The following is a 57,671-nucleotide window of genomic DNA, read 5'->3' as shown; positions in this document are numbered from 1 at the left end:
ATGGGAAGCCATCTGCGCCGCCAACAACGCGCATCCGCCAATGATCCTGCGGGTCAACCGTCGCCATCACAGCCGGGATGCCTACCTCGGTTTGCTGATCGACGCCGGTATCGCCGCCACACCTTGTGTCTACAGCCGTGACGGTATCGTGCTCGAAGCCGCCGCCGACGTGCGCAGCCTGCCGGGTTTCGCCGAGGGCTGGATCAGCGTGCAGGACGAAGCGGCACAACTGGCCGCTGATCTGCTCGACCTGGCACCGGGCCAACGGGTACTGGACGCCTGCTGCGCACCCGGCGGCAAGACCTGCCATATTCTCGAAGCCGAGCCAAAACTGGCCGGGGTGGTGGCGGTAGACCTGGAAGCCAAGCGTCTGGTGCGAGTGCGGGAAAACCTCGAACGCCTGAAACTGAGCGCCGAACTGATTGCCGCCGACGGCCGCGACACGCAGGCGTGGTGGGACGGCAAGCCGTTCCAACGCATCCTGCTGGACGCACCATGCTCGGCGACGGGCGTGATCCGTCGTCATCCGGACATCAAGCTGACCCGCCAGCCCGACGACATCGCCGCGCTGGCTCTGCTGCAAGGCGAGCTGCTCGACGCCATGTGGAACACCCTGGAAGTCGGCGGCATTCTGCTATACGCCACCTGCTCGACGCTGCCGACCGAGAACACCGAAGTTATCGAAGCGTTCCTCGCCCGCACGCCGGGCGCCCGTGAACTGGACCTCGCCACGACGGCCGGCATCAAGCAGCCCCATGGTCGCCAGTTGCTCGCCCAGGAAGGCGGCCACGACGGGTTCTACTACGCCAAGCTGATCAAGATCGCCGCCGCGCGCGGTTAAACGGATTCAATGGAGTGACTGGATGAAAATCATCATCCTCGGCGCAGGGCAGGTCGGCGGTTCGCTGGCAGAACACCTGGCCAGCGAAGCCAATGACATCACCGTGGTCGACACCGATGGCGAACGCCTGCGCGACCTTGGCGACCGCCTGGACATCCGCACGGTGCAGGGCCGCGGTTCGTTTCCGACCGTGCTGCGCCAGGCTGGCGCCGACGACGCCGACATGCTGGTCGCCGTGACCAACAGCGACGAAACCAACATGGTCGCCTGCCAGGTCGCCCATACCCTGTTCCACACCCCGACCAAGATTGCCCGGGTTCGTGAGGCTGCGTACCTGACCCGCGAAGAGCAGTTGTTCCAGAACGAAGCGATTCCGGTGGACGTGCTGATCAGCCCGGAACAAGTGGTCACCAACTACATCAAGCGTCTGATCCAGCATCCGGGTGCCTTGCAGGTGATCGACTTCGCCGACGGCAAGGCGCAACTGGTCGCGGTTCGCGCCTATTACGGCGGGCCGCTGGTGGGTCAGCAACTGCGACAGTTGCGTGAACACATGCCAAACGTCGAAACCCGCGTGGCCGCCATTTTCCGCCGCGACCGGCCGATCCTGCCCCAGGGCGATACCGTGATCGAGGCCGACGACGAGGTGTTTTTCATCGCCGCCAAAGCGAACATTCGCGCGGTCATGAGCGAAATGCGCCGTCTCGACGAAACCTATAAACGCATTGTCATCGCCGGTGGCGGGCAGATCGGCGAGCGTCTGGCCGAGGCCATCGAAAGCCGTTATCAGGTAAAGATCATCGAGATGAATCCGGCACGCTGCCGTCACCTCTCGGACCACCTCGACAGCACCGTGGTGTTGCAGGGCAGCGCCTCGGACCGCGACCTACTGCTGGAGGAGAACATCGCCGACGCCGACCTGTTCCTCGCCCTGACCAACGACGACGAAGCCAACATCATGTCGTCGCTGCTGGCCAAGCGCCTCGGTGCGAAGAAGGTGATGACCATCATCAACAACCCGGCCTATGTCGATCTGATCCAGGGCGGCGACATCGACATCGCCATCAGCCCGCAACTGGCGACCATCGGCACCTTGCTGGCCCACGTGCGCCGGGGCGACATCGTCAGCGTGCACTCGCTGCGCCGTGGCGCGGCGGAAGCCATCGAGGCGATTGCCCATGGCGATGCGAAATCCAGCAAAGTGATCGGCAAGGCCATCGAGAATATCGGCCTGCCGCCGGGCACCACCATCGGTGCGATTATCCGCGACGAAGAAGTGATCATCGCCCACGATGACACCGTGATCGAAGCGGGCGACCATGTGATTCTGTTCCTTGTGGATAAAAAACATATTCGCGATGTGGAGAAGCTGTTCCATGTGGGGCTGAGCTTCTTCTGATCCAACATCGCCAAGATCGCAGCCTTCGGCAGCTCCTACACCGATCCATGTAGGAGCTGCAAGGCTGCGATCTTTTGATCCTCGCTTTCAACACTCAAAGGAATCCACCGATGATCGAATCCCTGGAAAAAATGCTCGCCAAGGGTGTGGATAACTCATTGCTGCGCTTCGGCCTGGGCAAGGGTTATCTGGATCTGGGGGAGAACGCCAAGGCGGTGGAGCATTTTCAGCGCTGCGTCGAATTCGATCCGAAGTATTCGGCGGCGTGGAAACTGCTGGGCAAGGCCCATCTGGCGCTGGCGGACTTTGCCGCCGCGCGTCAGGCCTGGGAACAAGGCCTGGAAGCCGCTCGCAACCATGGCGACAAGCAGGCAGAAAAGGAAATGACGGTGTTTCTGAAAAAGCTGGATCGCACCGCTCAGAGATAGCGCAAGCCAATCCCTTCGGCATCCACCAACACCACTTCCATGCGTACCCGCGGTGCGCCTGTGGGTAAGTCTTGCACCTGCCCGTAGACCACCGCGCCCCGGGGCAACGACGACAGTTTCGGATGCTTGACGTACACCCCGGTGGTCGACAGATTGCGCGTCTGGCCCAGGCATTCGCCGATATTTTCGTGACTGATCTTGATGCGGAATGACTTGCGATGGTCGGACATCTTCTGCGCCCTTTGATGAACGGTTGTGGATAACCCCGAATTCGGGGTTATCCACAGATCATGCCAATTGAATCAATACCAGCGCTCTTCACCCGGTGGCCGCTTCTTGAAGCGCTTCATGCTCCACATGTACTGGCTCGGGTAAGCGCCAACATAACGCTCGACCACTTTACTCATGGCCGCACAGGATTCCGCCGTATCGGTGCTGTACATGGCCTCCGGCGCGGCTTCGAGGATCACTTTGTAGCCTGAACCGTCGGGCAGACGCAGCGCATGCAGGAACACGCCGACCGCTTTGCCGCCGGCGAGCATGTTGGGTACGAATTTGCTGGTCAGTGCCTGGGTGGCGAAGAACGGCACGAAGATCCCGGCGGATTCGGCCGGTTCCGGGTCAGCAGGAATGCCCACTGCACCACCTTTGCGCACTTCCTTGATGACGCTGAGGATGCCTTCCTTGGTGGAAGCGGCGACTTTGTTACCCAGTTGCACCCGTTGCTTTTGCAGCAACTCGTCCACCGCCTTCAATTTTGGCGGGCGGTAGAAAATGATCGGTTTGCACTGGCTGCAATAGAAGTGATTGAGCACTTCCCAATTGCCCAGATGGCTGGTGATGCCAACCACGCCTTTGCCGGAGGCGAGGGCGTCCTTCAAAATGTCGAGGCCTTCGACCTCGCGCACCAGGTCGATGGAGCGCTGGGCCGGCCAGATCCAGGCGCAGGCGCTTTCGGTCAGGGACTTGCCGATGTCTTTCAGGCTCTGTCCGACTAAACGTTCACGCGCGGCGGGGTCCATGTCCGGGAAACACTTGGACAGGTTGATCCGTACCACGTCGCGGGAACGGTTCGGGGTTTTCCACATGACCCAGCCAATCGCCGAGCCCACGGCCTGCACGGCCCGCCATGGAAGCAGGGCAAACAGCCGCAGAGCGCCTACCAGCAAGGCGCCTTTCAACTTATCCACAGGTCACTCCTGATCTTGTGCTGTGCGCGAGGCGGCCATTCTAACCGCCGTTCGCCAACTGCGCGTAGCGGTCGCAGTCCCGAGTGTGATCCATGACCATGCCCGAGGCCTGCATCAGCGCGTAGCAAATGGTCGGTCCGACGAAGGTGAAACCGGCTTTTTTCAGGCCTTTGCTCATTTCCACGGCGGTCGGCGTCACGGCCGGGACTTCGCTGCGGTCCTTGAAATGATTGATCACCGGCGTGCCACCGACGAACGACCAGAGAAACGCCACCGGGTCCTCCAGCGCCAGCCAGGCCTGGGCATTGCGCCGGGCCGCGTTGAGCTTGAGGCGATTGCGGATGATGCCCGGATCGAGCATCAACTCGTCGATTTCGGCATCGCTCATCTGCGCCACGCGCTGGACATCAAAACCAAACATCACCTGACGATAATGCTCGCGTTTGCGCAGCACAGTGATCCAGGAAAGCCCGGCCTGGAACCCTTCGAGCAAAAGCAACTCGAACAATCCCTGCGCATCGCGTAGCGGCGTGCCCCACTCCTGATCGTGATAAGCCATGTACAGCGGATCTTCGGAACACCAAAAGCAGCGTGGCATAAGGCTCCAGGGGGCGTGCGCAGCAATGAATCGGGTATACTCCCGCTCTTTAAATCGCAGCCCAAGAAACAGGTGAATTTCGTGAGCCAGCCTACGCCAGCCGTGCGTACCTTCCAAGACTTGATCCTCGCCCTCCAGCAATACTGGGCCGAGCAAGGTTGTGTGGTACTTCAGCCCTACGATATGGAAGTAGGCGCCGGCACTTTCCACACTGCTACATTCCTGCGCGCCATTGGCCCGGAAACCTGGAACGCCGCCTACGTGCAGCCAAGCCGCCGTCCGACTGACGGCCGCTACGGCGAAAACCCGAACCGTCTGCAGCACTACTACCAGTTCCAGGTGGTCCTGAAGCCGAACCCGGACAACTTCCAGGAACTGTACCTGGGCTCCCTCAAGCATGTCGGCCTGGACCCGCTGGTCCACGACATCCGCTTCGTCGAAGACAACTGGGAATCGCCGACCCTCGGCGCCTGGGGTCTGGGCTGGGAAGTCTGGCTCAACGGCATGGAAGTGACCCAGTTCACCTACTTCCAGCAAGCGGGCGGCATCGAGTGCTACCCGGTGACCGGCGAGATCACCTACGGCCTCGAGCGTCTGGCCATGTACCTGCAAGGCGTGGACTCGGTCTACGACCTGGTCTGGGCTGACGGTCCGTTCGGTAAAGTGACCTACGGCGACGTGTTCCACCAGAACGAAGTGGAGCAATCGACCTACAACTTCGAACACGCCAACGTCGACAAGCTGTTCGAACTGTTCGATTTCTACGAAAGCGAAGCCAAGCGCCTGATCGAGCTCGACCAGCCGCTGCCGTTGCCGAGCTACGAAATGGTGTTGAAGGCTTCCCATACCTTCAACCTGCTGGATGCGCGCCGGGCAATTTCCGTGACCGCGCGTCAGCAATACATCCTGCGTGTACGCACCCTGGCGCGCTCCGTTGCGCAAGCCTACCTGCTGGCTCGCGCCAAGCTGGGCTTCCCGATGGCAACCCCGGACCTGCGTGACGAAGTACTGGCCAAGCTGGAGGCTGCACAATGAGTGCTCTGGATTTTCTGGTTGAACTGGGCACTGAAGAACTGCCACCCAAGGCCCTGAATACCCTGGCCGAGGCGTTTCTTGCCGGTATCGACAAGGGCCTGCAAGCTGCCGGCCTGAACTACGAGACCAAAACCGTTTATGCCGCGCCACGCCGCCTGGCTGTGCTGATCACCTCGCTGGCCACCCAGCAGCCGGATCGCAGCATCAACCTCGATGGCCCGCCACGTCAGGCTGCATTCGATGCCGAAGGCAACCCGACCCAGGCAGCCCTGGGTTTCGCCAAGAAGTGCGGCGTCGAGCTGAGCGAAATCGATCAGAGCGGCCCGAAACTGCGCTACAGCCAGAGCATCGCCGGCAAGCCGACCGCGAGCCTGCTGCCGACCATCGTCGAAGATTCGCTGAACGACCTGCCGATCCCGAAACGCATGCGTTGGGGTGCGCGCAAGGAAGAGTTCGTGCGTCCGACCCAATGGCTGGTGATGCTGCTCGGTGACCAGGTCATCGACTGCACCATCCTCGCCCAGAAAGCCGGTCGCGATTCCCGTGGTCACCGCTTCCATCACCCGGAAAGCGTGCGTATCGGTTCGCCGTCCAGCTACCTGGCCGACCTGCGTGCCGCCTACGTGCTGGCAGATGCCAACGAGCGTCGCGAGATCATCAGCAAGCGCACCGAAGAGCTGGCCACCCGTCAGGAAGGCACGGCAATCGTTCCACCGGCCCTGCTCGATGAAGTGACCGCGCTGGTTGAATGGCCGGTGCCGCTGGTGTGCTCGTTCGAGGAACGCTTCCTCGACGTGCCGCAAGAAGCCCTGATCACCACCATGCAGGACAACCAGAAGTACTTCTGCCTGCTGGATGCCGACGGCAAGTTGCTGCCACGTTTCATCACCGTGGCCAACATCGAAAGTAAAGACCCGCAGCAGATCATCGCCGGTAACGAGAAAGTGGTTCGCCCACGCCTGACCGACGCCGAGTTCTTCTTCAAGCAAGACAAGAAGCAGAAGCTCGAAGACTTCAACCTGCGCCTGCAGAACGTGGTCTTCCAGGAAAAACTCGGCAGCGTCTACGACAAGGCCGAGCGCGTATCCAAACTGGCTGCGTTCATCGCTCAGCGCATCGGCGGCAACGCCGCATGGGCCGCTCGTGCCGGCCTGCTGTCGAAGTGCGACCTGTCGACCGAAATGGTCGGTGAGTTCCCGGAGATGCAAGGTGTCGCCGGTTACTACTACGCCCTCAACGATGGCGAGCCGGAAGATGTCGCACTGGCCCTGAACGAGCAGTACATGCCGCGCGGTGCCGGCGCTGAACTGCCGTCCACCCTGACCGGTGCGGCCGTGGCCATCGCCGACAAGCTCGATACGCTGGTCGGTATTTTCGGCATCGGCATGCTGCCGACCGGTAGCAAGGATCCGTATGCCCTGCGCCGTGCGGCACTGGGCGTGTTGCGCATCCTGATCGAGAAACAACTGGACCTGGACCTGACCGAGGCCGTGGCCTTCGCCGTGGATGCGTTCGGTACCAAGGTCAAGGCTTCCGGCCTCAACGACTCGGTGCTGGAATTCATCTTCGACCGTCTGCGTGCTCGTTACGAAGACGAAGGCGTCGACGTCGCGACCTACCTGTCGGTACGTGCCCTGAAGCCAGGCTCGGCCCTGGACTTCGACCAGCGCGTGCAAGCGGTAGAGGCCTTCCGCAAATTGCCGGAAGCCGCTGCCCTGGCCGCGGTGAACAAGCGTGTGTCGAACCTGCTGAGCAAGGTCGAAGGTTCGGTGCCTACCGTCGTGGAAGCCAAGTACTTCGACAATGCCAACGAGTTCTCCCTGTATTCGGCGATCCAGCAGGCTGACCAGGCTGTACAGCCAATGGCCGCCTCGCGTCAGTACAGCGAATCCTTGGCACGCCTGGCTGCATTGCGCGAGCCGGTGGATGCGTTCTTCGAAGCCGTGATGGTCAATGCAGAGGACGCCAAAGTCCGCGCCAACCGTTATGCGTTGCTGGCGCGTCTGCGTGGGTTGTTCCTCGGCGTCGCCGATATTTCGTTGCTGGGGTAAGACTGTTTGAAACTGCTGATTCTCGATCGGGACGGAGTGATCAATTACGACTCCGACGCTTACATCAAGTCGGTGGAGGAGTGGATTCCACTCCCCGGTTCGATCGAAGCCATCGCGCAGTTGAGCAAGGCCGGCTGGACGGTAGCCGTCGCTACCAACCAGTCGGGCATCGCTCGCGGCTACTACGACCTCGCCACCCTGGATGCCATGCACGAGCGCTTGCGCGCGCTGGTGGCGGAGCAGGGTGGTGAAGTCGGCCTGATCGTCTACTGCCCCCACGGGCCGGACGAAGGCTGCGATTGCCGCAAGCCGAAACCCGGGATGTTGAAAAACATCGCCGCACATTACAACGTGTCGCTGACTGATCTATGGTTCGTCGGCGATAGCCTTGGTGACCTGGAAGCCGCTAAAGCCGTCGATTCACAGCCAGTTTTGGTAAAAACCGGAAAAGGCGAAAAGACTTTGGGCAAGACCCTTCCAGCAGGCACCTTGATTTTTGACGATCTGGCGGCGATTGCCGCAGAACTTATCCACAACTGCCGTTAATAAGTGGTGCGCTTCGATTGTTCCTGACAAAGGATGAAAGGGAAGTGCGCTTTATATAGACGGGCATTGCCCGCATTGGTAAACGTCACCATGTCGATACTGCAGGCCATCAGAACATTCCTCTTTTACCTGCTGCTGGGCACCAGCTCCTTGCTGTGGTGCAGCCTGAGCTTTTTTATCGCGCCGTTTCTGCCGTTCAAGACACGCTATCGCTTCATCAACGTGTACTGGTGCCGCTGCGCCTTGTGGCTGAGCAAAGTGTTTCTGGGTATCCGCTACGAAGTGAAGGGTGCCGAGAACGTCCCTGAACGGCCTTGCGTCATTCAGTCGAACCACCAGAGCACCTGGGAGACGTTCTTTCTCTCTGCCTACTTCTCACCGCTGAGCCAGGTGCTCAAACGTGAATTGCTCTATGTGCCGTTTTTCGGTTGGGCCATGGCCATGCTGCGACCGATCGCCATCGATCGCGACAACCCGAAAGCCGCACTCAAGCATGTAGCGCAGAAGGGCGATGAGTTGCTCAAGGACAATGTCTGGGTGCTGATCTTCCCCGAAGGCACGCGCGTTCCTTACGGCACCATCGGAAAGTTCTCACGCGGTGGCAGTGCATTGGCGGTCAACGCCGAATTGCCCGTACTGCCGATTGCGCACAACGCCGGCAAGTTCTGGCCGAAAACCGGTTGGGCGAAGAAGCAGGGCGTCATCACCGTGATCATTGGCACACCGATGTATGCCGAAGGCACCGGACCGCGAGCCATTGCAGAATTGAACGACCGGGTCCAGGCGTGGAACGAGCAGATGCAACGGGAAATGGGCTCACTGCCCCCGGCTCCGCAAGCACCGGTTTCAAACGATCAGGTGACTGTCTGAGATTCTGTGGATAACCTGTGTACCGTTTCCTTTAAAACCGTTGTTATTTGCACGTAACTTTATGATTCTTTTACATATTTCTTAGAATGATAAATCCCATAAAAACGTGCATAAGTTTTTTTCGGACGTAAAAAAACCGGCTGATATAGCCGGTTTTTTTATGCCTGTAGATGGGGAAAAATCAAAAGATCGCAGCCTTCGGCAGCTCCTACAGGGATATCGATTTCTGCCTGTAGGAGCTGCCGAAGGCTGCGATCTTTTGACCTCAACAAATAAAAAGGCCAACGCATGAGCGTTGGCCTTTTGTATGGCGGGGCGACCGGAATCAGAAGTCCAGGTTGGACACCGCCAGGGCGTTGCTCTCGATGAAGTCACGACGAGGTTCGACCGCATCACCCATCAGGGTGTTGAAGATCTGGTCCGCGCCAATGGCGTCTTCGATGGTCACTTTGAGCATGCGGCGCGAGCCCGGGTCCATGGTGGTTTCCCACAGCTGATCCGGGTTCATCTCGCCCAGTCCTTTGTATCGCTGGATGGTGTGGCGCTTGGTGCTTTCGGCCATCAACCACTCAAGGGCTTCCTTGAACTCGGTGACCTGCTTCTTGCGCTCGCCACGCTGGATGTACGCGCCGTCGTCCAGCAAGGTGCTCAGTTGAGCGCCCAGGGAAACCACGGTCTTGTAGTCGTTGCTGCCGAAGAAGTCGCGGTTGAAGGTGACGTAGTTCGACAGGCCGTGGGAGATCAGTTCGACCTCTGGCAGCCAGACGTTACGCTCACGGTCCTCACGCAGGCTGGCCTTGTAGACCAGGCCCGACTTCTCGACGGTGCGCAGACGCACTTCGTACTGGGCCAGCCAATCCTGCATCGCTGCGTGATCGGACAGTTGATCCATGCTGACCGCCGGCAGGTAGATGAAGTGTTCTGTCAGTTCCTGTGGGTACAGGCGCGACAGACGCTTGAGGGTCTTCATGACCAGACGGAAGTCATTCACCAGACGCTCAAGGGCTTCACCGGAGATACCCGGTGCTTCCTCGTTCAGGTGCAGGCTCGCATCTTCCAGGGCCGACTGCGTCATGTACTCTTCCATGGCGTCGTCGTCTTTGATGTATTGCTCTTGCTTGCCTTTCTTCACTTTGTACAGCGGCGGCTGGGCGATGTAGATGTAGCCACGCTCGATCAGCTCCGGCAACTGACGGAAGAAGAAGGTCAACAGCAAGGTACGGATGTGCGAACCGTCGACGTCAGCATCGGTCATGATGATGATGTTGTGATAGCGCAGCTTGTCGATGTTGTACTCTTCGCGACCGATGCCGCAGCCGAGCGCAGTGATCAAGGTGCCTACTTCCTGGGAAGAGATCATCTTGTCGAAGCGTGCCTTCTCGACGTTCAGGATCTTACCCTTGAGGGGCAGAATCGCCTGGGTCCTGCGGTTACGTCCCTGCTTGGCAGAGCCGCCCGCGGAGTCACCTTCCACGAGGTACAGTTCGGACAGGGCAGGGTCCTTTTCCTGGCAGTCCGCCAGTTTGCCCGGCAGGCCGGCGATGTCCAGCGCGCCTTTGCGGCGGGTCATCTCACGGGCCTTGCGCGCTGCTTCACGGGCACGGGCCGCGTCGATCATCTTGCCGACAACCAGCTTGGCTTCGTTCGGGTTTTCCAACAGGAAGTCGGAGAAGTACTTGCCCATTTCCTGTTCGACCGCGGTCTTCACTTCGGAAGAAACCAGCTTGTCTTTGGTCTGGGAGCTGAACTTCGGATCGGGTACCTTCACCGAAATGATCGCGGTCAGACCTTCACGGGCATCGTCACCGGTAGTGGCGACCTTGTGCTTCTTCGCCAGGCCTTCTGCTTCGATATAGGTGTTCAGGTTACGCGTCAGTGCGGAACGGAAACCCACCAGGTGAGTACCGCCGTCGCGCTGAGGAATGTTGTTGGTGAAGCACAACAGGTTCTCGTTGAAGCTGTCGTTCCACTGCAGGGCGATTTCCACGCCGATGCCGTCTTCACGCTGGATGTTGAAGTGGAACACCTGGTTGACCGGAGTCTTGTTGGTGTTCAAGTATTCAACGAACGCACGCAGGCCGCCTTCGTACTTGAACAGCTCTTCCTTGCCGCTGCGCTCGTCCTTGAGGACGATGCCGACACCGGAGTTGAGGAAGGACAGTTCACGAATCCGCTTGGCCAGGATGTCCCAGCTGAAGTGGATGTTCTTGAAGGTTTCGCTGGAAGCCTTGAAGTGGATCTGCGTACCGGTGGTTTCGGAGTCGCCAACGATTTTCATCGGCTCTTGCGGAACACCGTGGACGTAAGTCTGTTCCCAGATCTTGCCACTACGGCGAACGGTCAGGACCAGCTCTTCCGACAGGGCGTTAACGACCGACACACCCACACCGTGCAGACCGCCGGAAACCTTGTAGGAGTTGTCGTCGAATTTACCGCCGGCGTGCAGCACGGTCATGATGACCTCGGCTGCCGAAACGCCTTCTTCTTTGTGTACGTCTACCGGGATGCCACGGCCGTTGTCGCGAACGGTGATGGACTCATCCGGGTGGATGATGATGCTGATGTCGTCGCAGTAGCCGGCGAGCGCTTCGTCGATCGAGTTATCGACCACCTCGAACACCATGTGGTGCAGACCGCTGCCATCGTCGGTATCACCAATGTACATACCGGGACGTTTGCGTACGGCATCCAGGCCTTTCAGCACTTTAATGCTCGTTGAGTCGTACGTATTTTCTTCGCTCAATGCCTTCACTCCCGATGGTCGTGGGTCTGGGTGATACGGCCCTGTTCCACGTGGAACAGAGCGACTGGCGTTTCCGTCTGCCAGCCTTCCCTCAATAATTCGTGATCTACACAGGTGATAAATACCTGGCAGCGTAAGTCTTCCAACAAGCGGCAAAGCGCGCGACGGTGGTGCTCGTCCAGCTCGGACGGCAAGTCATCCACCAGATAAATACACTGACCGCGTCGAGCCTGGCTGACCAGGTGCCCTTGGGCAATCCGCAATGCGCAAACCACCAACTTCTGCTGGCCACGGGACAAGATGTCCGCAGCGTTGTGTGCGCCGAGCCTGAGACGCAAATCAGCACGTTGTGGTCCGGCCTGGGTATGTCCCATTTGCTGGTCCCGCTGCAAAGACCCGGCGAGCACAGCACTCAGTTCACGGTCCTTGTCCCAGCCGCGGTAATAGCTGAGCGTCAAGCCTTCAAGCTCAACCAGTTCGCTCAAGGTTTGTTCAAAGACTGGTTTCAAGGCTTTGATATAAGCGCGGCGGTATTCATCAATTTCAGCGCTGGCCTGGCACAGTTCCCTGTCCCAAACCGCTTGCGAAACGGCGTCAAGTGTACCATGCCGCAGCCAAGAGTTTCTCTGGCGCAGGGCCTTCTGCAAGCGCTGCCAGGTTGACATGAAGCGCGGTTCCACGTGGAACACGCCCCAGTCGAGAAACTGCCGGCGAATCTTCGGCGCACCTTCCAGCAATCGAAAACTGTCCGGGTTGATCAGTTGCAGCGGCAATATCTCCGCCAGCTGCGCGGCACTGCGAGCGTTCTGCCCATCGATACGGATCTGGAACTCGCCTTGGCGATCCCGCGAAATGCCCAACGCGCTGTGCCCACCCTCGGCCAGTTCAACCTGGCCAAAGACCGTGCACGCCAGTTGCTCGTACTGAATGACCGGCAACAGTCGGGTGCTGCGAAACGAACGGGCAAGCCCCAGCAGATGGATGGCTTCCAGAACACTGGTTTTGCCGCTGCCGTTGGCGCCGTAAAGGATATTGATTCGAGGGGAGGGGGAGAAGGTCACCGGGTGCAGATTGCGCACCGCGGTGACCGAGACGCGACTTAAGGACATCTAGCTTCTGCTGGGCATGATTACAGACGCATCGGCATGACAACGTAGGCCGAGTCGTCGTTATCCGATTCCTGCACCAGCGCACTGCTGTTGGAGTCGGACAGGATCAGACGAACCTGCTCGGTGGTCATCACGCCCAGCACGTCGAGCAGGTAGCTCACGTTGAAGCCGATTTCCAGAGAGCCACCGTTGTATTCAACGCCCACTTCTTCTTCCGCTTCTTCCTGCTCCGGGTTGTTCGCCTGGATCTTCAGCTGACCGCTGGCCAGTTGCAGACGGATACCACGGTACTTCTCGTTGGACAGGATCGCGGTACGGCTGAACGCTTCGCGCAACGCCTGGCGATCGCCCAGTACCAGCTTGTCGCCGCCTTTTGGCAGAACGCGTTCGTAGTCCGGGAATTTGCCGTCGACCAGTTTCGAGGTGAAGGTGAATTCACCGGTGGTGGCGCGGATGTGGTGCTGACCCAGAACGATGCTGACATTGCCATCCGGCTCGGTGAGCAGGCGTGCCAGTTCAAGGATACCTTTGCGCGGTACGATGACCTGGTGACGATCCGGTTGGCCGATATCGGCCTGCATCGAGCACATGGCCAGGCGGTGACCGTCGGTGGCCACGGCGCGGATCACACCCGCGGAAACTTCCAGCAGCATGCCGTTGAGGTAGTAACGCACGTCCTGCTGGGCCATGGCGAAGCTGGTGCGCTCAATCAGACGGCGCAGTTTGCTTTGCTCGAGGCTGCAGGTCAGCGAGCCTGGGCCTTCTTCCACGGTAGGGAAGTCGTTGGCCGGCAGGGTCGACAAGGTGAAGCGGCTACGGCCGGCCTTGACCACAAGCTTCTGCTCATCGACCTTGATGTCGATAAGCGCATCGTTTGGCAGGCTCTTGCAGATGTCCATCAGCTTGCGCGCAGGCACGGTGATGGAACCCGGATCCGCCGGCTCTTCGAGTTGAACACGACCAACCAGCTCGACTTCCAGGTCGGTACCGGTCAGCGACAATTGCTGGCCTTCGACAACCAGCAGCACGTTGGAGAGCACCGGCAAGGTCTGGCGGCGTTCGACGACGCCTGCGACCAGTTGCAGGGGTTTCAACAGGGCTTCGCGTTGAATGGTGAAATGCATGGTCTAGTCCCTTGCCTTAATTAGCTGCGCTGGTGTTCATCAAGTGGTCAGTGTACGCAGCAGGTTCTTGTAGTCCTCGCGGATGTCCGCGTCGGATTCCTTAAGTTCGTTGATCTTGCGGCAGGCGTGCAAAACAGTCGTGTGGTCGCGGCCGCCAAACACGTCGCCGATTTCCGGCAGGCTGTGGTTAGTCAACTCTTTGGACAAGGCCATTGCAACCTGACGCGGACGTGCGACCGAGCGAGAACGCCGCTTGGACAGCAAGTCGGAGATCTTGATCTTGTAGTACTCGGCGACGGTGCGCTGAATGTTATCCACAGAGACCAGTTTATCCTGCAACGCCAACAAGTCCTTCAGGGATTCGCGAATCAGCTCGATGGTGATATCGCGCCCCATGAAGTGCGAGTGGGCGATCACGCGTTTGAGCGCGCCTTCCAGCTCACGGACGTTGGAGCGAATACGCTGGGCAATGAAGAATGCGGCGTCATGCGGCAGCTCGACCTTGGCCTGATCGGCCTTCTTCATCAGGATCGCCACGCGGGTTTCCAGCTCCGGTGGCTCGACCGCTACAGTCAGGCCCCAGCCAAAGCGGGATTTGAGGCGTTCTTCAAGGCCTTCGATTTCTTTCGGGTAGCGGTCACTGGTGAGAATGACCTGCTGGCCACCTTCGAGCAGGGCGTTGAAGGTGTGGAAAAACTCTTCCTGAGAACGCTCTTTACGGGCGAAGAACTGAATGTCATCGATCAGCAACGCATCCACCGAACGGTAGAAACGTTTGAACTCGTTGATCGCGTTCAGTTGCAGGGCCTTGACCATGTCCGCCACGAATCGCTCGGAATGCAGGTACACCACCTTGGCATTCGGGTTCTTCTTTAATAGATGGTTACCCACAGCGTGCATCAAGTGGGTTTTACCCAGGCCGACGCCACCATAAAGGAAGAGCGGGTTGTAACCGTGCTTGGGGTTGTCGGCCACCTGCCAGGCGGCAGCGCGCGCCAACTGGTTGGATTTACCTTCAACGAAATTCTCGAAGGTAAAGGTGCGGTTCAGATAACTGGTGTGCTTGAGCGCACCTTCGACCTGCACGGTACGTTGCTCGGCGCGAACCGGGGCCTGTTGCGAACTGGCGCCGGCCATCGGGTCGAAGCTGTCACGGGAAGGTTCTTCCTCGGTGACCTCAGTCACTTTTTGCGTGGCGCGCTTGGTCGAAGCCGCAGCAGGTGCTGGCGGCGGCGGGCTGGCAAGTGTTTGAGCAGCCTGGGCCTGGGAAGCCGCGGCTGCCAGGGGAGCATTTGGCGCGGCACGCGGTGCCGAACTGCGTTTGCTGCCTATTAATAAGGAAAGCGCAGGCGCCATGCCATTGCCGTGCTCATCGAGCAATTCGAGAACACGCCCCAGGTACTTTTCGTTGACCCAGTCCAGAACAAAACGATTGGGTGCATAGACACGCAACTCGTCGCCTTCGGCTTCGACCTGTAGTGGACGGATCCAAGTGTTGAATTGTTGGGCAGGCAGCTCATCGCGCAGAAGCTCCACGCACTGCTGCCAAAGTTCCACTGACACGGATATCCCCTAAGTTGAAAGCCGGTGAGGCAAAAACAAGCGGCCATTGTAGCGACCAGACGCCGACTTATCCACACGAAGGTGGTTCATCGACCAAGAAGAATCGCCGTTTCATACGCAAAAAAGACGACCAGTGGTCTGTGCATAAGCCCTGTGGATAACCGGGGTTAAGGTCATTGCACAAGTGGGAGCGAAACTCGGTGGATAACCTGCCTGTGGATAAACCGGCTTTCCACACACAGGTTATCCGACAGCGCAGCACAGGCTGAACACGGTTTTCCACTGTAGTTGTCATTCTCTGTACAGCAGGTAAAACAAGGTCTGAAGCCACTTATCCACAGAAGAGTGCGAGCCTAGCTTTTATAAGCTTTACAGAAAAGCTTTAAATACTTTCCTTTCTTATTTTTATATTTACCCGCGGTTCGTTCAGCGCAAAACGCCTGGAGATCTATTTATAAGGAAACGCTGGTTGGAAATTGACCTGAAGGCTTGCTTTCTCTAGAATCCCCGGTCTCTTAAAACGGGGGCCATTCCGGCCCGTTGTGGACGAACCAGGTAACACGACAATGAAACGTACTTTCCAACCAAGCACTATCAAACGCGCTCGTACCCACGGTTTCCGTGCTCGCATGGCTACCAAGAACGGTCGTGCCGTTCTGTCGCGTCGTCGCGCCAAAGGTCGTGCGCGTCTGGCAGTTTGATAAGCCGGCACTGGAGGTGAGTCAGGACTTCAGTCGGGAAAAGCGTCTGCTTACTCCCCGGCATTTCAAGGCAGTCTTTGACTCCCCTACCGGCAAGGTTCCGGGGAAAAATCTCCTGCTCCTTGCGCGCAACAACGATCTTGATCACCCCCGTCTCGGGTTGGTTATCGGGAAAAAGAGCGTAAAGCTCTCCGTCGAGCGCAATCGCCTCAAACGTCTGATGCGCGAATCGTTTCGCCTGAACCAGGATTCACTGGTCGGTTGGGACATTGTTATCGTCGCGCGCAAAGGTTTGGGTGACGTAGAAAACCCCGAATTGATTCAGCATTTCGGCAAACTCTGGAAACGCCTGGCTCGCAGTTCGCCGGTACCAGCAGTCAAAACCGAAACTGTAGGGGTAGACAGTCCAGATGCGTAAACTGGCACTCGTTCCGATCCAGTTTTATCGCTATGCCATTAGTCCTCTGATGGCCAGTCACTGTCGTTTCTACCCCAGTTGTTCCTGCTACGCGTTAGAAGCCATCGAAAATCATGGCCTTCTTCGCGGTGGCTGGCTGACCTTTCGTCGTTTAGGTCGCTGTCATCCGTGGAATCCCGGTGGTTATGACCCGGTTCCACCTATCCCTACCTCCCGTTCTTCTTCGATGGCCGAGTAATCATGGATATCAAACGCACGATCCTGATCGTCGCCCTGGCAATCGTGTCCTACGTAATGGTTCTTAAATGGAACCAGGACTATGGCCAGGCTGCCCTGCCGACTCAGAATGTTGCCACCAATACGACTGCATCGGGCCTGCCGGATACGGCATCTGGCTCCAACGCTTCCGCCAGTGACGACATTCCACGTGCTGCAAGCGACACCAGCGCACCTGCCGAAACACCGGTGGCTGTGAGCAAGGACCTCATCCAGATCAAAACGGATGTACTGGACCTGGCTGTCGACCCACAAGGTGGTGATGTTGCCCTGCTGACCCTGCCGCTGTATCCGCGTCGTCAGGATCATCCGGAAATTCCGTTCCAGCTGTTCGATAACGGCGGCGAACGTACTTATCTGGCACAAAGCGGTCTGATCGGCACCAACGGTCCGGATGCAAATCCGGCCGGTCGTCCGGTTTATTCCTCGGAGAAGAAGGTTTATCAACTGGCTGATGGTCAGGACCAATTGGTCGTGGACCTGAAGTTCAGCAAGGACGGCGTCAACTACATCAAGCGTTTCACCCTGAAACGCGGCCTGTATGACGTAACCGTTTCCTACCTGATCGACAACCAGAGCGCCCAGCCCTGGACCGGTGCGATGTTCGCCCAGTTGAAGCGTGACGCCAGCGCCGATCCTTCGTCGACCACGGCGACCGGCACCGCGACTTACCTGGGCGCCGCCCTGTGGACAAGTTCGGAGCCGTACAAGAAAGTGTCCATGAAGGACATGGACAAGGCGCCGCTGAAAGAAACCGTCACTGGCGGTTGGGTTGCCTGGTTGCAGCACTACTTCGTGACCGCATGGATTCCGGCCAAGGGCGAAAACAACGTCGTCCAGACCCGTAAAGACAGCAAAGGCAACTACATCATCGGCTACACCGGCCCATCGATGAGTGTTGCCCCGGGTGCCAAGGCCGAGACCAGCGCTGTTCTGTACGCCGGCCCGAAAAGCCAGGCCGTACTGAAAGAGTTGTCCCCAGGCCTGGAACTGACTGTCGACTACGGCATTCTGTGGTTCATCGCCCAACCGATCTTCTGGTTGCTGCAACACATCCACGCCATTGTGGGTAACTGGGGCTGGTCGATCATCTTCCTGACCATGCTGATCAAAGGGATCTTCTTCCCGCTGTCGGCTGCCAGCTACAAATCCATGGCGCGCATGCGTGCAGTGGCACCGAAACTGGCCGCGCTGAAAGAGCAACATGGCGATGACCGGCAGAAAATGTCGCAAGCCATGATGGAGCTGTACAAGAAAGAGAAGATCAATCCGCTGGGTGGTTGCTTGCCAATCCTCGTGCAGATGCCGGTTTTCCTCTCGCTGTACTGGGTTCTGCTGGAAAGCGTTGAAATGCGCCAGGCGCCGTTCATGCTGTGGATTACTGACCTGTCGATCAAGGATCCGTTCTTCATTCTGCCGATCATCATGGGTGCAACCATGTTCATCCAGCAGCAGTTGAACCCGACGCCTCCGGATCCGATGCAGGCCAAGGTAATGAAGCTGATGCCGATCATCTTCACCTTCTTCTTCCTGTGGTTCCCGGCGGGTCTGGTGCTGTACTGGGTAGTGAACAACTGCCTGTCGATCGCCCAACAGTGGTACATCACTCGTAAAATCGAAGCGGCTACCAAAGCAGCTGCCTGATTTACACTGTGGATAACCACTCAAGACGCCCCCTAGTGGGGCGTTTTGCTATCTGTCACTTTTGTCTGGATACCGGTTTATGAGCGTTCCTCGTGAAACCATCGCCGCCGTCGCCACCGCTCAAGGTCGTGGCGGTGTAGGCATCGTGCGTATTTCCGGGCCGTTGGCCAGCGTTGCGGCCAAGGCTTTCAGTGGTCGCGAGCTCAAGCCGCGATTTGCCCACTACGGCCCGTTTTTCAGTGAACACGATGAGGTACTGGACCAGGGCATCGCACTGTATTTTCCGGGGCCAAACTCGTTTACCGGCGAGGACGTGCTGGAACTCCAGGGACATGGTGGCCCGATCGTTCTGGATATGTTGCTCAAGCGCTGCCTGGAACTGGGTTGCCGGCTTGCCCGGCCGGGGGAATTCAGTGAGCGTGCGTTCCTCAACGACAAGCTTGACCTGGCCCAGGCCGAAGCCATTGCCGACCTGATTGAAGCCAGTTCTGCCCAGGCTGCGCGAAACGCACTGCGCTCCCTGCAGGGGGCTTTCTCGTCACGTGTGCATAACCTCACCGAACAACTGATCGGCCTGCGCATCTATGTCGAAGCGGCCATCGATTTCCCGGAAGAGGAAATCGACTTCCTCGCCGATGGCCATGTCCTGAGCATGCTCGACAAAGTGCGCGACGAGTTATCCACTGTCATGCGCGAAGCCGGGCAGGGTGCCTTGCTGCGTGATGGCATGACCGTGGTCATTGCCGGTCGTCCGAATGCCGGTAAATCCAGCCTGCTCAATGCACTGGCCGGGCGTGAAGCGGCGATCGTGACTGAAATCGCCGGCACCACCCGAGACGTACTTCGTGAACATATCCACATCGATGGCATGCCGCTGCATGTGGTGGATACCGCCGGTCTGCGCGATACCGATGACCATGTGGAAAAAATCGGCGTCGAACGTGCCCTGAAAGCCATCGGTGAAGCGGATCGGGTACTGCTGGTGGTCGATGCCACCGCGCCGGAAGCCCTCGATCCGTTCGCACTGTGGCCGGAATTTCTCGAAACCCGTCCCGATCCCGCGAAAGTTACCCTGATTCGCAACAAGGCCGACCTTACGGGCGAAGCTATTGCCCTGGAGATCAGCGACGACGGCCACGTCACCATCAGCCTGAGCGCCAGGTCCGGAGGTGCCAGTCTGGAACTGCTGCGTGATCACCTCAAGGCCTGCATGGGCTACGAGCAAACGTCCGAAAGCAGCTTCAGTGCTCGCCGGCGTCACCTGGAGGCGCTACGTCATGCCAGTGCTGCCCTCGAGCATGGTCGTGCCCAGTTGACCCTGGCCGGTGCTGGCGAGTTGTTGGCCGAGGATCTGCGCCAGGCTCAGCAGTCGCTGGGAGAAATCACCGGCGCCTTCAGCTCTGACGACCTGTTGGGGCGAATTTTCTCCAGCTTCTGTATCGGCAAGTAGCCCTCCTGCTGTTCACAGACAGGCCGTTCGTGCCTGTCTGCTCTCTCTTTTTCTGAATAAACCCTTCCAGTGCCGAGCGGACTTTGTCTGCTTGAGCGGAATTCTCGAGCCTGAATTTCGGGAAAGCGACACTTTTCTGTGGATTAAGCCCTGTGAATAACCGCCGCTAAGGTCAGTTGATAACAGGGCCCGAAAACTGAACATAACCGCCTCTGTGGATAACCACCCCTTTCATCCACAGGCTTACACCGGTTATCCAAGGGCCTCATTGGCACATGAACACAGGGTTTTGAATCGCTGTACATATTGTAAATAAAGGCCTGTAGCGTTCTATCCACAGAAAGGCATGTGCATAGAAATAAACATAAAAACAAAGATTTAATAAATTTCTCTCTTTTTAATTTCTATAACTCCGACTTTTCCACAGCTGGTTAAATTTTGTGCAAAGGGTTCTTTAGGAAGGGCGAAGTCCCTATACTTGTCGACCAGGTCCAAAAACCTGAGCTCAAACTATTCCTGAATTACCTACTTAAGCAGGCACGAGGTGCGTGGTGGATTTCCCTTCCCGTTTTGAAGTGATCGTCATCGGCGGCGGTCATGCCGGTACCGAGGCAGCACTGGCCTCAGCACGTATGGGGGTGAAAACCCTGTTGCTGACGCATAACGTGGAAACCCTCGGTGCCATGAGTTGCAACCCGGCCATTGGCGGGATCGGCAAAAGCCATCTGGTCAAGGAAATCGACGCCCTCGGCGGCGCGATGGCGATGGCCACCGATAAAGGCGGCATCCAGTTTCGTGTGTTGAACAGCCGCAAAGGCCCGGCCGTGCGTGCAACCCGTGCACAGGCCGACCGGATTCTGTACAAGGCCGCTGTCCGCGAAATCCTGGAAAACCAGCCGAACCTGTGGATATTTCAACAGGCCGCCGATGACCTGATCGTCGAGCAGGAACAAGTGCGCGGCGTAGTGACCCAGATGGGCCTGCGTTTCCTCGCCGACTCGGTGGTATTGACCACCGGCACCTTCCTCGGCGGACTTATCCACATTGGATTGCAGAATTTCTCCGGCGGCCGTGCCGGTGATCCACCGTCGATTGCCTTGGCTCACCGTCTGCGTGAATTGCCTTTGCGGGTCGGCCGTCTGAAGACAGGTACGCCGCCGCGTATCGACGCCCGTTCCGTGGATTTCTCGGTGATGACCGAGCAGGCCGGCGATACGCCGATCCCGGTGATGTCGTTCATGGGTTCCAAAGAACAGCATCCACGGCAGATCAGTTGCTGGATTACCCACACCAACGCCCGTACCCACGAAATCATTGCGGCCAACCTCGACCGTTCGCCGATGTATTCCGATGCAGGCGAGATCGAAGGCATCGGCCCGCGTTACTGCCCGTCGATCGAAGACAAGATTCACCGCTTTGCCGACAAGGAAAGCCACCAGGTCTTCATCGAACCGGAAGGTTTGACCACGAACGAGCTGTACCCGAACGGGATATCCACATCCTTGCCGTTCGATGTGCAATTGCAGATCGTGCAATCGATCCGCGGCATGGAAAACGCACACATCGTGCGCCCGGGCTACGCCATCGAGTACGACTATTTCGATCCGCGCGACCTGAAGTACAGCCTGGAAACCAAAGTGATCGGCGGTCTGTTCTTCGCCGGGCAAATCAACGGCACCACCGGTTACGAAGAAGCCGGCGCCCAGGGGTTGCTCGCCGGAACCAACGCGGCACTGCGCGCGCAAGGCAAAGAGGCCTGGTGCCCGCGTCGCGACGAGGCCTATATCGGCGTGTTGGTCGATGACCTGATTACCCTCGGCACCCAAGAGCCGTACCGGATGTTCACATCCCGTGCCGAATACCGTTTGATCCTGCGCGAAGACAACGCTGACCTGCGCTTGACCGAAAAAGGTCGCGAACTGGGCCTGGTGGATGACGCGCGTTGGGCGGCTTTCTGCAAAAAACGTGAAAGCATCGAACTGGAAGAGCAGCGCCTGAAAAGCACCTGGGTTCGCCCGGGCACTGAACAGGGCGATGCGATTGCCGAAAAATTCGGCACGCCGCTGACCCATGAATACAACCTGCTGAATCTCTTGAGCCGTCCGGAAATCGACTACGCTGGTCTGATCTCAGTGACCGGTGGCGGTGCAGAAGATCCACAAGTCGCCGAACAGGTCGAAATCAAGACCAAGTACGCCGGCTACATCGATCGTCAACAGGATGAAATCGCCCGCCTGCGCGCCAGCGAAGACACCAAACTGCCTGTGGATATCGATTACACGAATATTTCCGGTCTCTCCAAAGAGATCCAGAGCAAGCTCGGTGCGACCCGCCCTGAAACCTTGGGCCAGGCTTCGCGTATCCCGGGCGTAACGCCAGCAGCCATTTCGCTGTTGATGATTCATTTGAAAAAACGCGGCGCGGGCCGTCAGTTGGAGCAAAGCGCTTGAGTTCGTTGGTCACTTCGCAACATGCAGAAGAGTTATCCACAGGTGCCCGCCAGCTTGGCGTCACGCTGACAGAAACCCAGCACGCGCAACTGCTGGGTTATCTGGCCCTGTTGATCAAATGGAACAAGGCTTACAACCTCACCGCCGTGCGTGATCCGGACGAAATGGTCTCCCGTCACCTGCTCGACAGTCTGAGCGTGATGTCATTCATCGAAAACGGACGCTGGCTCGACGTCGGCAGTGGCGGCGGCATGCCCGGCATTCCGCTGGCTATCCTGTTTCCCGAGTCCCAGGTGACGTGCCTGGACAGCAACGGCAAGAAAACCCGTTTCCTGACCCAGGTCAAACTCGAACTCAAACTGGATAACCTGCAAGTTATCCACAGTCGCGTCGAAGCGTTCCAGCCTGCCCAACCCTTCAACGGGATCATTTCCCGGGCGTTCAGCAGCATGGAAAACTTCAGCAACTGGACTCGCCACCTCGGCGATAGCGAAACATGCTGGCTGGCAATGAAGGGCGTTCATCCGGCCGATGAGCTGGTAGCATTGCCGGCAGACTTCCACCTCGATAGCGAACACGCCCTGGCCGTACCTGGTTGCCAAGGCCAACGCCATCTGCTGATACTGCGCCGCACGGCATGATTGGGAACACAAGCAAGAATGGCTAAGGTATTCGCGATAGCGAACCAAAAAGGTGGCGTGGGTAAAACCACCACCTGCATCAACCTCGCAGCATCCCTGGTCGCGACCAAGCGCCGGGTGCTGTTGATCGACCTCGATCCACAGGGCAACGCCACCATGGGTAGCGGTGTGGATAAACATGGCCTGGAAAACTCGGTCTACGACCTGTTGATCGGTGAGTGCGACCTGGCCCAGGCCATGCACTTCTCCGAACACGGTGGTTACCAGCTGTTGCCGGCCAACCGCGACCTGACCGCGGCCGAAGTGGTGCTGCTGGAAATGCAGATGAAGGAAAGCCGTCTGCGCAGTGCGCTGGCGCCGATCCGGGAAAACTACGATTACATCCTGATCGACTGCCCGCCGTCGTTGTCGATGCTGACCTTGAATGCACTGGTTGCCGCCGATGGGGTCATTATCCCCATGCAGTGCGAGTACTTCGCGCTCGAAGGCTTGAGCGACCTTGTGGATAACATCAAGCGTATCGCTGAACTGCTCAATCCGAACCTCAAGGTCGAAGGCCTGCTGCGGACGATGTACGACCCGCGCCTGAGCCTGATGAACGATGTCTCGGCGCAGCTCAAGGAACACTTCGGCGAACAGCTCTATGACACCGTCATTCCACGCAACATCCGTCTGGCCGAAGCGCCAAGCTACGGCATGCCGGCGCTGGCGTACGACAAAGCGTCGCGAGGTGCCGTTGCCTATCTGGCATTGGCGGGCGAAATGGTTCGTCGTCAACGCAAAAACTCACGCATCGCCGCCGCTCAGGCAACTTAAGGAATCCCCATGGCCGTCAAGAAACGAGGTCTCGGACGTGGACTGGATGCTCTGTTGAGTGGTCCGACTGTCAGCTCGCTGGAAGAACAAGCGGCGCAAGCCGATCAGCGTGAGCTGCAACACCTTCCCCTGGATCTGCTCCAGCGCGGCAAATACCAGCCGCGCCGTGACATGGACCCGCAGGCACTGGAAGAATTGGCGCAGTCGATCAGGGCCCAGGGCGTCATGCAGCCCATCGTGGTGCGCCCGATCGGCAGCGGTCGCTTTGAAATCATTGCGGGCGAACGTCGCTGGCGCGCCAGCCAGCAGGCCGGGCAGGAAACCATCCCGGCGATGGTTCGCGATGTACCCGATGAAACCGCGATCGCCATCGCCCTGATCGAGAACATCCAGCGCGAAGACCTGAACCCGATTGAAGAGGCGGTGGCCCTGCAGCGTTTGCAGCAGGAGTTCCAGCTGACCCAGCAACAGGTGGCCGAAGCCGTGGGCAAGTCCCGGGTGACCGTGGCCAACCTGCTGCGCCTGATTTCCTTGCCGGAAGTCATCAAGACCATGCTGTCCCACGGCGACCTGGAAATGGGTCATGCCCGTGCTTTGCTCGGTTTGCCGGAAAATCAACAGGTTGAAGGGGCGCGACATGTTGTCGCACGCGGGCTGACCGTGCGCCAGACTGAGGCACTGGTTCGCCAGTGGTTGAGTGGCAAACCGGAGCCTGTGGAACCTGCAAAACCGGACCCGGATATCGCCCGCCTCGAACAGCGTCTGGCCGAGCGCCTAGGCTCTGCGGTGCAGATTCGCCACGGTAAGAAGGGTAAAGGGCAGTTGGTGATCGGCTACAACTCCCTGGATGAACTCCAAGGTGTGCTCGCACATATTCGCTGAAACATTTCCTCATGTAGCGCGCAGTCGGAAATCACTACCTGACAGTTGAATAGGGGCAGAACCGCCCCTATACTCTGCGCGCATTTTGTCGGCACAAATTATGCCAAGTTATTGAATTCTGGCAGCCGACCATTGGAGAGCAAAAGTGATGGAAACCCGCACGCCAAACCGCTTGCCCTTCCATCGCCTGGCAGTTTTTCCGGTGTTAATGGCTCAATTTGTCGTTTTGCTCATCGCTGCTTTGGCGCTCTGGCAATGGCGGGGAGTCGTTGCCGGGTACTCGGGACTTTGCGGAGGCCTGATAGCCTTGCTGCCCAATGTTTATTTCGCTCACAGGGCATTTCGGTTTTCCGGCGCCCGAGCAGCCCAGTCCATCGTCCGGTCTTTTTATGCTGGCGAGGCAGGCAAACTGATTTTGACGGCAGTGCTGTTTGCACTGGTGTTTGCAGGTGTGAAGCCATTGGCGCCGATTGCTGTATTCGGTGTCTTCGTGCTGACTCAGTCAGTCAGCTGGTTCGCTCCCCTGCTGATGAGAACAAGACTTTCGAGACCTTAGGGCGTTTGAGGCAACCATGGCAGAAACAACCGCTTCGGGCTATATCCAGCACCACTTGCAGAACCTGACCTTCGGTCAGCACCCAACCGGCGGCTGGGGCTTTGCCCACACCGCAGCAGAAGCCAAGGAAATGGGCTTCTGGGCTTTCCACGTCGATACCCTCGGCTGGTCGGTCGCATTGGGTCTGATCTTCGTTCTTCTTTTCCGCATGGCGGCAAAGAAAGCGACTTCGGGTCAGCCAGGTGCTTTGCAGAACTTCGTTGAAGTACTGGTCGAATTCGTCGATGGCAGCGTGAAAGACAGCTTCCATGGCCGTAGCCCGGTGATTGCACCGCTGGCACTGACCATCTTCGTCTGGGTGTTCCTGATGAACGCCGTCGACCTGGTACCGGTCGACTGGATTCCTCAACTGGCCATCCTGATCTCCGGCGACCACCACATCCCGTTCCGTGCCGTGTCGACCACCGACCCGAACGCGACCCTGGGCATGGCGTTCTCGGTTTTCGCACTGATCATTTTCTACAGCATCAAGGTCAAGGGCCTCGGCGGCTTCATCGGCGAGCTGACCCTGCACCCATTCGGCAGCAAGAACATCTTCGTTCAGGCCCTGCTGATCCCGGTGAACTTCCTGCTGGAATTCGTGACCCTGATCGCCAAGCCGATCTCCCTGGCTCTGCGTCTGTTCGGCAACATGTATGCCGGCGAACTGGTCTTCATCCTGATTGCTGTGATGTTCGGCAGCGGTCTGCTCTGGCTCAGCGGCCTGGGCGTCGTTCTGCAGTGGGCGTGGGCTGTGTTCCACATCCTGATCATCACCCTGCAGGCGTTCATCTTCATGATGTTGACCATCGTCTACCTGTCGATGGCGCACGAAGAAAACCATTAAGACCAGTCTCGACTAGTCTGATGTCCTTCCCGGTCAAACGGGAAGGGGCTCTTCACGGGGCCTCTGAAACGATTTGTTTTACCGCTTTAAATTAAAAAAACCTAAACCATACGACGTAAAAGTCGGGAGGAAAGATGGAAACTGTAGTTGGTCTAACCGCTATCGCTGTTGCACTGTTGATCGGCCTGGGCGCACTGGGTACCGCAATTGGTTTCGGCCTGCTGGGCGGCAAGTTCCTGGAAGGCGCAGCGCGTCAGCCAGAAATGGTTCCAATGCTGCAAGTTAAAATGTTCATCGTTGCCGGTCTGCTCGACGCCGTAACCATGATCGGTGTTGGTATCGCTCTGTTCTTCACCTTTGCGAACCCGTTCGTTGGTCAGATCGCTGGCTAATTACTCGGATCTTCCGGGTAATTTGGTGTGATGGACAACGTAACTGCGAGGTGTTGGCGTGAACATTAATGCGACCCTGATTGGCCAGTCCGTTGCGTTCCTGATTTTTGTACTGTTCTGCATGAAGTTCGTATGGCCTCCGGTCATCACGGCTCTGCACGAACGTCAAAAGAAGATCGCTGATGGTCTGGACGCTGCCAGCCGAGCAGCTCGCGACCTGGAGTTGGCCCAAGAGAAAGCGGGTCAGCAACTGCGCGAAGCGAAAGCTCAGGCAGCTGAAATCATCGAGCAAGCCAAGAAACGCGGTACCCAGATTGTCGACGAAGCCCGTGAACAGGCTCGCGTCGAAGCTGACCGTGTGAAGGCTCAGGCTCAGGCCGAGATCGAACAGGAACTGAACAGCGTCAAAGACGCGCTGCGCGCCCAAGTGGGTAGCCTGGCCGTTGGCGGTGCTTCGAAGATCCTGGGCAAAGCAATCGATCAAAACGCGCACGCAGAGCTGGTTAACCAACTGGCTGCTGAAATCTAAGCGAGGGCGATCATGGCAGAACTGACCACGTTGGCCCGACCTTACGCTAAGGCGGCCTTCGAGCACGCTCAGGCCCACCAGCAACTGGCCAATTGGTCAGCCATGCTCGGCCTGGCAGCAGCGGTGTCGGAAGACGACACCATGCAGCGCGTGCTCAAGGCCCCGCGACTGACGAGCGCAGAAAAGGCCGCCACGTTCATTGACGTGTGCGGCGACAAGTTTGATGTAAAGGCACAGAACTTCATTCACGTCGTTGCCGAAAACGACCGTCTCCCGCTGTTGCCGGAGATCGCCGCTCTGTTCGACCTGTACAAGGCCGAGCAAGAGAAATCGGTAGACGTTGAAGTGACCAGTGCCTTCGCATTGAACCAAGAACAGCAAGACAAACTCGCCAAGGTTCTCAGTGCACGACTCAACCGGGAAGTGCGCCTGCAAGTCGAGGAAGATTCATCCCTTATTGGGGGTGTTGTCATCCGCGCCGGCGACCTGGTTATCGATGGCTCGATTCGCGGCAAAATCGCGAAACTTGCCGAAGCATTGAAATCTTGAGTTTGAAGGGGCAGCAGAGCAATGCAGCAACTCAATCCTTCCGAAATAAGTGAAATTATCAAGGGCCGCATCGACAAGCTCGATGTGACCTCCCAAGCCCGTAACGAAGGCACTGTCGTCAGCGTATCTGACGGCATCGTGCGGATTCACGGTCTGGCCGACGTAATGTACGGCGAGATGATCGAGTTTCCGGGCGGCGTCTTCGGCATGGCCCTCAACCTGGAGCAAGACTCTGTAGGTGCCGTTGTATTGGGCGCATACCAGACTCTGGCTGAAGGCATGAGCGCCAAGTGCACTGGCCGCATCCTGGAAGTTCCGGTTGGTAAGGAACTGCTGGGTCGCGTAGTCGACGCACTGGGTAACCCAGTTGACGGCAAAGGTCCGCTGAACAACACCGAGACCGACGCGGTCGAGAAAGTTGCTCCAGGCGTGATCTGGCGTAAGTCGGTAGACCAGCCTGTACAGACTGGCTACAAGGCTGTCGATGCCATGATCCCTGTCGGCCGTGGCCAGCGTGAGCTGATCATCGGTGACCGTCAGATCGGTAAAACCGCTCTGGCGATCGACGCGATCATCAACCAGAAAGACAGCGGCATTTTCTGCGTATACGTAGCGATCGGTCAGAAACAATCGACCATCGCCAACGTTGTTCGCAAGCTGGAAGAAAACGGTGCACTGGCTAACACCATCATCGTTGCAGCGAGCGCTTCGGAATCTGCAGCACTGCAGTTCCTGGCTCCGTACTCCGGTTGCACCATGGGCGAATACTTCCGCGACCGCGGTGAAGACGCGCTGATCGTTTATGACGATCTGTCCAAGCAAGCAGTGGCTTACCGCCAGATTTCCCTGCTGCTGCGCCGTCCACCAGGCCGTGAAGCTTACCCAGGCGACGTGTTCTATCTCCACTCCCGTCTGCTGGAGCGCGCATCCCGCGTTTCGGAAGAGTACGTAGAGAAGTTCACCAACGGCGCAGTGACCGGCAAAACCGGTTCCCTGACCGCACTGCCGATCATCGAAACCCAGGCTGGCGACGTTTCCGCGTTCGTTCCGACCAACGTGATTTCCATCACCGACGGTCAGATCTTCCTGGAATCGGCCATGTTCAACTCGGGCATCCGCCCTGCAGTGAACGCCGGTGTTTCGGTATCCCGTGTGGGTGGTGCCGCTCAGACCAAGATCATCAAGAAGCTGTCCGGTGGTATCCGTACCGCTCTGGCTCAGTACCGTGAACTGGCGGCATTCGCCCAGTTCGCTTCTGACCTGGACGAAGCGACCCGTAAGCAACTTGAGCATGGTCAGCGCGTTACCGAGCTGATGAAGCAGAAGCAATACGCGCCAATGTCGATCGCCGACATGTCGCTGTCGCTGTATGCCGCTGAGCGTGGGTTCCTGACCGACGTTGAAATCGCCAAGATCGGCAGCTTCGAACAAGCGCTGATTGCTTACTTCAACCGCGATCACGCCGACTTGATGGCGAAGATCAACGTGAAGGGTGACTTCAATGACGAAATCGATGGCGGCCTGAAAGCCGGTATCGAGAAGTTCAAGGCCACCCAAACCTGGTAAGCCGCAGCGGGAGCCTAGCGGCTCCCGCTTGCTAACCTGATAGGTGTTACATGGCAGGCGCAAAAGAGATTCGCAGTAAGATTGCGAGCATCAAAAGCACGCAAAAGATTACCAGCGCCATGGAAAAAGTGGCGGTCAGCAAAATGCGCAAGGCACAAATGCGCATGGCTGCTAGCCGTCCTTATGCGGAGCGCATCCGCCAGGTTATTGGCCATCTGGCCAACGCTAACCCGGAATATCGCCACCCGTTCATGATCGACCGTGAAGTAAAGCGCGTCGGTTATGTCGTAGTGAGCAGTGACCGTGGTCTGTGTGGTGGCTTGAACACCAACCTGTTCAAGGCTTTGGTCAAGGACATGGCGGTAAACCGCGAAAACGGCGTCGAGATCGATCTGTGTGTAGTTGGTAGCAAGGGTGCGGCTTTCTTCCGCAACTTCGGCGGTAACGTCGTTGCAGCTATCAGCCACCTGGGTGAAGAGCCGTCGATCAATGATCTGATCGGCAGCGTCAAGGTGATGCTGGATGCCTACCTGGACGGCCGTATTGACCGCCTGTCCGTGGTGTCCAACAAGTTCATCAACACCATGACACAACAGCCTACCGTGGAGCAGTTGATTCCACTGGTGGCAACCCCGGATCAAGAACTCAAGCACCACTGGGACTATCTCTACGAACCGGATGCCAAGGAGCTGCTCGACGGCTTGATGGTCCGTTACGTGGAGTCGCAGGTCTACCAGGCGGTGGTCGAGAACAACGCGGCTGAACAAGCTGCGCGGATGATCGCGATGAAGAACGCTACCGACAACGCCGGTGATTTGATCAGCGATTTGCAGCTGGTCTACAACAAGGCGCGTCAGGCTGCGATCACCCAAGAGATCTCGGAAATCGTCGGCGGCGCTGCCGCGGTTTAACGGTTCAAATATTCAGAGGATCCAGCTATGAGTAGCGGACGTATCGTTCAAATCATCGGCGCCGTTATCGACGTGGAATTCCCACGCGACAGCGTACCGAGCATCTACGACGCCTTGAAAGTTCAAGGCGCCGAAACCACTCTGGAAGTTCAGCAGCAGCTGGGCGACGGCGTGGTTCGTACCATTGCGATGGGCTCCACCGAAGGCTTGAAGCGCGGTCTGGACGTCAACAACACTGGCGCAGCCATCTCCGTACCGGTCGGTAAAGCGACCCTGGGCCGGATCATGGACGTACTGGGCAACCCGATCGACGAAGCTGGCCCGATCGGCGAAGAAGAGCGTTGGGGCATTCACCGTCCTGCGCCAACCTTCGCTGAACAAGCCGGTGGCAACGAGCTGCTGGAAACAGGCATCAAGGTTATCGACCTGGTTTGCCCGTTCGCCAAGGGTGGTAAAGTCGGTCTGTTCGGTGGTGCCGGTGTAGGCAAGACCGTAAACATGATGGAACTGATCCGTAACATCGCCATCGAGCACAGCGGTTATTCCGTGTTCGCCGGTGTGGGTGAGCGTACTCGTGAGGGTAACGACTTCTACCACGAGATGAAGGACTCCAACGTTCTGGACAAAGTGGCACTGGTTTACGGTCAGATGAACGAGCCGCCGGGAAACCGTCTGCGCGTAGCACTGACCGGCCTGACCATGGCCGAGAAGTTCCGTGACGAAGGTAACGACGTTCTGCTGTTCGTCGACAACATCTATCGTTACACCCTGGCCGGTACTGAAGTATCCGCACTGCTGGGCCGTATGCCTTCGGCAGTAGGTTACCAGCCGACCCTGGCTGAAGAGATGGGCGTGCTGCAAGAGCGCATCACTTCGACCAAGCAAGGTTCGATTACTTCGATCCAGGCGGTATACGTACCAGCGGACGACTTGACCGACCCGTCGCCAGCGACCACCTTCGCCCACTTGGACGCCACCGTCGTTCTGTCCCGTGACATCGCTTCCCTGGGTATCTACCCGGCGGTAGACCCACTGGACTCGACTTCGCGTCAGCTGGACCCGAACGTGATCGGCAACGACCACTACGAAACCGCTCGCGGTGTTCAGTACGTGCTGCAGCGTTACAAAGAACTGAAGGACATCATTGCGATCCTGGGTATGGACGAGCTGTCGGAAGCCGACAAGCAGTTGGTAAACCGTGCTCGTAAGATCCAGCGCTTCTTGTCGCAGCCGTTCTTCGTGGCTGAAGTCTTCACCGGTGCATCGGGTAAATACGTTTCCCTGAAAGACACCATTGCTGGCTTCAAAGGCATCCTCAACGGTGACTACGACCACCTGCCAGAACAAGCGTTCTACATGGTTGGCGGCATCGAAGAAGCGATCGAGAAAGCCAAGAAACTGTAATCCCGGCGCCCGGCAACGGGCGCTAATTTAGGTTGAGGCAATCAGATGGCTATGACAGTCCATTGCGATATCGTCAGCGCGGAAGGGGAAATCTTTTCCGGTCTGGTCGAGATGGTGATTGCGCACGGTGCACTGGGTGATCTTGGTATCGCCCTGGGTCACGCGCCGCTGATCACTAATCTGAAGCCAGGTCCGATCCGCCTGGTCAAGCAGGGCGGGGAAGAGGAGGTGTATTACATCTCCGGTGGTTTCCTCGAGGTTCAGCCGAACATGGTCAAGGTACTTGCCGACACCGTGCAACGTGCTGCCGATCTGGATGAAGCCTCCGCTCAGGAAGCCGTTAAGGCTGCCGAGAAGGCCTTGCATGAACGTGGCGCTGAATTCGATTACGGTTCTGCTGCCGCACGTCTGGCCGAGGCTGCAGCCCAGCTGCGCACCGTCCAGCAGATCCGCAAGAAGTTCGGCCACTAAGGTTGCGCTTGTTGTGCGATTGATTAAAAAGGGTAGCCTCGGCTACCCTTTTTTCTTTTCCGATTTTTACAACCTGGTCGCAGCCGCTGACCACCCAGGATTGGTAGCCAGTCATGTCTCTTGAAATCGTTATCCTCGCTGCTGGCCAAGGCACGCGCATGCGTTCCGCTTTGCCGAAAGTTTTGCACCCGATTGCCGGCAACTCCATGCTCGGCCATGTTATCCACAGCGCCCGGCAACTTGATCCACAACGCATTCACGTGGTGATCGGCCATGGTGCCGATGCCGTGCGCGAACGCCTGGCGGCGGATGATCTGAACTTCGTCCTGCAGGATAAGCAGCTGGGTACCGGTCACGCCGTCGCTCAAGCCGTGCCGTTCATTCAGTCCGACAACGTGCTGGTGCTTTATGGCGATGTGCCGTTGATCGAAGTCGATACCCTGCAACGTCTGCTCAAGCAGGTGGGGCCAGAGCAATTGGCCTTGCTGACCGTCGAACTGGATGACCCGACCGGTTACGGCCGCATTGTTCGTGATGCGCAGGGTAAGGTCACGGCCATTGTCGAGCAGAAAGATACCAATGAAGCCGAGCGCAAAATCACCGAAGGCAATACCGGCATTCTGGCGCTGCCTTTTGCCCGTCTTGGCGACTGGATGAGCCGTCTCTCCAATAACAACGCCCAAGGCGAGTATTACCTGACCGACATCATTGCCATGGCCGTGAGCGATGGTCTGGTGGTGGCCACCGAGCAACCGCACGACGCCATGGAAGTGCAGGGCGCCAACGATCGCAAGCAGCTTTCCGAACTGGAACGGCATTATCAATTGCGCGCCGGTCGTCGTTTGATGGCTCAAGGTGTGACGCTGCGTGACCCGGCTCGTTTCGACATTCGCGGTGACGTCACGGTTGGCCGCGACGTGCTGATCGACATCAACGTGATCCTCGAAGGCAAGGTCGTCATCGAAGACGACGTGGTGATCGGCCCGAACTGTGTGATCAAGGACAGCACCCTGCGCAAAGGCGTGGTCATCAAGGCCAACAGCCATATCGAAGGTGCCATCCTGGGCGAAGGCAGCGATGCCGGCCCGTTCGCTCGTCTGCGTCCAGGTACTGTGCTGGAAGCTCGCGCGCATGTGGGTAACTTCGTCGAGTTGAAAAACGCGCACCTGGGCGAGGGCGCCAAGGCCGGTCACCTGACTTATCTGGGCGATGCCGAGATCGGCGCGCGCACCAACATTGGTGCCGGCACCATCACCTGCAACTACGATGGTGTGAACAAGTGGAAAACCGTGTTGGGTGAAGATGTGTTCATTGGCTCCAACAACTCGTTGGTGGCGCCTGTGGATATCCTCGACGGTGCGACCACCGCGGCTGGTTCGACCATTACGTCGACTGTGGATAAATCCCAGTTGGCTATTGGGCGAGCGCGCCAGAAGAACATCGATGGCTGGAAGCGGCCGGAGAAGGTCAAGAAGGGCTGAGTTATCCACAGACCTTTGAAATCAAAAGATCGCAGCCTTCGGCAGCTCCTACATGGGTTTTTATGTTTTCCCTGTAGGAGCTGCCGCAGGCTGCGATCTTTTTTCGTTTATCCACAGGTCTTTTCATCACTCCGCGCTTGACGAAGTTTCACCGATAGGTTTTGATTGCTTCCGTTATCTTTCGAATCGAAACTTACCAAGTCATGTCGAAGCGCAACACACCTCAACGTCGCCACAACATCCTCGCCTTGCTCACGGAGCAGGGCGAAGTCAGTGTGGATGAGTTGGCCAAGCGCTTCGAAACGTCGGAAGTTACGATTCGCAAGGATCTGGCGGCACTTGAAAGCAATGGTCTGTTGCTGCGTCGTTATGGCGGGGCGATCACCATGCCTCAGGAACTGGTGGCCGACCTTGGCCAGCCGGTTTCCAAGTACAAACAAGCCATCGCTCGCGCCGCCGTCGCGCGGATTCGCGAGCATGCGCGCATCATTATCGACAGTGGCAGTACCACCGCTTCCATGATCCCGGAACTCGGCCAGCAACCCGGCCTGGTGGTGATGACCAACTCGCTGCATGTCGCCAATGCCTTGAGCGAACTTGAGCACGAACCGGTGCTGTTGATGACCGGTGGCACCTGGGACCCGCACTCCGAGTCCTTCCAGGGCCAGGTTGCCGAGCAGGTACTACGCTCCTACGATTTCGACCAGCTGTTTATCGGTGCCGATGGCATCGATCTGGTTCGCGGTACAACCACCTTCAATGAACTGCTCGGACTGAGCCGGGTCATGGCCGAAGTCGCCCGTGAAGTGGTCGTGATGGTGGAGGCCGACAAGATCGGCCGCAAGATTCCCAACCTGGAGCTGCCCTGGAGCAGCGTCCATACCCTTATTACCGATGAACGCCTGCCGCTCGAGGCTCGCGATCAGATTCAGGCCCGCGGCATCAATTTGATATGCGCGGCTGTCAGTCAGGAGAAATAACATGTGTGGAATTGTCGGCGCAGTCGCAGAACGTAATATCACCGCCATCCTCGTCGAAGGCCTGAAACGCCTCGAATACCGTGGGTATGACAGCGCTGGCGTGGCGGTCTACACCAATGATGAAAAACTCGAGCGCCTGCGTCGCCCGGGCAAGGTCAGTGAGCTGGAGCAGGCATTGACCACCGAGCCGCTGGTTGGTCGCCTGGGCATCGCCCACACCCGCTGGGCTACCCACGGCGCACCGTGCGAGCGCAATGCCCACCCGCATTTCTCCGGTGACCTGGCCGTGGTGCACAACGGCATCATCGAAAACCACGAAGCCCTGCGCGAACAACTCAAGGCCCTGGGTTATGTGTTCACCTCGGACACCGACACCGAAGTCATCGCCCACCTGCTGAACCACAAACTCAAGGATCTGAGCGACCTGACCGTGGCCCTCAAGGCGACCGTCAAAGAGCTGCACGGTGCTTACGGCCTGGCAGTGATCAGCGCCAAGCAACCCGATCGCCTGGTCGCGGCCCGCAGCGGCAGCCCGCTGGTGATCGGCCTGGGCCTTGGGGAAAACTTCCTGGCCTCCGACCAGTTGGCCCTGCGTCAGGTCACTGACCGCTTCATGTACCTGGAAGAAGGCGATATCGCCGAAATCCGCCGCGACAGCGTGCAGATCTGGGACGTTGACGGCCAGGCTGTCGAGCGCGAATCCGTGCAGTACCGTGATGGCGCCGAAGCCGCTGAAAAGGGCGAGTTCCGCCATTTCATGCTCAAGGAAATCCACGAGCAACCGTCCGTGGTGCAGCGCACTCTGGAAGGTCGCCTGAGCCAGAACCAGGTACTGGTACAGGCATTCGGCCCACAGGCGGCCGAGCTGTTCGCCAAAGTGCGTAACGTACAGATCGTCGCGTGTGGCACCAGTTACCACGCCGGCATGGTCGCGCGTTACTGGCTCGAAGAGCTGGCCGGCATTCCTTGCCAGGTCGAAGTCGCCAGCGAATTCCGCTACCGCAAGGTGGTGGTGCAGCCCGACACCTTGTTCGTGACCATTTCCCAGTCCGGCGAAACTGCCGACACCCTGGCCGCTCTGCGCAACGCCAAGGAGCTGGGCTTCCTCGCCAGCCTGGCGATCTGCAACGTCGGCATCAGCTCGCTGGTGCGTGAGTCCGACCTGACCCTGTTGACCCAGGCCGGCCGCGAAATCGGCGTGGCCTCGACCAAAGCCTTCACCACGCAATTGGTCGGCCTGTTGTTGCTGACGCTTTCCCTGGGCCAGGTTCGTGGCACCTTGGCCAAAGACGTAGAAGCGACCCTGGTCGAAGAACTGCGTCGTTTGCCAACCCGCCTGGGCGAAGCGCTGGCCATGGACAGCACTGTGGAAAAAATCTCCGAGCTGTTCGCCGAGAAAAACCACACGCTGTTCCTCGGTCGTGGCGCGCAGTTCCCGGTAGCGATGGAAGGCGCACTCAAACTCAAGGAAATCTCCTACATCCACGCCGAAGCCTACCCGGCCGGCGAGCTGAAACACGGCCCGTTGGCGCTTGTGGATAACGACATGCCAGTCGTGACCGTGGCGCCGAACAACGAGCTGCTGGAGAAGTTGAAGTCCAACCTCCAGGAAGTCCGCGCCCGCGGTGGCCAGTTGATCGTCTTCGCTGACGAGAAGGCCGGCATGACCAACGGTGAAGGCACCCACGTGGTGCACATGCCGCACATCCACGACATCCTGTCGCCGATCCTCTACACCATCCCGCTGCAGCTGTTGTCGTACTACGTCGCTGTGCTCAAGGGCACCGACGTCGACCAGCCGCGCAACCTGGCGAAGTCGGTTACTGTGGAATAAGTTATCCACAACGAAAAACCCCCTCTTCAGGGGGTTTTTCTGTTTCTAGGAGAGCGTAATTCGCCGTTGCCGCCGCGTGTCCAGCAAATACACCATCAAACAGGCATACAAAGTCACCAGTATGAACAGCCCCATGCGGATGGCGAAGGCGGTGTAGACGTCCTTGCCTGCCGCGCTGTCCTGTACCGATTGGCCGAGCAGAATGATCAGGGTCGCCATACTGTTTAGCCAGAAACTCGGTGGTTGTCGGGTTCTGGCCAGGCCGTAGAGTTTTCTGGCCGCCAGTAAACCGAACAGCAGCATCCACAGAAAAAACATCCACAGATTCACGAACAGGCTCAGCGCGCACCAGAAAAGGATCGCCATCAAGCCGCCGAGCAGGGTTGAGCCGAGCAATTCCTGGCCGGCGCTGCGGGCGCTGGTTGCGCAGCTCTGTTGGCCGAGGCTGACGGCTTTCATGATGATCGGCAGATAGCTGGCCGGGTCGATCATGGCCAGCAGGAACGTCGGCAGCACCACCAGCGTGGCCCGTAGCGCCAGCCAGCTGCTTTCGCTGGGCGTAAGGTTCGGGCCGGGCTTGGCCGGTGGGGCGCTGGCGGGGTCGGGAAACAGCCAATGGCTGATGGTCAGCGTCGTGACGGCCAGGAACAGTCCCTTGACCAGAGCCACTATTACCTCGAGCGCCAGGGCGAATTCAGCGGTTCCGGCGGCACTGATCAAGGTCAGGCCTACCACCAGGAATGTCGCCACCAGCGGGTTGCCACCGCGCAGGCCGTAACCGAACGCCATGAACAGGCACAGTCCGACCAGCAACACGCCACTGAACGGGTAGTAACGCAGCAGGGGGATCAGCAGCAGGCCGGTCCCGGTGGTCAACATCAGGATCAGGATCAGACCCAGGCTGGCCTTGAACGGCAACGGCCGGTTCATCGCTGCCAGCATCATCAGCGCCAGCATCGGTGCGAGGAACGGGATGGGCAGGGCCAGACCGAAGCTCGCCGCCAGGCACAGCGCCGTACCGAAGCCCAGGCGCAGCGCGCGCTGGACCCGGGCCGGGCGCTCAATACGCATAGGACATCCAGCTCATCAGGCGCAGAAACACGCGCCCAAGAACATTCAACGGGTTGCCTTCGCTCGGAAAGGCCATGACTTCGGCCTGTCCGCCGGAGCGGATGCCTTGTGGACCGGTCAACTCACCGGGTTCGAACTCGATGATGACCGGAAAGCGCTGGGCCGGGCGTAGCCAGTCGCGGCTGTTCTCCACTTTCGGCAGGCTGCCCGGCTGGGTGGTCTGGCCGATATCGACGCCGTAGCCGACGCTGCGCACATGGCCTTTGTAGATTTTCCCTGGCAGGGCATCGAGGACGATGGACACCGGCGTCCCGGGCTGGACACTGCCGAGATTGTTTTCGGTCATGTCGGCGCTGATCCACACGTCATGGATGGCGATCAGGGTCATCACCGGCGCACCGGCGGCGGCGAACTGGCCGACATCGGTGCGCAGATCGGTGATCAGGCCGGCCGAGCGCGCGTGGACTTTGGTATTGCTCAAGTCCAGCTCGGCTTTTTCGAGGTTGCTGGCGGCGCTGAGCAGCTGGGCGTTTTCGTTTTCGTTACCGCCTTGTTGTTCCCGCGCCCGTTGCACTTCGGCCTTGGCCGCGGCGACCTGACTGATGGACTCTTCCAGGGTGGCGCGGGAGATTTCGAGGCGGCGCAGCGAGATGGTGCCCGGGTCTTCGCGATACAGCCGCTCAAGCCGCTGGCTATCCTGGCGAGCCTTGAGTTCATTGGCCTGGGATGCGCGCAGGGACGCCAGCTTGGAGTCGACGCCAGCGGTGTTGGCGCCCACCTGGCGACGGGTCGACTCAAGGTCGGCGCGGGCGCGATCGACGGCAATCTGGTACTGCTCCGGATTGACTTCGAACAGCAATTCGCCAGCCTTGACGTCCTGGTTGTTGCGCACGTGCACCTTGGTCACCCGGCCGGATACCTCGGCTGCCACCGGCACAATGAAGGCCTGTACCCGTGCCTGTTGTGTGTAGGGCGTGTAACGGTCGGCCATCAGGTACCAGACCAGGCTCAGGATGATCAGCAGTACTACCCAGTTGATGGCTTTTCTGGCCGGGTCGGCGGCGGGTGCCGAGGTGTTCTCGGCGGCCGATTGTGGGCTGTCAGTCATGGGCATTTTCCTTCGGTTCGTCGAGCAGGTCGCCCCAATCGGTCCGTTGTTGCATCTGTTGGCGGGTGGCCGGGTCGATCATCGGCTGGTCGCTGTACCAGCCACCGCCCAGCGCCTTGTACAGGGCGATCAGGCTGTTGACGGCGGTGCCACGGTTGACCAGGTAGATATCCTGCTGGGCAAACAGGGCGCGCTGGGCATCCAGTACGCGCTGGAAATCCGAATAGCCTTCGCGGTACTGGGCATTGGCCAGGGTCACCGAACGTTCGGCGGCCACCGATGCATCGCTGAGGATCCGGTCGCGCTCCAGCGCCTTGATCAAACCGGTAGCGGCATCGTCTGCCTCCCGTGCAGCCTGGCGTACGCTGTCCTGGTAGATAACGATCAACTGCTGCAAGCGCGCATCCTGAACGCGGACGTTGTTGGTGATCCGGCCATGGTCGAAGATATTCCAGCGCAGGCTGGGACCGGCCACCATGTCGAGGGTATTGGATGCACCGTTGAGCGAGCTGGCAGACCAGACGATGCTGCCCAACAGGCTGATGGAGGGGTACAGGTCAGTCTCGGCCACACCGATCAACGCCGACTGCGCCGCCACTTGCAGCTCGGCCGCACGAACATCGGGACGCCGCACCAGCAGATTCGCCGGTACATCCTGCAGCACCGCCGTATCGAGCAAGGGCACCACCCCGGTGTTGCGATCCAGGTTTGGGATGGAGCCGGGTGGCTGGCCGGTCAGGGTGGACAACGCATTTCGCAAGCTCGCCACTTGGCTCTCGAAATCCGGGATGGTACTCAAGGTGCCCAGGTACTGGGTCTTGGCCTGTTGCAGGTCGAGTTCGGCCTCGGCCCCGCTTTTGAACAGGCGCTCGGTGATCTCGTAGCTGCGTTTTTGCAAGGCGGCGTTACTGCGGGCGATGGCCAGGCGTGCCTCGGCGGTGCGCAGGGCGTAGTAGTTTTGCGCCAGCTGCGCGTGCAACAGCACCAGGGCATTTTCATAGTTGGCCTGGGCGGCGAACCAGGACGCGTCGGCCGACTCGATGGCACGGCTGAAACGACCCCAGAAATCCAGCTCCCAACCAATATCGAAGCCGACGCTGTGTTGCCAGAAATGCGTGTCCTGGGGGTTGGCGCCGCCCGATTGTCGACGGTTCAGGTACAGGCTGTCCGCGCTGGCCTGCTGCAATTGCGGGTAGCGTCCACTCAGGGCGATGCCCAATTGCGCTCTCGATTCCATGACCCGCAGGCCTGCGACCTGCAGGTCGGGGTTGTGGGCATCGGCTTCGGCCATCAAGTGGTCCAGCACCGGGTCGTTAAACACGCGCCACCATTGGCGGCTGTCAGGTTGCGCGTGTTGTTGGCCGGCGAGCTCCAGGGCCGGGCTGTTCCAGTGATCGACCCAGGGCTGGGCCGGCGATTGGAAATCCGGGCCCAGTTGCACGCAGCCCCCCAGCAAGGCGGTCCCACAGAGCAGCAGCCGGCTGATGCGAGCAGGACGTGGCATCAAGCGCAAACTCCTCAGAGGGGACGCTGATCGTTCATGGCCTCGATGTGCGGTGTCTCGTTCAACGCCTCGATCTCTGGTGTTTCGTTCAGTAGCTCGGCAGACGGTTGGTCCTGGACCCATTGCCAGAACAACTGGTAGCCCACCGCCAGCGCTACCGGGCCGATGAACAAACCAATGAAACCGCCACTGACCATGCCGCCCAGGGCGCCAATCAGAATCACCGGCATGGGGACATCGACGCCGCGGCCAAGCATCAACGGCTTGAGGACGTTGTCGGCCATCCCGGCGATAAGGCTATAGATGCCAAACACGATGGTGCCCAAGGTGGTGCCATCGGTGGCGAAGACATAAGCGATCACCGGAAGGGTCACCAGCAGCACCGGCAATTGCATGATCCCCATCAGCAGCGCAACCATCGCCAGCAGCCCGGCACCGGGGACGCCCATGAGCACGAAGCCCACGCCGACCAGCAACATCTGAATGAACGCGATGCCGACCACGCCCTGGGCCACCGCGCGGATGGTTGCGGTGCAGAGCTCGGTGATGCGTGGGCCGCGCTCCGGTCCGGAAAGGCGCGAGGTGATGGCCAGGGCGCTTCTTTCGCCGTTTTCGCCATAGGCCATGAACACGCCGGCAATGATCAGGGCGCCGATGAACAACAGAAAACCCACACCAACGTCGGCCATTTTGCCCAGCAAGGTCAGGCCGATGGACTTGATATAGGGCATCAGCTTCATGAGCACGCTGCTCATGTTGGTGGCGGCCTGCATCCAGTAGTCGTAGAGCGGCTGGCCAACAAGTGGCAGGGACGCGATTTTTTCGCTGGGTAGCGGAATATGCAACGTATCGGACTTGAGGATCGCCAGGGTGCCCTGGATCGATTCACTGATCGAGGTGCCCAGCAGGTAGATCGGCACCATCAGCAAGGCCAGGGCAACCACCACGATCAGGGTGGCGGCACGACCGTCCTTGTTGACTACCTTGCGCTTGATCAGCGCATGCAGGGGATACAGGGTGATCGCCAGAATCAGTGCCCAGAGCATGAGGTTGAGGAAGGGGTGGAAGATCTGGAAGCAGAACAGTACCAGCACCGTAATCAGCCCGGCGCGTATCAGTACATCGAGCAAACCCCCGGACAGTGCTCTAGCGGAAATGTTAGTGCGCAACATTTTCGAACTCCTTGCGGTGTCACCAGGTTAGCCAGCCAGTTGAAGTTCATTCTTCCCTACCGGTGAATCTTGAAAGCGGGATCGATGGACCGTCGTTCCAGCGTCAACAACTAACGCCTTCTTTCATGTAGGGAAAATTCAACGAGGTACCTACTAAAACTCAATAGGTAACAGGGTGGTTTGTAGTATAGGAGCAGTCGAATATTCCGCCTGATTACGCAGGCTGCAATTCTGCCGCTGTGGATAGTGTCCGCTGATGAACCCATGCCGGAAGCGAGTAGGGAGTGGAGCCAAAGACGCTTTTTCCCGGTCCGGCATTAGCCGCTTCAGCGGGCGGGGCCGGATCATTGCGGACAGTCGCATCCGTCGCAAGAAAATAACCCTCATTAATTATCAAAAATCCCCGCTCCACTCTTTGAGGTGTGTGCCACGCTTCGTTTTTACGGTGGAGGCGCTAGAGTGCAGTAGCCCGTTGATTTAGTTGATGGTCGGGTGCCCAACTATGTTGTTGGGCGCTCGCGTTTAACATCCCGGTCTTCGGTTGCGATTTATTTATTTGAAATGAGGACATGCCCATGGACCGCTTCCAGGAAATGCAGGTCTTCGCTGCCGTCGCCCAGGAACAGGGTTTTTCGGCGGCGGCGCGGCGTTTGGGTCTGTCGGCGGCCAGTGTCACCCGAGCGGTGGCGGCGCTGGAGCAACGGATTGGCACGCAATTGCTCACGCGTACGACGCGCAGCGTGTATTTGAGTGAGGCCGGTCAGCGATATCTGGAGGACTGTCGGAGAATTCTCGCCGAGGTGCAGGAAGCCGAGGACTCGGCAGCAGGCAGCCATATCCATCCTCGTGGGCAACTGACCATCACCGCACCGGTGTTGTTTGGCGAGCTGTTTGTCACGCCGCTGATGGTGAGCTACCTGACGCAATACCCCGAGGTCTCTATCAACGCGCTGCTGGTGGACCGGGTGGTGAGCGTGGTCGAGGAGGGCGTCGATGTGGCCATCCGTATCGGCGAGCTGCCTGACAGCAATCAGCATGCAATCCGCGTGGGTGAGGTTCGGCGGGTGATCTGCGCCTCGCCTCAGTTTCTGGCCAGCCATGGTCGGCCCAGGCATCCACAGGAACTGGCTCAGGCACCGATCATTGCGACATCGGCCATTGGCCAACTCAGGAGTTGGCCATTTATTGAAGACGGCGAAACCCTGAGTGTGCGGGCTGAACCGCGACTGGTGGTGACAGCGAATCAGGCGGCCATCACGGCAGCCAGTCTGGGGTTGGGGTTCACGCGGGTGCTGTCTTATCAAGTGGCGAGCAAGGTGGCCGCCGGTGAGCTGGAGATTGTTCTGGCTGACTTCGAACTGCCGCCATTGCCCATCCACGTGCTCTATCAGGGCGGGCGCAAAGCCCCTGCCCGGGTGCGCAGTTTTGTGGATTTCGCGGTGAAGACGCTGCGCGAGCACCCGGCGCTCGAGCGTTGAATTGTTTCATACAGTGAAATAATGGATTGCGTTTGCTGGTGATTCTGTTGTTTTGCTTGGGAGTAGAAGATACGACCCACCGGCGCTGGTCTTCCTGAGCAGCACCACTGACCCGAGGTGTCGACCATGCAAGCGATCAAACTCTACAACTTCCCACGTTCCGGCCACGCGCATCGTGTCGAGTTGATGCTGTCCCTGCTGAAATTGCCGACCGAATTGATCTTCGTTGACCTCGCCAAGGGCGAACACAAGCAACCGGCGTTCCTGGCGCTCAATGCATTCGGTCAGGTGCCGGTGATTGATGACGAGGGTGTGGTATTGGCCGACTCCAACGCGATTCTGGTGTATCTAGCGCAAAAGTACGGCAACGGCCGTTGGCTGCCGGCTGATCCGGAGGGGGCGGCCAACGTCCAGCGCTGGTTGTCGGTGGCCGCCGGCCCGATTGCCTTCGGTCCGGCCCGGGCCAGGTTGATCACTGTATTTGGTGCACCTTACAACGCTGAAGAAGTGATTGCCTACGCGCATACCGTGCTCAAGGTGATCGATCACGAACTGGCCGATACAGCGTATCTGGTCGGCACTGAGCCGACGATTGCCGACGTCGCCGCCTACAGCTACATCGCCCATGCGCCGGAGGGCAATGTGTCGCTGGATGAGTACCGCAATATTCGCGCGTGGCTGGCCCGTATCGAAGCCTTGCCAGGTTTTGTCGGCATGCCGCGCACCGTCGCCGGCCTGCAAAAAACTGCCTGATGCTCGCGGCCCGGTGTTGCCGGGCCGCCCCGATCTGCGCCAGTGGCGCAAGGGAGAAGCCGTATGGACCGTTCACCCTGGCATGCCGGCGAGAAACAATTGCAGGCGCATGTAGGCGTTGCCGAACGAATGGAGATTTTCGGTCGTAAGGTGATTCGCAGCGAGATGCCGGACCAGCACCGCACCTTCTATCAGCAGTTGCCGTTCATGCTGTACGGAGCGGTAGATGCCGACGGTCATCCCTGGGCCAGCATCCTAGAAGGCCAGCCCGGATTCGCACACTCGCCAGCACCTGGCTTGTTGCAGTTCAGCAGCCTGCCTGCCTTTGATGATCCCGCGCAGTTGAGTGACGGCACGGCCATCGGCTTGTTGGGTATCGAGTTGCATACCCGCCGGCGCAACCGCATCAATGGACATGTGCGTGCCATGACGACCGGCGGTTTCGCGGTGACGGTGGATCAGTCCTTCGGCAATTGCCCGCAGTACATTCAGTTGCGCCAGTTTCGTTCGGTGCCGCTGGCCGACCCTGCGACGCGCGTCGCGCAACACTTCAACGGACTGGATGACGCAGCCAAGGCCATGATCGCCGAGGCGGACACGTTCTTCGTTGCCAGTTATGTGGAGGTCGACGGCGAGCGCTCGGTGGATGTATCGCACCGTGGCGGTCAGACCGGTTTCGTACGCGTGGAAGGCAATCGCCTGACCATTCCGGACTTCGCCGGCAACCTGCATTTCAACACCTTGGGCAACCTGCTGCTCAATCCCCGGGCCGGGTTGTTGTTCATCGATTTCAATACCGGTGACTTGCTGCAGCTCAGCGGGCGCACCGAAATCATTCTCGATGGCCCGCAGGTCGAAGCGTTCCAGGGAGCCGAGCGCCTGTGGACAATCGATGTCGAACACGTCGTACGTCGCCCGGCTGCCCTGGCATTGCGCTGGCGCTTCGACGGCGTATCACCCACCAGTTTGCTCACCGGCACCTGGGAGCAGGCCGCGGCGCGTTTGCAGGCCAAAGCCCTGGGCGATCAATGGCGGCCGTTGCGGGTGACGCGCATTGAAGCGCAAAGCCACAGCATTCGCTCGATTTATCTGGAGCCCGCCGACGGAGCCGGATTACCGCTTTTCCAGGCCGGGCAGCATTTGCCCCTGCGCTTCAACATTGACGGTGAAGTGCACATCCGCACGTACAGTTTATCGAGCGCACCGTCCGATGATTTTTTCCGCATCAGTGTGAAGCGTGACGGGCGGGTCTCTACCCATTTGCATGAGCGGATTCGGGTCGGCGACCTGTTGGAGGCGCGGGCGCCGCAAGGGCATTTCACCGTGGCGCCCCATGAGCGTCGGCCATTGGTGTTGCTGGCGGCCGGGGTGGGCATCACGCCGCTGCTGTCGATGCTGCGCGAGGTGGTTTACCAGGGATTGCGCACCCGGCGTATCCGCCCGACGTGGTTTATCCAGAGCTCGCGCACGCTGGCCGACCAGCCGTTTCGCGGCGAACTGGATCGCTTGCTCGAAGACGCCGGTGACGCGGTGCGGGTGGTGCGTCTGCTGAGCCAGCCGGAAGCCGAGGCGGTGCAAGGCTCGGACTTCGACCGCAGTGGGCGGATCGATGTCGCGCTGCTCAAGGAGCTTCTGACCGTCGAGGACTACGATCAGCCGGACTTTGTCGTCTGTGGCCCCGGAAGTTTTACCCAGGCGCTGTACGACGGCTTGCGCGAGCTGGACATTCGCGACTCGCGGATTCACGCCGAAACCTTCGGCCCGTCCACCTTGCGCCGGCGTCCGGACCCCGATGCGGTGGTCATCGAGCAACCACCGGCCGCCACCACGTCGGTGCCCGTGGTGTTCCAGCGCTCGGCCAAGGAAGCGCGCTGGCAACCGGAGGGCGGCAGTTTGCTGGAGTTGGCGGAAAGCCGTGGCCTGCGCCCGGAATTCAGCTGTCGCGGCGGCTCCTGCGGCACTTGCAAGACGCGCCTGGTCAGCGGTCAGGTGCATTACCCGCTGCCACCGGCGGAGGTGCCGGATGACGGACAGGTGCTGATTTGCTGTGCGATTCCGGCGCAGGGAACGCAACCGTTGGTGCTCGATATCTGAAGGAAGATTACCCGTGAACATTGCCCGCCGGTCGATGGCTGGGTAGGGTAGGGGCAGAACGAAAAAGGGCCGCAGAGGCTAAGGCCATTCGGTCAAGCCCCTGACCTTGTGGGAGCGGGCTTGCTCGCGAAGGCGTCGCGTCAGTCAACATCAACGTTGCTGACACACCGCCTTCGCGAGCAAGCCCGCTCCCACAAGGTTTGCGGCCCTTTCTGCATTTCAGGAACAGGCGTTTCAATGGTTTTTTTCACTCGCTCGATCGCCTTGCTGCTGGCGCTGGTGCTGACCGCCGGATGCGAAAGGCACGACGCACCGCCGCTGGATCAGCAACTCTACGTCTGGCAGCGGCAATGGACGCCGGCCCACGACGCCGCGCTCAGGGACAGCCGTGCCGACTTTTCAACGTTACGGGTGCTGGCCTTGCAGGCCTTCCCCAATGCCGGCTGGAGCCGTGCCCGCATCGACCCGGTATTGCTCAGGCGCGATGGTCGGCCGGTGATTGCGGTGGTGCGCCTGGATGGGCAGCTCAAGGCACTCGATCAGGAAGAGGTTACCGCGCAGATCCGCCAGGTGATCAGCGATTGGCAGGGGCAAGGGTTGAACCTCGCCGGCGTGGAAATCGACCACGATGCCGGCAATGCCCGGCTACCTTCGTACCGCGAATTTCTCGCGCATCTGCGTGAAGCATTGCCGACTTCGCTGCCGCTGAGCATCACGGCGCTGCCGTCCTGGCTCGACAGTCGCGAACTGCCGGCATTGTTATCCACAGTCGACAGCAGCGTGTTGCAGGTGCACGCGGTGAGCGATCCGCGTCGTGGCTTGTTTGATGCCGATCAGGCCCGGCAATGGGCGAAGGCCTGGAGCCGCGTCACGACAAAACCGTTCTATCTGGCGCTGCCGGCTTATGGCGTGGCGTTGCTGCCGTCGGCGGAGGGCGCACCGGTTGTGGAAAGCGAAGTGACGCTGGAGCGCGAAGGCCTGCGCCGGGAATTACTCGCCGATCCGCAGTCACTGCGCACCCTCGGCACCGAACTGCGTGATCCACCCGAGCATCTGGCGGGCCTGATCTGGTTTCGCCTGCCATTGGCCAACGACCGCCGGGCCTGGAGCCTGACCACCTTGCGCGCCGTGGCGCGTGCTGATGTCCTCGACAGTCAGTTGACGCTGCAACTCTCGGCCGACAATGGGCTCTATGACATCGGCATCAGCAACCAGGGCAACCTCGACAGCGCCTGGCCCGAACGCCTGACACTCGCCGTCAGCGGCTGTGACGGGGCGGATGCCTTGGCCGGTTACGCGTTGCAACAGCGACCGGATCTGCTTACCTTCACCCGCCTGCGCGATGGCCGGATTCCGGCCGGCGGACAGCGTGCCATCGGTTGGGCTCGCTGCGCACACATTGATCAAGGAGGTTCGAATGTTCACCCGTAACTGGCCGCGTCATTTGCTTTGCCTGAGCCTCAGCCTGCCGCTGGGCTCGGCGCTGGCCTGCGGCCCGGACTTCCCCATGCGCCTGCTGGATAACCGTGGCCAGTCGCTGGCGGAACTGCCCGAAGGCAACTTCAGCTTTGAAATCAGCCGCCTCGGCCACGCCATCAACGGCTTGAAGAACGTCACTGCTGGCGCCGACTACAGCGATCAAGCTGACGCGGTAGCGCTACGGGATCAGGCCGAGCAGGCGGGACTTTCCGCAGAGCAACAAGTACAGGTGAAACACCTGCGCGGCCTGACGGATGCCCATCAGGTTGAAACCGAAGGCGCGCAACTGCCGCCCGAGCTCAGGTGGTACCTGGCGGGCGCCGTGGCATTTGGCGCGGGTGATAATGCCTTGGCCGCCGGGTATTTCAAGAAAGTGCTGGCCTTGCCCGCCGAGCAACGGGCTTCGCGCAGCACCTGGGCGGCTTACTCGCTGGGGCGCGCGTTGTTCGCCATGAGTGCCGAAGCCGGTGCGGCACCGGATCTGCTCGAACAATCGGCAAAGGCCTTCGAGCAAACCCGGCAACTGAGCATCGACGGCTTCAGCGATCCGCTGGAACTGGGTGTCGCCAGCCTCGGCGAAGAAGCCCGGGTCGCGCGCACTGCCGGCGACTGGAACCGAGCCATCGAGCTGTACGCCACGCAGAATCTGCACGGCTCCGCGGTGGGCTATTCCTCGTTGAAGCTGTTGATGGCGGACCTGATGACGCTGCCGGAGGATCAAGTGGCCGAGTTGCTCAAGGGCCAGCCCGTGCAGCAGTTGGTGACGGCGTCCTTGATCAGCCGCTTGGGCTGGTCGTTTGGCGAGCAACCACCGAACGAACAGAAAATGATCAAGCTGTTGCAAAACAGCACGCGCGGCAGTCTCGAAAACGCCGACCGCCTGGCGGCGATGAATTATCAACAGGGCGATTACGCCAGCGCCAAGGCGTTCCTCGAGCATGCCGGCGATGGCGGGTTGGCCTGGTGGCTGCGGGCAAAACTGGCGGTGCGCGACGGCGATAAAAACGCAGCCGCCGCAGCCTATGCCAAAGCGGCCCAGGCCTTTCCGCAGAATGAGTCCTGGGGCGAGCGGCGGACCCCGGACTACGATTACGAAACGCTCCAGCCCAAATGCCGGGTCGAGGGTGAAAGTGCGATCCTCGCTCTGCAGCGCGGGGATTACCTGCAAGCCTTCGATCAGCTATATCGCAGCCAAAGCATTTACTGGTTCGACGCCGCCACCGTTGCCGAACGCGTGTTGACCCTCGAAGAACTCAAGCACTACGTCGACACGCAAGTGCCGGCCCCGCCACCGCTCAGCCAACAGGAACGTGATAACTACGTGCCCTTGCCGGTAGCGGCGAGCCTGCGCAATCTGCTGGGGCGGCGTTTGTTGCGCGAAGGCCATTACGAGCAAGCGCTGGCGTACTTCGATAATGACGGCTTGCGGCACAAGGCCAGGTTGTACGGCGAGCAACGCCAGGCGGCAGATTCAGCCTGGTGGCCGACCCGTCGGGCCGCTGCATTGTTCAATGCCGCCTGGACGGCGCGTGAGTGGGGCATGGATATTCTGGGCTACGAAATGGCGCCGGATTACGCCACGTTCGGCGGCAATTACATCCTTGAAAACGCCGAACTCAAGGTCGGTCCATTGATGGCCGAGGACGAAGTGAAACGTCAGCAGGCCAGCGCCGCCCAGCCCGATCAGCGTTATCACTATCGCTTCGTGGCCACGGCGCTGGCGAGCAGGGCGGCGGATAACTTGCCTCACACCAGTCAGGCGTTTGCGGCGGTGCTGTGCGAGGCCTCGGGGTGGAACAGCAGCCTTGAGGAGCAACGTGCGATTTATCAGCGTTACGTCAAAGAAGGGCCTTACGTGGAATGGGCCGCCGACTTCGGCCACCAGTGTCCGTACCCCGACTTCGAGAACGCCGACAAGCGCTACGTGACTCAAGTCACCGACGCGGCGCGTTCGGCCTTGCACCCGTACAAGACGCCGTTGCAGGTCGGTAGCGTACTGGCGTTAGCGGCAGCCGCGCTGTGGCTGTTCAAGCGTCGCCGCCGCAAGGCGCCGTGAGGTTCAAGCCTGTTGCACAAAGGTCAGCCGCACGGCGAAACCGATCAACAGGCTGCCGAACAACCATTGTTGCAGGCGCTGGGCTGAAGGGCTGCGTTGCAGCCAACGGCCGAGTGCCGCGCCGATCAGGGCGTAAGCGCTGTCGAACAGCAGACCGACACCGACCAGCACCACGCCCAGGGTCGCAAACTGTCCGAGCACCGGCCCGGCTTGTGGGTTGATGAATTGCGGCAGCAGCACCGAGCAGAACAACAATGCCTTGGGGTTGAGCAGGTTGGTCAGCAATCCGCGCCGTATGGATATGCTCCAGCGCGGTTTTTCGCCGGTTTTGTCGGCGCTGCCGAGGCTAGGCAGCATCGTCGTCCGCAGGCACTGAATGCCGATCCACAACAGGTACGCGGCGCCGGCCAGGCGCACCACATCGAAGGTCCAGGGTGCCGCCCTGAACAGCGCCGCCAGCCCCAGCGCCGCCAATCCCACATGACAACCCCGGGCGATGCCCAACCCCACGGCGGTGGCCAGCGCGGCGCCTTTGCCCTGGCGGGCACCCGTCTGCAACAGCAAGATCATGTCAGGCCCCGGCAACAGATAGACCACCGCCAGCGCCATGAAAAACATCCAGAGTCCGTCCACGTTGCACCCCCATTCGTTGTCGATTCGGTAGTGCCAGTCTAGGGCCGGAGGGCAGGGCAGGTGCTTGCGTTGTCAGCTTCTATCGGCGGCTGTATTGGCATAATCTGCCACTTTCTTTCGCATGTACCATCGGAATCTGCCAAGCCATGAAACTCGACGCCTACGACCGCAAGATTCTCGCCGCACTGCAACGGGACGGCCGCCTGAGCAATGTGCAACTGGCAGACGAGATCGGCCTGTCGGCATCGCCGTGCTTGCGCCGGGTTCGGATGCTTGAAGAGGCGGGGGTGATTCGCGGCTATCAGGCCAATCTGGATCGCGACGAAGTGGGGTTGGGGCTGACGGTGTTTGTCGGGGTCAAGGTCGAGCGCCATAACGACGAACAGGCCGAAGCCTTTCGCCTGGCGGTGACGGCATTGCCCGAGGTGATTTCGGCGTTCCTGGTATCAGGGGAGTCGGATTTTCTGCTGCAGGTGGTGGTGCCGGACTTGCGTGCCTATGACCGGTTTCTCACCGGGCGTTTGCTGAAGCTGCCGGGGGTGAGCGACATCCGCAGCAATTTTGCGATTCATACGGTGAAGTCGCCGGGGGCGTTGCCGCTGGAGCATTTGCCGCTCTAAACCGAGTCGCCTGATTCGCGAGCAAGCCCGCTCCCACAGGGGGTGCGCTGTACCTGTGGGAGCGGGCTTGCTCGCGAAGGCGATAGATCAGTCACTGCAACGCTTCAAGTCTTACATCTGAGTCGCCATCCCCTCCACATTCATCGCCGCCTGGCGCAACGCCTCGGAGCGGGTCGGGTGTGGGTGGCAGGTCAGGGCGATGTCTTCGGCCGAGGCGCTGAATTCCATGGCCACGCAATACTCGCCGATCATTTCACTGACGCTCGGGCCGACCAGATGCACGCCGAGGATTTCGTCCGTGCGCTCATCGGCCAGCACTTTGGCGAAGCCTTCGGTTTCATGGTTGATCTTCGCCCGGCTGTTGGCGGTGAACGGAAATTTGCCCACCTTGTACGCCCTGCCTTCAGCCTTGAGCTGCTCCTCGGTCTTGCCAACGCTGGCCAGCTCCGGCTTGGTGTAGACCACGCTGGGAATCAGGTTGTAGTTGACCTCGCCAGCCTTGCCGACCATCTGTTCGACGCAGGCCATGGCTTCGTCCTCGGCCTTGTGCGCGAGCATGGGGCCGGAGGTCACGTCACCAATCACCCAGACCCCCGCGGCTTCGGTACGATGTCCCTTGTTGGCGAGCATGCCGCGCTTGTCCGTGGCGAGGCCGACGTTCTCCAGGCCCAGGCCCTGTGTATAAGGTCGGCGCCCGATGGCCACCAATACATAATCCGCTTCCAGCAACTCGGCAGTGCCGCCTGCGGCAGGCTCGATGCTGAGCTGTACACCGGTGGCGGAGGAGGTGGCGCTGGTCACTTTCGAACTCAATTTGAAGCTCAAGCCTTGCTTGCTCAGGGAGCGTTGCAGGGTTTTGCCGGCTTCGATGTCCACGCCGGGGCAGATCCGGTCAAGGAACTCGACCACCGTCACCTGCGCCCCCAGGCGCCGCCATACCGAACCCAGCTCAAGGCCGATCACGCCGGCGCCGATCACCACCAGATGCCTGGGCACCTCGGTCAGCGCCAGGGCGCCGGTGGAGTCGAGGATGCGCTTGTTATCGATGTCCACGCCGGGCAGGGGAGTGGGCTCGGAACCGGTGGCGATGATGATGTCCCTGGCACTCAGTTCGGTCTTGCCGCCGGCGCTGTCGGTCACCGTGACTTTGCCCGGGCCGTCTATGTGGCCCCAGCCCTTGATCCAGTCGACTTTATTCTTGCGGAAAAGAAACTCGATGCCCTTGGTCAGTCCGGTAACGCTTTCATCCTTTTGCTTCATCATCTGGGCGAGGTTGAGGCTGGGCTTGACGTCGATCCCCAGGTTGGCGAATTCCGCGCCCATGGCCGCGTCGTACAGTTCGGAGGCATGCAGCAATGCCTTGGATGGCATGCAGCCGACATTCAGGCAGGTGCCGCCGAGTGTGGCGCGCCCTTCCACGCAGGCCGCCTTCAGACCCAGTTGTCCGGCGCGGATCGCCGCGTTGTAACCGCCGGGGCCACCGCCGAGTATCACGACGTCATAAGTGCTCATGAATGTACTCCTGGATCGAAAGGGGATGGGTAAAAGTAGTTCCTGAATAATATTACAGGCGTAATATATGGGCGCCACAACCTTTCGGTCAAGGCTTCAGGTTAGCGACAGGTTGGGCATCTTTAGATAGCGCGCTTGAATACGGAAATTTCACTATTTCCGTTATATCGTAACGAATTGTCCGGTAAGCGAAGACGCTCTGGGGTGGTATGCAAGTCGATCTCGATGTTGATGAAACGCCGCTGGCCGGATTGCCGCGCTTTCAGCAGGCGTTCATTCAAGGGCGGCGTTTGCGCCAGTTCGCCATGGGTGCGGGCGTACTCGCCACCGTGGGTGCGTTGCTGGCGTTTTTTGCCGCGCTGTTCGCCTCGAAAACGTTGTGGCCAGCGTTGTTGCTGAATCTGAGTACAGCGTTTGTGGTGCTGATGGCGGGCTTGCAATCGGCCTGGTGGGTCGCCCAATGGCGTGCCCGCGCCATGAATCCCGTGGCGCCGGTGGTCGTTGTCGACGAATCTGCCGAGCCTTTGGGCTGGTATGAACGTTTGCTGGAGCGGATCAGTCGGCAATCGCACAAGCTGCTCGGGCAAATTGGCGCCCCGACGCTGTGGCTTGGCGGTTGGGTATTGTTGGCAGTAATGGGCGTCGAACAGGCCTGGGACCTTTCGTTGCCCCCGGCAGCACTGGGGCTGGCGGCCACTGTCGGGGCGGCATGCTCATTGCTATTGGCCTTCGGCCTGTTGGTGATGGAGCGTCATCTGGCGCAGGAAAACACCGCGCAATGGCCTGAGGCCGCCGCGTTGGCGCAATTGACCCGTGTGCCGATCATCAGCCTGCTACTCGCTGCGTTTTCTCTGTTGTTTGCCGATGAATCCTCGATATGGCCCGTACGCCTGGCGGTGTTGTCCGGACTGTTGCCGGGGCTGGTGGCGGCAGAATTGTTGCTGCGTGCGGTGTTGTCATTATTCAGTCCGCGCCACGAACGCCTAGAACCGGAGCTGCTGGCGCGCAGCTTTGTCGCCGACATGCTGCGCTGGCCACCACAACCATTGCTGGCGTTGCAGCACGAATTACACAACCGCTTCGGTATAGATCTGCGGCAGATCTGGGCTTTTACTTACATGCGTCGGGCGTTACTGCCGGTTTTTGGGGTGGTTACGCTGGTTGGCTGGTCGCTGACGGGCATTCACGAAATTGCGCTGCAAGGGCGTGGCATCTATGAACGATTCGGCAAGCCGGTGGAGGTGTTTGGCCCCGGTTTGCATCTAGGCCTGCCTTGGCCATTGGGCCGGGTGTTGAGCGTCGAGAATGGCGTGGTTCATGAGTTGGCCACCAGTGTTGGCGAGACCACCAACCCTGCCCAGGCCGACCCTGCCGAAGGCCCGGCCCCGGCAATTGCCAATCGCCTGTGGGACGCCAGCCATGTGAACGACAAATCCCAGGTGATCGCCAGCAGTCGAGCCGACAGGCAGAGCTTTCAGATCGTCAACATGGATGTGCGCTTCGTCTATCGCATCGGTCTGAGCGATGAGGCGGCATTGGCCGCGACCTATAACAGTGCCGATGTGCCGATGTTGATTCGCAGCACGGCCAGCCGAATCCTGGTCCACGATTTTGCTTCGCGCACACTCGACGGTTTACTGGGTGAGGACAGGGTAGGGCTGGCGGAAGAAATCGGCCGTGCCGTCCAGGCGGACCTGAAAAAACTCGACAGCGGCGTGGAGATTCTCGCCACGGTGGTCGAGGCGATTCACCCGCCGGCCGGTGCCGCCAACGCCTATCACGGCGTGCAAGCGGCGCAGATTGGGGCGCAAGCCTTGATTGCCCGTGAACGCGGTGCCGCCGCCGAAGCCACTCACCAGGCGCAGTTGCAGGCCAGCATCGCCCGCGATCAGGCGACGGCCAGCGCCCGTGAAATCAATGCGGGCGCTCAGGCTGCGGACCTGAAATTCAACGCCGAGCAGAAAGCCTATGCCAGCGCTGGCCAGGCCTTTGTGCTGGAGCAGTATTTCAGTCAGTTGTCCCAGGGTTTGGCCAACGCCAGATTGCTGGTGCTCGATCATCGCCTGGGCGGCAGCAGCAATGCGCCGACCATCGACCTCCGTACTTTCACGCTGCCGGTAGACCCCGCGCCGTCGCGTAAAACCGCTCAGCCAGGAGCCGCCAATTGAGCCAGTCCCAGACGCACGATCACGATGACCATAGCGGCCACGATCACGGCCATGGCGGGCATCACCACCACGGCCATCACCATCATCACCACGGCGACCCGCAAGAGGCCGGTCCATTTCCGTGGCGCCGCATGGGCTGGGCGGCATTGCTGGTGGCGTTTGCCGTCGCCGCCGCGAGCCTGGTGCAGGTGCGTTCGGGGGAGGCCACGGTGATCACGCGCTTCGGCAACCCTTCACGGGTCTTGCTGGAGCCGGGGCTGGGCTGGCGCTGGCCGGCACCGTTCGAGGCGGCGATCCCGGTGGATCTGCGACTGCGCACCACGTCCAGCGGTTTGCAGGATGTCGGCACCCGGGACGGTTTGCGCATCATCGTCCAGGCCTATGTGGCGTGGCAGGTGCAGGGCGATCCGGACAATGTGCAACGTTTCATGCGGGCGGTGCAGAACCAGCCTGATGAGGCGGCGCGGCAGATTCGTACCTTTGTCGGCTCTGCACTGGAGACCACCGCCAGCAGTTTTGATCTGGCGAACCTGGTCAATACCGATGCCAGTCAGGTACGCATCGCCGATTTCGAAGCGCAACTGCGCAAGCAAATCGATCAGCAGTTGCTCACCACTTATGGCGTGCGCGTGTTGCAGGTCGGTATCGAACGACTGACGCTGCCTTCGGTAACGCTCACCGCGACCGTCGACCGGATGCGCGCCGAGCGTGAAACCATCGCCACTGAACGCACGGCCGTCGGCAAGCGTGAAGCCGCTCAAATTCGCTCCGCCGCTGAACGTGATGCGCGAATTGTGCAGGCTGATGCCACAGTGAAAGCGGCAGATATCGAAGCGCAATCGCGCGTCGAAGCGGCGCAGATTTATGGTCGCGCCTATGCGCAGTCGCCGCAGCTTTACAACTTGCTGCGCTCACTCGACACCCTGGGCACGGTGGTGACACCGGGGACCAAGCTGATTCTGCGCACCGACGCCGCACCGTTTCGGGTGTTGGTCGACGGTCCGCCGAGCCTCGACAACAAGTCCGGATCGCAGCCATGAGTTTGGTTCCACGTGGAACAAATGAGTTGAGCAGCCCCTGGATTCAGGCCGGGCGACTGGCGTTTATTGCCCTGTACGCGGTGACGGTATTGGCGGCTTTGGCCTGGGCGTTTTCCAATGTGCGGCAGATTGATCCACAAAATCGTGCCGTGGTTTTGCATTTCGGTGCGCTGGATCGGATTCAGAATGCCGGGCTGCTTCTGGCTTGGCCGCAACCCTTCGAGCAAGTGATTTTGTTGCCGGCGGCGGATCGGGTGATCGAGCGTCGAGTGGAAAGTCTGTTGCGCAGTGATGCCGCGACGCAGGCTGATCGTGTGGCCAGTTTTGCTACGCCCATCAGCGATGCCCTCGCAGGCTCCGGCTATCTGTTAACGGGTGACGCCGGCGTGGTGCAACTCGATGTGCGGGTTTTCTACAAGGTCACCGAGCCCTATGCGTTTGTGCTTCAGGGCGAACATGTGTTGCCGGCTCTGGATCGGCTGGTGACCCGCAGCGCACTGGCGCTCACGGCCGCACGGGATCTGGACACCATTCTGGTCGCTCGTCCGGAACTGATCGGTGCCGATAGCCAGGCGGCGGAACGACGCGAGCGCTTGCGCGGTGATCTGGTGCAGGGCATCAATCAACGGCTGGCCGAACTTGCTGCAACAGGGCAAGGCTTGGGGATCGAAGTGGCACGGGTCGATGTGCAATCGAGTTTGCCCAGTCCTGCGGTGAACGCTTTCAACGCGGTTCTGACCGCCAGCCAGCAAGCCGACAAGGCCGTTGCCAACGCGCGCACCGAAGCCGAGAAGCTGACGCAAGCCGCCAACGAGCAAGCCGACCGTACGCTGCAAGTGGCCCATGCCCAGGCGAGTGAGCGGCTGGCCAAAGCGTCTGCCGATACGGCTACCGTGTTGAGCCTGGCCAAGGCCCGGCAGCAAGGTGTCGACCCGCAGATGCTGTTGCGCATTTATCGCGAGCGCATGCCGAAAATTCTTGGCCAGGCCGGTTCAGTCACCACGGTCGATCCCAAAGACGATTCCCGCCTGATCATTCAGGGAGCTGCACAATGACCGCTCAAACCGCCGTCGCACCGAGCCTGTTGTCTTCGGCTGAACAACGCCGCGCCGCGCGCCAGTTGACCCTGGCCATGCTCGCATTGGGCCTGCTTGCGCTAGGCCTGATCTGGCGTTGGCTGGCGCCGGAGCAGACCGGTGTCAGTCAGTTGCTGCTGGGGTTTGCTTCGTTGCTGGTTGCTGTACCGGTCATGCGCTCGGCCTGGTACAGCCTGCGTTATCCAAGCCTGCACGGCATCACTGATCAATTGATTGCCCTGGCCATGCTGGGTGCCTGGGCTACCGGGGATCTGCTGACGGCGGCCCTGTTGCCGATCATCATGATCTTTGGCCACGTGCTGGAGGAGCGCAGCGTGATCGGTTCGCAGGAGGCGATTCACGCCCTCGGCAAACTGACCCGCAGCCATGCGCGAAAGATTCAGGCGGACGGCTCCATCATCGAAGTCGACAACGGCACGCTCAAGGCCGGCGATCGGGTCGAGGTGCGCGCCGGGGACCGGGTACCCGCGGATGGCCGGGTGTTGTCCGGCCAGGCCAGTCTGGACACCGCCTCCATTACCGGCGAATCGGTACCGATGGAGGCCGGTGTCGGCATGTCGGTGTTCGGTGGCGCGATCAACCTCGATGGTCTGTTGCGAATCGAAGTGACCCGCACCGGCCATGAGTCGACCCTCGGCAAAGTGATTGCCTTGATGCAAAACGCCGAGCGTTCGAAGCCGCCCATTACCCGCTTGCTCGAGCGCTATGCCGGCAGCTACATGGTGCTGGTGTTGCTGCTGGCGGCCGTAACCTGGTTCATCACCAACAACGCCCAGGCGATGCTCGCGGTGTTGGTGGCGGCTTGTCCTTGTGCGCTGGTGTTGTCGGCGCCGGCCACGGCGATTGCGGGTGTGGCGGTAGCGGCACGCCACGGGATTCTGATCCGCAGTTCTGCGTTCCTCGAAGAGTTGGCGGACCTCACCTCGCTGGTGGTCGACAAGACTGGGACGCTGACCTTCGGCACCTTGCGCCTGCAATCCATCGACAGCCCGCTGGAGGATCGCAGCCACGTCCTGACGCTGGCGGCGAGCCTCGGCTCGGCCAGCAGTCATCCGGTCAGCCGCGCCCTCGCGGGGTTGGTGGCCCAGGAAGATTTTCTGCTGCTGACCGACATTCATGAACGCCAGGGACTTGGTGTGGTGGCGATGACCGGGCAGGGCGAAGCGGCGCTCGGCCGGCCGGAGTTGTTCGCACAACTGGGCATAAGTACAACGGCGGTTCCCGATCACGATGGTCCGATTGCCGGGCTGGCGCTCAACGGGGATTTTCTTGCCTGGCTGTTGCTGGCCGACAGCGTAAAACCCGAGGCGCAGTTTGCCTTGGGTGAGTTGCGTGAACTGGGTCTGGGTCGCCAGTTGTTGCTCACCGGCGATCGACACAGCGTCGCACAGACGCTCGCCCGGGATGTCGGAATCAGTAACGTCGAAGCGCAAGTTCTGCCCGAAGACAAACTCAACCGCGTGCTCAAGGAAATCGACAGCGGCTTCCGGCCGATGGTGGTCGGCGATGGCATCAATGATTCACTGGCCCTCAAGGCGGGTGTGGTCGGTGT

General features: G+C 59.7%; 51 protein-coding genes (2 of these 51 only partly in view). 38 read left to right on the top strand and 13 right to left on the bottom strand.

What is annotated here, in order from left to right:
- The 3 genes from rsmB to ACEN83_RS30315 form a co-directional block, all read left to right on the top strand.
- Window positions 1-841: the 3' portion of a 16S rRNA (cytosine(967)-C(5))-methyltransferase RsmB gene (rsmB, locus tag ACEN83_RS30325; protein ID WP_495579138.1), read on the top strand. It extends 470 nt beyond the left edge of the window; only the last 841 of its 1,311 coding nucleotides appear in the window; the start codon falls outside the window, past its left edge; its stop codon occupies window positions 839-841.
- Window positions 842-863: 22 nt separating this feature from the next.
- Window positions 864-2,240, top strand: coding sequence for a Trk system potassium transporter TrkA (gene trkA / locus ACEN83_RS30320; RefSeq protein ID WP_116579834.1), 1,377 nt, complete (start codon window positions 864-866; stop codon window positions 2,238-2,240).
- A gap of 110 nt (window positions 2,241-2,350) precedes the next feature.
- Window positions 2,351-2,668: a tetratricopeptide repeat protein gene (locus tag ACEN83_RS30315; protein WP_495579137.1), complete on the top strand. Its 318-nt coding sequence runs from the start codon at window positions 2,351-2,353 to the stop codon at window positions 2,666-2,668.
- Here the strand turns inward: ACEN83_RS30315 and ACEN83_RS30310 are convergent.
- From ACEN83_RS30310 to ACEN83_RS30300, 3 genes are all read right to left on the bottom strand, one after another.
- Window positions 2,659-2,898: a PilZ domain-containing protein gene (locus ACEN83_RS30310; protein WP_495579136.1), complete on the bottom strand. Its 240-nt coding sequence runs from the start codon at window positions 2,896-2,898 to the stop codon at window positions 2,659-2,661. The two genes, ACEN83_RS30315 and ACEN83_RS30310, sit on opposite strands and share 10 nt — an antisense overlap.
- A 72-nt stretch (window positions 2,899-2,970) precedes the next feature.
- Window positions 2,971-3,858: a lysophospholipid acyltransferase gene (locus ACEN83_RS30305; protein ID WP_007969875.1), complete on the bottom strand. Its 888-nt coding sequence runs from the start codon at window positions 3,856-3,858 to the stop codon at window positions 2,971-2,973.
- 40 nt (window positions 3,859-3,898) lie between these two features.
- Window positions 3,899-4,456, bottom strand: coding sequence for a DNA-3-methyladenine glycosylase I (locus tag ACEN83_RS30300; RefSeq protein ID WP_007985082.1), 558 nt, complete (start codon window positions 4,454-4,456; stop codon window positions 3,899-3,901).
- Window positions 4,457-4,537: 81 nt separating this feature from the next.
- On the opposite strand from ACEN83_RS30300, the gene glyQ reads away from it, so the two are divergent.
- From glyQ to ACEN83_RS30280, 4 genes are all read left to right on the top strand, one after another.
- The gene (glyQ, locus tag ACEN83_RS30295) at window positions 4,538-5,491 is read left to right on the top strand and encodes a glycine--tRNA ligase subunit alpha (protein ID WP_003187265.1); all 954 of its coding nucleotides are present in this window, start codon (window positions 4,538-4,540) and stop codon (window positions 5,489-5,491) included.
- Window positions 5,488-7,542 carry a glycine--tRNA ligase subunit beta gene (gene glyS, locus ACEN83_RS30290; RefSeq protein ID WP_495579135.1) on the top strand — a complete coding sequence of 685 codons (2,055 nt, stop codon included), beginning with the start codon at window positions 5,488-5,490 and terminating at the stop codon, window positions 7,540-7,542. The genes glyQ and glyS overlap by 4 nt, the downstream gene beginning before the upstream one ends.
- A gap of 6 nt (window positions 7,543-7,548) precedes the next feature.
- On the top strand, window positions 7,549-8,088 hold the full coding sequence (gmhB, locus tag ACEN83_RS30285) for a D-glycero-beta-D-manno-heptose 1,7-bisphosphate 7-phosphatase (protein ID WP_007969879.1): 540 nt from the start codon (window positions 7,549-7,551) through the stop codon (window positions 8,086-8,088).
- Between the two features lie 90 nt (window positions 8,089-8,178).
- Window positions 8,179-8,958 carry a lysophospholipid acyltransferase family protein gene (locus ACEN83_RS30280; protein WP_495579134.1) on the top strand — a complete coding sequence of 260 codons (780 nt, stop codon included), beginning with the start codon at window positions 8,179-8,181 and terminating at the stop codon, window positions 8,956-8,958.
- A 325-nt stretch (window positions 8,959-9,283) separates the two neighbouring features.
- Here ACEN83_RS30280 and gyrB read toward each other — a convergent pair whose 3' ends face one another.
- Genes gyrB through dnaA form a run of 4 tightly spaced genes read right to left on the bottom strand, consistent with a single transcriptional unit; the run spans window position 9,284 to window position 15,497 of the window.
- Window positions 9,284-11,701, bottom strand: coding sequence for a DNA topoisomerase (ATP-hydrolyzing) subunit B (gyrB, locus tag ACEN83_RS30275; RefSeq protein ID WP_007969881.1), 2,418 nt, complete (start codon window positions 11,699-11,701; stop codon window positions 9,284-9,286).
- A gap of 5 nt (window positions 11,702-11,706) precedes the next feature.
- Complete coding sequence (recF, locus tag ACEN83_RS30270) at window positions 11,707-12,810, bottom strand: DNA replication/repair protein RecF (protein WP_007969883.1); 1,104 nt, start codon at window positions 12,808-12,810, stop codon at window positions 11,707-11,709.
- A 20-nt stretch (window positions 12,811-12,830) separates the two neighbouring features.
- Window positions 12,831-13,934, bottom strand: coding sequence for a DNA polymerase III subunit beta (dnaN, locus tag ACEN83_RS30265; protein WP_007969885.1), 1,104 nt, complete (start codon window positions 13,932-13,934; stop codon window positions 12,831-12,833).
- 39 nt (window positions 13,935-13,973) lie between these two features.
- Complete coding sequence (gene dnaA, locus ACEN83_RS30260; RefSeq protein WP_116579830.1) at window positions 13,974-15,497, bottom strand: chromosomal replication initiator protein DnaA; 1,524 nt, start codon at window positions 15,495-15,497, stop codon at window positions 13,974-13,976.
- Window positions 15,498-16,063: 566 nt separating this feature from the next.
- Here dnaA and rpmH point away from each other — a divergent pair.
- From rpmH to glmS, 21 genes are all read left to right on the top strand, one after another.
- On the top strand, window positions 16,064-16,198 hold the full coding sequence (gene rpmH, locus ACEN83_RS30255; RefSeq protein WP_003213577.1) for a 50S ribosomal protein L34: 135 nt from the start codon (window positions 16,064-16,066) through the stop codon (window positions 16,196-16,198).
- Between the two features lie 16 nt (window positions 16,199-16,214).
- Window positions 16,215-16,616 (top strand): ribonuclease P protein component, encoded by a 402-nt coding sequence (gene rnpA / locus ACEN83_RS30250; protein ID WP_015097448.1) that lies wholly within the window; start codon window positions 16,215-16,217, stop codon window positions 16,614-16,616.
- A complete protein-coding gene (gene yidD / locus ACEN83_RS30245; protein WP_010207715.1) occupies window positions 16,609-16,854 on the top strand; it encodes a membrane protein insertion efficiency factor YidD in 246 nt (81 codons plus the stop codon). Before rnpA ends, yidD begins: the two co-directional genes overlap by 8 nt.
- A gap of 2 nt (window positions 16,855-16,856) precedes the next feature.
- A complete protein-coding gene (gene yidC, locus ACEN83_RS30240) occupies window positions 16,857-18,536 on the top strand; it encodes a membrane protein insertase YidC (protein WP_007969890.1) in 1,680 nt (559 codons plus the stop codon).
- A 79-nt stretch (window positions 18,537-18,615) separates the two neighbouring features.
- On the top strand, window positions 18,616-19,986 hold the full coding sequence (gene mnmE / locus ACEN83_RS30235; RefSeq protein WP_495579133.1) for a tRNA uridine-5-carboxymethylaminomethyl(34) synthesis GTPase MnmE: 1,371 nt from the start codon (window positions 18,616-18,618) through the stop codon (window positions 19,984-19,986).
- A gap of 551 nt (window positions 19,987-20,537) precedes the next feature.
- Window positions 20,538-22,436, top strand: coding sequence for a tRNA uridine-5-carboxymethylaminomethyl(34) synthesis enzyme MnmG (mnmG, locus tag ACEN83_RS30230; protein ID WP_218480948.1), 1,899 nt, complete (start codon window positions 20,538-20,540; stop codon window positions 22,434-22,436).
- Window positions 22,433-23,077, top strand: a complete 645-nt coding sequence (gene rsmG / locus ACEN83_RS30225; RefSeq protein WP_495579132.1) for a 16S rRNA (guanine(527)-N(7))-methyltransferase RsmG — start codon at window positions 22,433-22,435, stop codon at window positions 23,075-23,077. Before mnmG ends, rsmG begins: the two co-directional genes overlap by 4 nt.
- 18 nt (window positions 23,078-23,095) lie before the next feature.
- Window positions 23,096-23,893: a ParA family protein gene (locus ACEN83_RS30220; protein WP_007969897.1), complete on the top strand. Its 798-nt coding sequence runs from the start codon at window positions 23,096-23,098 to the stop codon at window positions 23,891-23,893.
- Window positions 23,894-23,902: 9 nt separating this feature from the next.
- Window positions 23,903-24,775 carry a ParB/RepB/Spo0J family partition protein gene (locus ACEN83_RS30215; RefSeq protein ID WP_102700984.1) on the top strand — a complete coding sequence of 291 codons (873 nt, stop codon included), beginning with the start codon at window positions 23,903-23,905 and terminating at the stop codon, window positions 24,773-24,775.
- Window positions 24,776-24,923: 148 nt separating this feature from the next.
- Window positions 24,924-25,331 (top strand): F0F1 ATP synthase subunit I, encoded by a 408-nt coding sequence (locus tag ACEN83_RS30210; RefSeq protein ID WP_007969901.1) that lies wholly within the window; start codon window positions 24,924-24,926, stop codon window positions 25,329-25,331.
- Window positions 25,332-25,347: 16 nt separating this feature from the next.
- Window positions 25,348-26,217 carry a F0F1 ATP synthase subunit A gene (atpB, locus tag ACEN83_RS30205; RefSeq protein ID WP_007969902.1) on the top strand — a complete coding sequence of 290 codons (870 nt, stop codon included), beginning with the start codon at window positions 25,348-25,350 and terminating at the stop codon, window positions 26,215-26,217.
- A gap of 134 nt (window positions 26,218-26,351) precedes the next feature.
- Window positions 26,352-26,609: a F0F1 ATP synthase subunit C gene (gene atpE / locus ACEN83_RS30200; protein ID WP_003097235.1), complete on the top strand. Its 258-nt coding sequence runs from the start codon at window positions 26,352-26,354 to the stop codon at window positions 26,607-26,609.
- Between the two features lie 58 nt (window positions 26,610-26,667).
- Window positions 26,668-27,138: a F0F1 ATP synthase subunit B gene (locus ACEN83_RS30195; RefSeq protein ID WP_007969903.1), complete on the top strand. Its 471-nt coding sequence runs from the start codon at window positions 26,668-26,670 to the stop codon at window positions 27,136-27,138.
- A 12-nt stretch (window positions 27,139-27,150) separates the two neighbouring features.
- On the top strand, window positions 27,151-27,687 hold the full coding sequence (locus ACEN83_RS30190; protein WP_007985049.1) for a F0F1 ATP synthase subunit delta: 537 nt from the start codon (window positions 27,151-27,153) through the stop codon (window positions 27,685-27,687).
- A gap of 21 nt (window positions 27,688-27,708) precedes the next feature.
- Window positions 27,709-29,253: a F0F1 ATP synthase subunit alpha gene (atpA, locus tag ACEN83_RS30185; protein WP_007969905.1), complete on the top strand. Its 1,545-nt coding sequence runs from the start codon at window positions 27,709-27,711 to the stop codon at window positions 29,251-29,253.
- 50 nt (window positions 29,254-29,303) lie between these two features.
- On the top strand, window positions 29,304-30,164 hold the full coding sequence (gene atpG / locus ACEN83_RS30180; RefSeq protein WP_007934344.1) for a F0F1 ATP synthase subunit gamma: 861 nt from the start codon (window positions 29,304-29,306) through the stop codon (window positions 30,162-30,164).
- Between the two features lie 27 nt (window positions 30,165-30,191).
- On the top strand, window positions 30,192-31,568 hold the full coding sequence (atpD, locus tag ACEN83_RS30175; protein ID WP_007969907.1) for a F0F1 ATP synthase subunit beta: 1,377 nt from the start codon (window positions 30,192-30,194) through the stop codon (window positions 31,566-31,568).
- Window positions 31,569-31,613: 45 nt separating this feature from the next.
- Window positions 31,614-32,039 carry a F0F1 ATP synthase subunit epsilon gene (locus ACEN83_RS30170; RefSeq protein WP_007969909.1) on the top strand — a complete coding sequence of 142 codons (426 nt, stop codon included), beginning with the start codon at window positions 31,614-31,616 and terminating at the stop codon, window positions 32,037-32,039.
- A gap of 113 nt (window positions 32,040-32,152) precedes the next feature.
- A complete protein-coding gene (glmU, locus tag ACEN83_RS30165; RefSeq protein ID WP_495579131.1) occupies window positions 32,153-33,520 on the top strand; it encodes a bifunctional UDP-N-acetylglucosamine diphosphorylase/glucosamine-1-phosphate N-acetyltransferase GlmU in 1,368 nt (455 codons plus the stop codon).
- 203 nt (window positions 33,521-33,723) lie between these two features.
- The gene (locus tag ACEN83_RS30160; protein ID WP_007969913.1) at window positions 33,724-34,500 is read left to right on the top strand and encodes a DeoR family transcriptional regulator; all 777 of its coding nucleotides are present in this window, start codon (window positions 33,724-33,726) and stop codon (window positions 34,498-34,500) included.
- Window position 34,501: 1 nt separating this feature from the next.
- The gene (glmS, locus tag ACEN83_RS30155; RefSeq protein WP_495579130.1) at window positions 34,502-36,334 is read left to right on the top strand and encodes a glutamine--fructose-6-phosphate transaminase (isomerizing); all 1,833 of its coding nucleotides are present in this window, start codon (window positions 34,502-34,504) and stop codon (window positions 36,332-36,334) included.
- A gap of 45 nt (window positions 36,335-36,379) precedes the next feature.
- On the opposite strand, the gene ACEN83_RS30150 is transcribed toward glmS, so the two are convergent.
- From ACEN83_RS30150 to ACEN83_RS30135, 4 genes are read right to left on the bottom strand one after another with little or no spacing between them, the layout of a single operon-like run.
- The gene (locus ACEN83_RS30150) at window positions 36,380-37,405 is read right to left on the bottom strand and encodes a DUF2955 domain-containing protein (protein ID WP_495579129.1); all 1,026 of its coding nucleotides are present in this window, start codon (window positions 37,403-37,405) and stop codon (window positions 36,380-36,382) included.
- The gene (locus tag ACEN83_RS30145) at window positions 37,395-38,513 is read right to left on the bottom strand and encodes an HlyD family secretion protein (RefSeq protein ID WP_116579824.1); all 1,119 of its coding nucleotides are present in this window, start codon (window positions 38,511-38,513) and stop codon (window positions 37,395-37,397) included. Before ACEN83_RS30145 ends, ACEN83_RS30150 begins: the two co-directional genes overlap by 11 nt.
- Window positions 38,506-40,017: an efflux transporter outer membrane subunit gene (locus tag ACEN83_RS30140; RefSeq protein ID WP_495579128.1), complete on the bottom strand. Its 1,512-nt coding sequence runs from the start codon at window positions 40,015-40,017 to the stop codon at window positions 38,506-38,508. The genes ACEN83_RS30145 and ACEN83_RS30140 overlap by 8 nt, the downstream gene beginning before the upstream one ends.
- Window positions 40,018-40,031: 14 nt before the next feature.
- Window positions 40,032-41,189, bottom strand: coding sequence for an AI-2E family transporter (locus ACEN83_RS30135; RefSeq protein ID WP_116579823.1), 1,158 nt, complete (start codon window positions 41,187-41,189; stop codon window positions 40,032-40,034).
- Window positions 41,190-41,764: 575 nt separating this feature from the next.
- Here ACEN83_RS30135 and ACEN83_RS30130 point away from each other — a divergent pair.
- The 5 genes from ACEN83_RS30130 to ACEN83_RS30110 all read left to right on the top strand — a co-directional run bounded on the left by ACEN83_RS30130 (window position 41,765) and on the right by ACEN83_RS30110 (window position 49,049).
- Window positions 41,765-42,667: a LysR family transcriptional regulator gene (locus ACEN83_RS30130; protein ID WP_495579127.1), complete on the top strand. Its 903-nt coding sequence runs from the start codon at window positions 41,765-41,767 to the stop codon at window positions 42,665-42,667.
- 126 nt (window positions 42,668-42,793) lie between these two features.
- The gene (locus tag ACEN83_RS30125; RefSeq protein WP_495579126.1) at window positions 42,794-43,420 is read left to right on the top strand and encodes a glutathione S-transferase family protein; all 627 of its coding nucleotides are present in this window, start codon (window positions 42,794-42,796) and stop codon (window positions 43,418-43,420) included.
- Window positions 43,421-43,483: 63 nt separating this feature from the next.
- A complete protein-coding gene (locus ACEN83_RS30120) occupies window positions 43,484-45,514 on the top strand; it encodes a pyridoxamine 5'-phosphate oxidase family protein (protein WP_495579125.1) in 2,031 nt (676 codons plus the stop codon).
- A 237-nt stretch (window positions 45,515-45,751) separates the two neighbouring features.
- Complete coding sequence (locus ACEN83_RS30115) at window positions 45,752-46,945, top strand: DUF3142 domain-containing protein (protein ID WP_495579124.1); 1,194 nt, start codon at window positions 45,752-45,754, stop codon at window positions 46,943-46,945.
- Window positions 46,932-49,049 carry a hypothetical protein gene (locus tag ACEN83_RS30110; protein ID WP_495579123.1) on the top strand — a complete coding sequence of 706 codons (2,118 nt, stop codon included), beginning with the start codon at window positions 46,932-46,934 and terminating at the stop codon, window positions 49,047-49,049. The genes ACEN83_RS30115 and ACEN83_RS30110 overlap by 14 nt, the downstream gene beginning before the upstream one ends.
- 3 nt (window positions 49,050-49,052) lie before the next feature.
- On the opposite strand, the gene ACEN83_RS30105 is transcribed toward ACEN83_RS30110, so the two are convergent.
- On the bottom strand, window positions 49,053-49,682 hold the full coding sequence (locus ACEN83_RS30105; RefSeq protein ID WP_495579122.1) for a LysE family translocator: 630 nt from the start codon (window positions 49,680-49,682) through the stop codon (window positions 49,053-49,055).
- 146 nt (window positions 49,683-49,828) lie between these two features.
- On the opposite strand from ACEN83_RS30105, the gene ACEN83_RS30100 reads away from it, so the two are divergent.
- Complete coding sequence (locus ACEN83_RS30100) at window positions 49,829-50,302, top strand: Lrp/AsnC family transcriptional regulator (RefSeq protein WP_116579817.1); 474 nt, start codon at window positions 49,829-49,831, stop codon at window positions 50,300-50,302.
- A gap of 111 nt (window positions 50,303-50,413) precedes the next feature.
- Here ACEN83_RS30100 and lpdA read toward each other — a convergent pair whose 3' ends face one another.
- Window positions 50,414-51,814, bottom strand: coding sequence for a dihydrolipoyl dehydrogenase (gene lpdA, locus ACEN83_RS30095; RefSeq protein WP_495579121.1), 1,401 nt, complete (start codon window positions 51,812-51,814; stop codon window positions 50,414-50,416).
- Between the two features lie 209 nt (window positions 51,815-52,023).
- On the opposite strand from lpdA, the gene hflK (ACEN83_RS30090) reads away from it, so the two are divergent.
- The 4 genes in view from hflK (ACEN83_RS30090) to ACEN83_RS30075 are tightly spaced (each overlapping or abutting the next) and all read left to right on the top strand, a layout consistent with a single transcriptional unit that may run on beyond the window.
- Window positions 52,024-53,982: a protease modulator HflK gene (hflK, locus tag ACEN83_RS30090; protein ID WP_495579120.1), complete on the top strand. Its 1,959-nt coding sequence runs from the start codon at window positions 52,024-52,026 to the stop codon at window positions 53,980-53,982.
- Entirely contained in the window at window positions 53,979-55,022 is a 1,044-nt protein-coding gene (hflC, locus tag ACEN83_RS30085) for a protease modulator HflC (protein ID WP_495579119.1), read from the top strand. Before hflK (ACEN83_RS30090) ends, hflC begins: the two co-directional genes overlap by 4 nt.
- Window positions 55,019-56,077: a protease modulator HflK gene (hflK, locus tag ACEN83_RS30080; RefSeq protein WP_495579118.1), complete on the top strand. Its 1,059-nt coding sequence runs from the start codon at window positions 55,019-55,021 to the stop codon at window positions 56,075-56,077. The genes hflC and hflK (ACEN83_RS30080) overlap by 4 nt, the downstream gene beginning before the upstream one ends.
- Window positions 56,074-57,671: the 5' portion of a cation-translocating P-type ATPase gene (locus ACEN83_RS30075; RefSeq protein ID WP_495579117.1), read on the top strand. The gene runs 313 nt beyond the window's last position; only the first 1,598 of its 1,911 coding nucleotides appear in the window; the start codon lies at window positions 56,074-56,076; its stop codon lies off the right edge, out of view. The genes hflK (ACEN83_RS30080) and ACEN83_RS30075 overlap by 4 nt, the downstream gene beginning before the upstream one ends.

This window comes from Pseudomonas sp. Pseusp49, assembly GCF_059491875.1.
Note: the sequence above shows the minus strand (reverse complement) of the source record. Positions and strands in the feature narration are given on the sequence as shown.

Coding starts and splice junctions, on each gene's coding strand:
- trkA (WP_116579834.1), top strand. CDS start 864: ATGAAAATCATCATCCTCGGCGCAGGGCAGGTCGGCGGTTCGCTGGCA.
- ACEN83_RS30315 (WP_495579137.1), top strand. CDS start 2,351: ATGATCGAATCCCTGGAAAAAATGCTCGCCAAGGGTGTGGATAACTCA.
- ACEN83_RS30310 (WP_495579136.1), bottom strand. CDS start 2,898: ATGTCCGACCATCGCAAGTCATTCCGCATCAAGATCAGTCACGAAAAT.
- ACEN83_RS30300 (WP_007985082.1), bottom strand. CDS start 4,456: ATGCCACGCTGCTTTTGGTGTTCCGAAGATCCGCTGTACATGGCTTAT.
- glyS (WP_495579135.1), top strand. CDS start 5,488: ATGAGTGCTCTGGATTTTCTGGTTGAACTGGGCACTGAAGAACTGCCA.
- ACEN83_RS30280 (WP_495579134.1), top strand. CDS start 8,179: ATGTCGATACTGCAGGCCATCAGAACATTCCTCTTTTACCTGCTGCTG.
- recF (WP_007969883.1), bottom strand. CDS start 12,810: ATGTCCTTAAGTCGCGTCTCGGTCACCGCGGTGCGCAATCTGCACCCG.
- dnaN (WP_007969885.1), bottom strand. CDS start 13,934: ATGCATTTCACCATTCAACGCGAAGCCCTGTTGAAACCCCTGCAACTG.
- rpmH (WP_003213577.1), top strand. CDS start 16,064: ATGAAACGTACTTTCCAACCAAGCACTATCAAACGCGCTCGTACCCAC.
- yidD (WP_010207715.1), top strand. CDS start 16,609: ATGCGTAAACTGGCACTCGTTCCGATCCAGTTTTATCGCTATGCCATT.
- yidC (WP_007969890.1), top strand. CDS start 16,857: ATGGATATCAAACGCACGATCCTGATCGTCGCCCTGGCAATCGTGTCC.
- mnmE (WP_495579133.1), top strand. CDS start 18,616: ATGAGCGTTCCTCGTGAAACCATCGCCGCCGTCGCCACCGCTCAAGGT.
- ACEN83_RS30220 (WP_007969897.1), top strand. CDS start 23,096: ATGGCTAAGGTATTCGCGATAGCGAACCAAAAAGGTGGCGTGGGTAAA.
- ACEN83_RS30215 (WP_102700984.1), top strand. CDS start 23,903: ATGGCCGTCAAGAAACGAGGTCTCGGACGTGGACTGGATGCTCTGTTG.
- ACEN83_RS30210 (WP_007969901.1), top strand. CDS start 24,924: ATGGAAACCCGCACGCCAAACCGCTTGCCCTTCCATCGCCTGGCAGTT.
- atpB (WP_007969902.1), top strand. CDS start 25,348: ATGGCAGAAACAACCGCTTCGGGCTATATCCAGCACCACTTGCAGAAC.
- atpE (WP_003097235.1), top strand. CDS start 26,352: ATGGAAACTGTAGTTGGTCTAACCGCTATCGCTGTTGCACTGTTGATC.
- ACEN83_RS30190 (WP_007985049.1), top strand. CDS start 27,151: ATGGCAGAACTGACCACGTTGGCCCGACCTTACGCTAAGGCGGCCTTC.
- atpA (WP_007969905.1), top strand. CDS start 27,709: ATGCAGCAACTCAATCCTTCCGAAATAAGTGAAATTATCAAGGGCCGC.
- atpG (WP_007934344.1), top strand. CDS start 29,304: ATGGCAGGCGCAAAAGAGATTCGCAGTAAGATTGCGAGCATCAAAAGC.
- atpD (WP_007969907.1), top strand. CDS start 30,192: ATGAGTAGCGGACGTATCGTTCAAATCATCGGCGCCGTTATCGACGTG.
- ACEN83_RS30170 (WP_007969909.1), top strand. CDS start 31,614: ATGGCTATGACAGTCCATTGCGATATCGTCAGCGCGGAAGGGGAAATC.
- glmU (WP_495579131.1), top strand. CDS start 32,153: ATGTCTCTTGAAATCGTTATCCTCGCTGCTGGCCAAGGCACGCGCATG.
- ACEN83_RS30160 (WP_007969913.1), top strand. CDS start 33,724: ATGTCGAAGCGCAACACACCTCAACGTCGCCACAACATCCTCGCCTTG.
- glmS (WP_495579130.1), top strand. CDS start 34,502: ATGTGTGGAATTGTCGGCGCAGTCGCAGAACGTAATATCACCGCCATC.
- ACEN83_RS30150 (WP_495579129.1), bottom strand. CDS start 37,405: ATGCGTATTGAGCGCCCGGCCCGGGTCCAGCGCGCGCTGCGCCTGGGC.
- ACEN83_RS30145 (WP_116579824.1), bottom strand. CDS start 38,513: ATGACTGACAGCCCACAATCGGCCGCCGAGAACACCTCGGCACCCGCC.
- ACEN83_RS30140 (WP_495579128.1), bottom strand. CDS start 40,017: ATGCCACGTCCTGCTCGCATCAGCCGGCTGCTGCTCTGTGGGACCGCC.
- ACEN83_RS30135 (WP_116579823.1), bottom strand. CDS start 41,189: ATGTTGCGCACTAACATTTCCGCTAGAGCACTGTCCGGGGGTTTGCTC.
- ACEN83_RS30130 (WP_495579127.1), top strand. CDS start 41,765: ATGGACCGCTTCCAGGAAATGCAGGTCTTCGCTGCCGTCGCCCAGGAA.
- ACEN83_RS30125 (WP_495579126.1), top strand. CDS start 42,794: ATGCAAGCGATCAAACTCTACAACTTCCCACGTTCCGGCCACGCGCAT.
- ACEN83_RS30120 (WP_495579125.1), top strand. CDS start 43,484: ATGGACCGTTCACCCTGGCATGCCGGCGAGAAACAATTGCAGGCGCAT.
- ACEN83_RS30115 (WP_495579124.1), top strand. CDS start 45,752: ATGGTTTTTTTCACTCGCTCGATCGCCTTGCTGCTGGCGCTGGTGCTG.
- ACEN83_RS30110 (WP_495579123.1), top strand. CDS start 46,932: ATGTTCACCCGTAACTGGCCGCGTCATTTGCTTTGCCTGAGCCTCAGC.
- ACEN83_RS30100 (WP_116579817.1), top strand. CDS start 49,829: ATGAAACTCGACGCCTACGACCGCAAGATTCTCGCCGCACTGCAACGG.
- lpdA (WP_495579121.1), bottom strand. CDS start 51,814: ATGAGCACTTATGACGTCGTGATACTCGGCGGTGGCCCCGGCGGTTAC.
- hflK (WP_495579120.1), top strand. CDS start 52,024: ATGCAAGTCGATCTCGATGTTGATGAAACGCCGCTGGCCGGATTGCCG.
- hflK (WP_495579118.1), top strand. CDS start 55,019: ATGAGTTTGGTTCCACGTGGAACAAATGAGTTGAGCAGCCCCTGGATT.